Origin of the sequence: Paenibacillus rigui (genome assembly GCF_002234615.1) — a bacterium.
GTDB lineage: Bacteria > Bacillota > Bacilli > Paenibacillales > NBRC-103111 > Paenibacillus_S > Paenibacillus_S rigui.
The window spans coordinates 1-57,671 of record NZ_NMQW01000009.1 but is presented as its reverse complement, the minus strand read 5'-3'; the positions used below and the strand labels follow the sequence as shown (position 1 = coordinate 57,671).

Below are 57,671 nucleotides of genomic sequence, written 5' to 3'. Positions count from 1 at the left end.
ACAGATTCTGTAATTTTATATTTATTTTTTTTACATTTCCAGGTTGTTGATTTAATTCATATAAGTTATCAATAAGCTTTTCAATTTCTGAAAACAAAATAATGATGAATGTCATTTTCTGATATTCTAAAAAATTCATCTCTATTCCCAAAATCTCTTCTTCGATTGGGAAGTATACTTCATCTCTCGTTAGATAAATCTCATGACTTTCATCAGATTTTAAAATTTCTTCTATATTATTTTCGATGTCCACTCTTTCTTGATTCTTTTGATAAAGAAGATCTTGATAGCACTTCATTGAGTAATTATAGAAATCAACTAAATGCTTTATTCGATCATAAAAAATTAAAAACTCAATTTGTCCAGAAGCTGAATAGATTGTATGTTCATCTTCCAAATCTAAAAAGCTTATCATTCAATTCTCCTTTGGTTTAGCTGTTAATATAATTACAAAAGATTATTATTCTTCAAAAAGAAGAAGAGCAACTATAGGTTTTAATCCCTAATCGATTACTATATCCACTTCTCCTTTTGTATCCTGTAAGCCTCCAAGCAACGGGTCAAAAAATCTCCTTCATCCTCGGTTAATGCTTCCTTGTTTCCGCTTGTAATGATCATATGAATACTCGATTTGGGTATCACCATTGGGCCAAAAATGGTATTGGCTTGAAGGTCTTCTGAAGAGAGAACCTTCTCTAGAGGTAGCTCATTGAATTTTTTGAAAAATTTGATAACGACAAGGAAAAGCTCCAATTTATCAGAAAGACTGAACGTCTCTTTGCTGTACATTTGAAGGATGGAAAGCCGCTCCGCAATCGCTCCTGAATTAAACTTCTCATCGTCTCCCAAATTTAGAAGGCCGATGTGGGGGGACTGAAGATTTGCTTGTTGAATGTGAGTTATAAGCTCGCGTAATTGACTAATATCTCCATTAAATAAAATGTAATCGACGGTATCCCACAATATATCCTCGATCTCTGTAATGAAAGCTTTGATTTCCTCAGGTGCTCTATCAATAACTCCTACATTAATTAACACATCTGGGTCCCCGCCCGTTATTTCCGCAAGTGCTCGAGTTATCTCCACAGATGCCGGTAGTTTGGCGCCGGATTTTAGCTTGCTTATATAAGAACGATCAATAGTGATGCCCTTTTCTTTAAGCCGGTCCGTGATATCGGTTAGGCTTAGACCGCTCTTCTGAATATATTGCTCAAGTAATTGAGCATAAGCCACTTATCTTCCCACCTTTTACTTTACTGATGCATATCATTATACGCGATTCAACTGATTTGACAAATACGAGAAATGGAGATAGGATAAATACAGTCATATACGTGACTAAATAGGTCACTAACGTGACTGTAAAAATAGAGGTGACGACATCCATATGGAGCCATGTCTGTTAGTACGTCCTGAACCGTTCCCTGATGAGAGCTTTAAAGGCTACATTATTCGACTGTCAGAAGCAAATGGGTATCCTGACCCTAATCGAATTTACAGAATGGCAGGACTCTATAAGTATAGCAATGGTGTGAATGTATGCATGGTTGATGAGAAGATTGATGTATCACGATTAAGTCAGCTAACAACCTTGACCGAGGAACAACTACTATCACTTAGCTTTTACAATGAGATTGCAAAGTTAGAACAAAACAGCAGACTCGTCCACAAATTGTGGCGTTTCGGCACCTGTGTATATAAACAGCAATTATGTCCTGTTTGTCTAGCTGAAACCTCGTATCACCGGAAATTGTGGGATCTGAATATTGTAACGACATGCCCGGTTCATTATTGTTTTCTGATCGATCAATGTCCGAAATGCCAGAAAAAAATTTCTCCGCATCGCCCGCACCTCGTGTACTGCAAGTGTGGTTTCGACTTTAGAGAAGCACCGTTAGAAAACGTTCCGAAGGAACAAACACATGTTTCGCAGCTGCTCCATCGGAAATTGTTCGAGTGTACAACTTCAGATATTTCCATATCAAACAGACCTCTGGAACACATGGAGTTTCGGCACGTTGTTTATGTCATCATGATTTTTTGTGACGTTATCTCATTATACTTTCATGGTAATAAGCGATTGCAATTCGCACAAATATTCAAGCAAACTGGGTTGCATCATCTTGTCCAGCATTCGGTTCGTATCTTCGAACATTGGCCTGACTCCTTTGACAGTTTTGTAGACGAATTGAGAGCTCTTCCCAAAGGAATGAGAGATGGAGGACCAATGGGAAAGGAATTTGGAAACTTTCATCAAAAGTTGCAAGAACGCTTATATCATCCGGATTTTATGTTTGTAATTCAGCGGCTTAGCGAGTACTTGGATCAACACGATTCTGTACACCCCAAAGCAATCGAACGACTGAAGAAGAGATTATATCAAAAGACAGCAATTCAAGTGAACACCCAGTGTTTAAAGGATGGTCAGCTTTGCACTTCCAAAGACGTTATGAGGCTACTCGCTATAGGACAAGATCAAATCGTTCCTTTGGAGCAAAAATCTATTATTAAATGCGTAAGCGGTCCAACTGTAGACGGTAAGCATGAATGGTTGTTTGATTTGGAAAGTGTAGAGGAGCTTTTGAGTAAAATTCAAAACCATATGCAGGATTCACCGTTTGAAAGTTCTTCCATGATTACTTTTCAGAAAGCACTTCATATATTTGTTAAATGGGGCCATACTTTACCTGATTTTGTGCATTCGATCGTATCGAAACCAATAAGAGCATGTGGACGGACCCAAGAAATCGGGTTGAATGGATTTCTATTCATTAGTAGCGACATTGAACGTGCCGCCAAAGGTGAATGGTTATCGGTGGATGATGCTGCACGTGAACTATCCACGAAAAGAGAAGTGATCATTTCATGGATTCAAAAAGGATTCTTACCTGTTCACAAGCGTATCCGCAAACAGGTATATCCGATTCACCCTAAGGATTTCCACAAATTTACGAGATTATACGTATCTGCGATAGATTTAGTCAAACGGCATCCTCACATTCGCTCCTCTGAGAAACTCATCCGCTGGCTGGCTAGTGAGGGGATACATCCCGTAACAGGGCCTAAAATTGACGGTGGCCGTGGATATCTTTACAGGAAAAATCCTAAATTGAATAAGCTATTGGTTTAATAGATTCATAGATTGGAAATGATAATTAGTAGATTCTAGTAAAGGGGGTGTCAGGAGAGTGAAACAGGTTGCCAGAAAAATCCCAGTAAGCCGAGGGAAGCATTACCGCTGGAAAATCCCGTTTCTCAAAAACGGAAAGATGATTCATTGTGAAAGCCGATTGGAACGTGATTATGTGAGGTTATCTGATTTTGACCAACATGTCGTTGATCTAGACTATCAACCGCTTTGTATACCTTTTCTTTTAAAGGGCAGGCAACGTTTTTATTATCCCGATTTTAAAGTTACGACAAGAGATGGTGAGGTACGACTGATTGAAGTGAAAGCACACTCAAAAGTATACAAGCCTGAAGTTCAATTGAAAGCTATTGTTGGCCAATTATATTGCAAGCAAAAAGGCTGGCAGTACATGATCGTAACTGAAGCGCAACTATATGAGGACAGTTGTTTGCAATTTAATTTGGGCTACCTGAGAGCGCTTGGTCATCAACCGAATGTGCCTACCGATACATTGCAACTTGTATATGACACATTAATTCATTCGGGGGCCTGCACCATAGATATGCTCCGCGAAAATTGCCCCGGTATTGAAGATGAGTTTTTCTATGCCGCCATTTATAAGCTTATCTATTATCAGAAAGTGTTGGCCGATTTGATTACCATGGAAATATCCGACGAGACGATAGTATCAATCAATTCAAACCATGAGACTGGAGGAGAGGCATATGCGATCTAATAATCACAAAGCTATTGTAGAGAAATTTTTTATGCAAATGAACATGAATTTACTTTACCGTCTTCCCAGCGCAGAGAAGCCGAAAGACGGTGGTAAATAAATGCAAGGCTTTTCCTTTACGCCGGGAATCCGGTTCCGTATGAAGGATCTGGAATATATTGTTCGCAAAGAGAAAGGTAACGATATCGAAGTCACGAACTACTCGTACGACAGCGTAGAAATGTTTCGTTTGGATGAATTGGTTGAAGCGTGGTTCAATGGGGCGCTGGTGGTCAAACAGGATGATGTACCCGAGAAAGCACAAGTAGCAAGGCATGATTTGGAGATGTATTCGGATAAAGAAAAGTGTGTAATGGAAACACGGTACAAAATTTTAGAGCCGATTATTCTTGGACAAGTAAAACCTTCGGGATATCAAACCTACATTGATGGATTACCCGAACAATTGCGTAAAATGACATCGGTTGCTTCAATCTATCGATGGAAAAAACGTTGGGACGCTACGCAGGATAAGAGAAGCCTCATAAAGCGTAATGATTTAAAAGGCCCTAGGAAACGAAAAACGCCGACGGAAGTGATCGAGATCATTAGAGGCATTCTTCGTCAATTTGAAAAGGAAGGATTAAACATTTCTAATAGAAAAATACACATCGAGTTAAAGAAACGAGTGAATGATATGAATTTAACTCGAGACGAAATTCGAATGGTTAAGGCTTGCAGCGATACGACGGTATATCGGATTGTTCAGGAACTTACGGATACGTACCAAAAAGATAAATCGAGACACGGAACCGTGCAAGCCAATTTAAACAAAAATGGCGCGACCGGTGAAGTGCATGTAGAACGGCCTTTAGAGAGGGTAGAACTCGATTGGACGCCGATAGACCTCATGATTGTCGATTCGATGACACTAGATACAGAACGATATTATCTCGTTTATGCTGTTGATAAATTAACTGGATATCCACTTGGGTTTTATATTTCTGAAAAGGAGCCGGATACGTTCTCCATAAAGCAATGTTTATTACATATGATGCTACCTAAGGTTGATATTCGCAGATTGTATCCAAGGCTGAAACACGACTGGCTTGCCTACGGTGTCCCGGAAACGATTGTCGTCGATAACGCGAAAGTTAACGATTCGGAAGACCTGGAAGAAATATGTGCCCTGCTAGGTATTGAACTGCAGTATCCGCCTGTGGCATCAGGGCATCTGAAAGGCTCCATTGAAAGGGCATTTGAAAGTCTAAATGAAAAAGTATTCCATGGCATTCCAGGAACCACATTCTCTAATACTCAGCAAAGATCCCAGTATGATTCAGAAGGCAAGGCATGCGTAACGCTTCGAGCTTTATATGAAATCATTCATATTACTTTGATCGAACTCGTCGCGAATGATTATGACACCTCACGAGGCGGTACGCCTCATTTCCTTTGGAACGAAGCATTGAAAGATACGCGAGTGCAGAGGAGACTGCCGTTTAAGAAGGAAGATCTAAAGGTACTGCTCGGGACAGGGGTCGAATATCGAACCATCACCAACAAAGGAATCGAGATTCAGGCACAATTTTATCAAAGTCCCGAACTAATGAAACTGCGGGACCGCAAGGAACGAACCAATGACGATGCTAAGGTGAGAGTACGGTTCGATAAAGCTGATATGAGAGTCATCTACGTCTGGGATGACGAGAATCGCCAGTATCTGGAGGCATACCCGACCCGAAACAGCTTGCGCCGCAAAAAGATGGACCCGCAATATCCTGTGCATTATGCGCAGCTCCATAACTACTGCTATAACAATAATAAAGCATATCGAGAATTTGATACGGATCAGGTTGCAGAGGGATACCGTGAAATAGAAAATATTGTGAGTTTGAGCAAACTTGAAGTGGCAAAGCTTGAAAAGCTGACACAAGATGAACGGGCTGCAAGGTATTATGCCGATATTTCATCAATCCAGCTCGTATACGAAGCGCAGTTAACACCAGGTGGGCTAGAGACGCTTCAGCTTTTGGACGACAGTGAAGTAAAATCTAGTCATAGCAAAGGAAACAACAAAGGTAAGAAAGCCGGAGAATCACAACAATCTGTTCCATCACCAGCAGAGCAACAAGACAGTAAAGTAGGTGCAACTGAGGTATACATTGATGATCTGAATGACGACGAAGACGATTGGGGCACTTCATTAAAACAAGCGAGGGGATAAACGATGATAGAGCGGATGGAGCGATTTCCAACATTAAACGGTACACCGCCAACTTTTCATGAGTACGCCAGACGGATAGAACATGTCAAAAAAATCATAGTGAAACATCCTAAGTTCAACGAAGCCATGAGACAGCTCGAAGAAGTACACGAATTATCTAAGGAGTCCGTCTTGGCCGAAAGCTTGTATATTGGGGGACGAACGGGTGTTGGGAAAACCACGCTTTTGGAACAATACTTGGAACGTTATCCCCGCAAAATGATGAAGACATACACACATGTACCTATCTTATATGTGAAAGTGCCGCCCAGGGCAAAGTCGCCCAAGGCGCTGGCTTCCAAAATCTTAAGGCAACTCGGTGATTTGCTTTTTGATAGCGGATCCGAAGAGAACATGACCGAACGTATTCAGACTTATGTGCAAAAATGTCATATTGAAATGATCATCTTGGATGAGTTCCAGCACTTAATTGATCGGGATACGCAGCACGTCCTTGCGTTGGCATCTGACTGGTTGAAGACACTAGCAGAGGAGATTCGAATTCCGGTCGTTCTTTGCGGCCTACCGGAATCCCAGCGGATCTTTGAGCACAATGAGCAACTCGATGGACGGTATGCGAATCGTATTTTATTTGAGCAGTTTCACTTCGGGAGCCGCGAGGAGCAGCTGGAATTCCGAAAATTTTTAAAATATATGGATGACCAGCTGCCTTTTTGTGAAAGCTCGAATTTGGGTGATCCACAGACAGCGGCGAAAATCTACTATTTTTCACATGGCGTCCCCCGTTATATCAAGGATTTGTTACGAGAAGCAACGAAAATCGCTCTCCGCAAGGGGGAGGATTGCTTGACAGAGAGAGCGTTGCGGGATGCTTATCACCGAATTACTCGTTCTGTCCGCCCTTTTGCCATAAACCCGTTTGAACAATCTAATTTCGATTTGAGAGAGGTAATGGAAGTGGAGCAAAAGATGGAGGAGGCTTTCCTTAAGAAGTCCCAGGAGGCAAGAAAGCAGGGGCGCAAAAAGAAATGAAGAGTTCAACAGAAGAGCATTTGCGATGATGCAGGTGCTCTTCTTTTTTGTTTTTGTAATCTACCAGGTTATAAATTTATCAAAATCGGAAATAATAGAATTATATCTAATAGAAAGGGTGAATTTTCATGATGATTATGAACAGCTCATCTGGGCAAGGGGTGATCTTGCCATGGGGCATTTTATTCGATGGTCATTTTTACTCTTGCAGCCGAGCTATTCAGGAGCAGTGGTTTTCAAGTGCAAGCAGGATGATTTTAAGCAAAGTGAAGGTTTATTTTTTTCCTTGTTACCGAGATATCATTCAGATCGAGCTCAACAATCGAAAGACTATCATCACTTGTTATGTGCTAAGTGATACTGTCACTCCTCTTAAAAATAGGCAAAAGTACTACAAGCAGTTACAGCGGCTTCAACAACGTTATCCAAGAAAGCGGAGAATGAAGCGATGAACGAACTAATAACGCTCGTGGAGCGAAATATCAAATCATACCAAGCATCAATTGAGAGAAATAAAAAATATTTTGATTACCCTTTTACAAACAACAGTGATCATTATTACAAATTAATACTTCTTCATGATCGTTTGGAATGCTGGGAGAGCTTTCTTAGGCTTCTTTTTCGGTTTAAAAACAATCGTGTGGAGACCGTTGAGAAACAAAGCGACATGTTTGATAAAATGATTAAGGTTCAAACAAGCGGTGTTCCTGGTTTTGTAACGAAGCCCACAATAGCTCGCATGTTGGACTATATGAAAACATTGGAGTGGAGAATAGAAGAACTTCATGGGATTTGGAAAGTCCCGGACGACGTGAAACGGAATGATGAACTGGAGGGTACCGAAGATGTTACTGATAAGGCCGGAGGTAATTGAAGGAGAGAGCCTGGCGAGCTTCACACATAGGCTAGCTAAAGCGAATGTGTATCCTTCCGGCTCAAATTTGGCTAAGATACTGAGGTGTGACGCATCTCGAATTAGCAGAAATGATTTCGATGACAAGATGATAGAAAAACTGAGTCAAATCTCCGGATGCGCTGCTGAGAAATTAAAAGCCATGTCAGCTGAGGTGTTTCAATCCTTGCTGGGAGAGACGTTCTATCAACAAATGATCCAGCGTCGTCGGGTAAAATACTGTCCGGCATGTATCACGGAGGGAGTACATCGACACTGCCGGATCTGGCTGTTGTATCCTTTAACCGTTTGCACAGAACACATGGTATTGCTTATAGACAAATGCGATGCGTGCGGAGCTTACATTAGTATGCACAATTATATGAAAGGGAAATGTTCCCGTTGCGGCCATTCCTATCTTGCATCTCCCTACAAGCGGATAGAGCCAGAAAGTATAGTGTACTTATCACAAAAGGACTTAACTGACCGAATCTCTGGAAGGAAAGAGTCACTAATTTTTCCTGAATTCTCACTACAACAATATATGTCACTTGCCTATCACAGTTTCTACCTGTTAGATGGAATGAACAGTTTTATTCATGATAAACCGATTCCGATTCGCGGCTTTCTTCGTAATAAGAATGGCCAACAGAGCGTTGAGAATGCGACAACTGCATTTGCTAATGTGCACTGGATGTATAGTAATTTTCCGACCCATTATTATCAGGTGCTGCTGGCCTTCTTCCGACATAAATATCGTACCAAATACGAAAAGAAGGCATTCTATGAGAATGTATTCTCAGACAGGGCGTTTCTTCCTATTCAAGAGGCATATGATACTTACTGGTTGGAGCAATGGCACGAAGGTAAGATACGTTCGGATTTCTCAGTATTCAAGTCCAATCAAGCTTTACTTACAAAACGTGTGTTTCTATCACGCGAGGAGATCAAGGATAAGTTTGGCTATGGGAAGGTAGAAAAGCTGGCGGATAGTAATATGATTCAAACGAAAATCTTAAAACAAGGAAGCAGAAAACGATATTTTGTGGAAAAAAACTCGTTGGAAAAGGCCGTTCAAAGAAGGGGACAATTCTTTACCCGAATACAAGCAGCGAGTTTACTGGGGATTGGTCGAGATGCGGTACCGTCAATCCTGCAAGCCGGCTTATTGCATGAACACAAAACACCATTCTCCGAAGACACGCTTTTAGTGAAAAATGAAGTCGCGGAGTTAATGAAACGTTGCCGCGGCCGAAAAGGAGAGAAGACAGATGATGATTTGTCATTCCATCAAGCATTAATAAAGTTTTCTGTGAATGGGCTGACTATTGTAAAACTCATTATGTTCATAATGGAAGGTAGACTTTCCCCACGCACATCCTCTCCAGAAGAAAAACTCTCCGATTTGTTTTTTAACGAGCAGCAGTTGTGGGAATGTGTTTCTGATCTGAGGAGGGAAAAGCAGCATTCGGATGGATATTACATGAAAGATGTTATGCTTTTACTGCATGTTGGTGAAAGCACCATGAACCGTCTGATGGTCGAGGGAATATTTGTGCCAGAACGAATTTTATTGTTAAGGGATGGCAGAAAACAGTACCTATTTAACATGTCGTATATAGACAGATTCCTAAGTGAACACGTCAAGATTGATCAGGCGTCAAAAGAATTTCAGGTATCAGAAGTGACCATACGCCGAAGGATAAAGGAAGGCAATCTACAAGATGCAATGAGGGGGATCGGGAAAAAGTATTGGCTAAGTAGAGCAGAAATACGGAAAATAGTTCTTTGTCATAATGCATCACCTGCGGCCTGACTTCATTAGGTGCTTCTTCAAGAATTATTGAGTTTACAAATTAAATAGATTGGAGTTGAACGTACGTGACGTTGTTAAATGATGCTGAGAAAGTGAACTATTTGATTCATATTTTAGATCGTCATATTAAAAAAATTCCGACTGAAGGCACCTTTGCATATTATCTGGAATCACTATGCATTTTTCTGAAAACGAAAGACGCAATTCTCCAAAAGGAAGCCATCTATAATAGTGAATTATTTATCGACACTATATCTCATGGTTTAAGAAAACAACTTACTTATAAACATGTTATTGGTTCTTTAATAGCTGCGTTTGATAAAGCCGGATACTCAGACTCAATGGATGCAGCGGCCATTATTATTGAGTTTGAGCAGTTTCTTAAGCAGATGCCCTCAGAAGAAGTCGAAAATGTGTATAAGGAACGTTGGAGTGAATCATAAAACTAGTCTTGACAATATTACGTAAATCCCGGATAGCACCTCAGTCAACTTGGTGCGTAATCCGGGATTTTCGTAATATTAATATAATAAGCATTTATCTTAGAATATTTGAGAGATTATTTGACATGATCGTTCTGTTTTTTTTTGTTAATCTTAATATCTCAACTCTCGGTGCGACCAAGCCTAGGGTGTGAAGTTTAGCAGGTGGAAATCCTGCTTGGGAAGGCTAAAGCCAAGCTACCAATAGCGAGTCGTGGACGGCTGAAAGTAATTTCAGACTTAAGCGAAGACAGAAGGTAGCAAGCCTGAGATGGCCTCCCTTCTAGCGTCTGCAAGGGAGAATCCAGCCAACTGGCGAACCTGAACGTTTGCGCAATGCAACTGGGTCGAGGTGCTTTAAACAAGCTACATGGTCATTAGAAATTTGTGCACCATACAAGCGACATTGACGAGTGGTACGACTTATCCGTGAATCCTAGAGTTGGAGGGAACTCCATCATATACCGCTTTATGTATATCAAATAGATCGTTTGTAGAAAGAGGAAAAAGAAGGAAAAGATCGAAATATATCAAGAATATTACTATTTTTCTATAAGTCAATAGTCATATTTTAAGTGGTTGAGTATTGATCGCGGTGAAAAAAAGAACTATAGGAGATTTAGATTTGTATGGATATAGACTATGGAAAAATCAGGTTATACAAGGATCGTATCAGAATATTTTTTATAATCTATTTCTTTGGCGAAGAATGCCAAGATTCAAGTCGGCCGAATTGTTGTAAAGTTCTGCATTCTGAAGTGAAAATCCAAAAAATAGATTTTTTATTAAGAAACCCGGATTACCTCGCATATGAATTGCTGGAACTAGTAAAGACTGGAACAGTGAGTAAGACAGAAATTAGAGATGTTATAAAAAAAATATTCGTCGATAACGAACCGGAAGTACGCAGATTAGAAATGGAAAAATTCTTTTTTGGTGCCTATGAAGACATAGATCATGTTATTGCATTTTTGATTTCGTGTGGGTTTATTGAATATTCAAGTGAACGCGATACAAGCTTAAGAGTGATTAAAAAGAGTTATTATGTTACAGATGAAGCCGATGAGAAAATGGCTGAGAATCTCAAAAGTCTTGGATTGTTAAATTGGTATGTTAATAGGTGTGGGTTAATCAAAAAGTATTTCGGTGATTATTCTGGTTCAAATTTAAAAGCCCTCCAATATCAGATTGATGAATATAGAAATACTTCTTATAAAGAGTATATTACCGATATTCAAGAACTCGTAAAAAAACAGTTTTTTAAGGAGTTTGGTGAGAGTCTATGAATAAGGATTTAGAAAGTATCATTAATAAACTAGTGGAAGAATTCAAGCATGTAAATATTAATCAAGCAAAGGCTCTTATTAATTTCGATTCTGCAATCGAAGATATGCCCATTTCAACAGGAAAGAGATTGGTTATAAATTATCTGGAATTTAATGGTCAAAAGAAAAACGGTGAAAGTATAAATTTCATAAAGGAGTTTGAACAAGGTGTAAATATAATTATTGCAGACAACTTGAGAGGTAAGTCTACAGTCTTTAAAGTTCTAAAGGCTGCTTTAACTGGAGATGTAAACAGTATTAAAGCTGATGTTAAACAGTGGATAAAAAACGTTACTTTAGGTTTTAAGATTAGTAATAAAGACTACACGGTAATGATATCTTTGGAAAAAAGATTCAAAGGAATTCTATATAGTATTCCATGGAAAGAGCTTGCTGATGTTAATTCTATTGATGACAAGATCATTTTCCAGGCGAATAATAACACAAAATACTACGATGAAATTCAGAAGTTTTTCTTCAATCAATTTTCCTACTATTCTTTAAAATGGACTCAAAAGTCTTCAGCAAAAGACAGCAATGACCTTGTGGAAGCAAGTGCAAGTTGGAAAACATACTATAAGTCTATTTATTTAGAATCAAAAGATAGTGTGTCTTTCTATGGGGGACAGGATCAGAAGGTTTTTCAAATGTTGTTAGGTTTTGAATATACTAATTTGATAAACCATCTCAGCGTCAAGAGGGATATGTTGCTGTTTGAGTTGAGCAAGCATAAGGAATTCGAGAACCGGAAGGACAATGCGGCAAAAAACGAAAATGGTGAAATTGAACATAAATTGGAGCAGATTCAAGGAAAACTAGAGCAAATTAACAATAATTCACTAATGCAAGAACTTTCTCGACTTCAAAATGAATATAATCGAATGATAAGAAAATTGAACCATACTAATACAGGAACGTTGAAGACGAGTCAAGAATCTCAAAGAGCAATTAAAAAGCAGGCGGAACTATTAAGAAAACTTGAGGAGTACGAATACGAAGAAAGAAGAATTCGTAAGGAAATGATAAGATATAATCGACTCCTTAACGATTTATTAGAATATATAGAGATTGGGCAATTTTTTTCTAATCTAGACATTAAGTGTTGTCCAAGTTGTAATCAAGAGGTAAATAATCATCACTCTCAAATTGATGAAATATGCCCTTTATGCCACGAGCATGTAAAAATCGATGATGAGAATAGGCAAGTTTATCTCCATAAGATTGAAGAAACAAAAACACTACTAAAGAAATTAGAAAATGAGATAAGTTTAATTAAAGTGAAGATACAGGAAATTAAAGATAATTTGGAACAAGCGAATCGCGAAGTTGAGGTAATAAGAAATCAGCTGAAACTACAGGGAAAATATGAAGAAGAAATGGAATCTGAGCTCTCTAATATTATCGGTAATATTAATTTGGTTAGACAAAATAGTAGTGATATATCGGAAGAAGAGAAAAAATTAATAGCTGAACGTGCTGTGTTGCTATACAAGAGGGATAGTGCTAGTGATAATAGTAACGAACAGATAATAGTAGAAAAAATGGAAGAGGAACTAAAGGTACTAAATTCAGCGATTGATTTCCTGGATCAAAAAAGGTATGAAAAGAGCAAAAATATTTTAGACACTTTGGCAAGTATGATGTTGGCAGAGATCCATGAATTTGGACTTGAATCGATAACAGATATTGAGATCGATAATAAATTTAATGTAACTTATATACAAAATGATGTTAGTATGAAATTTGATGACATTGCAGAAGGTGAACAGTTAAGAGTAAAGCTTGCTTTTTACTTAGGACTAATGCAGTTAGACATAGAGAAAAATTTTGGTCGCCATACACGATTTCTTATTATTGACAGTCCTAATAAAGAAGAAGGGGATTCTAAATATTTGGAAGGGTTAAAGGATGTACTAATAAATATAAACGATAGATACGGTGAAAATTTGCAAATAATTATTGGTACTGCAACTCGTGAATTAGAGAACGTTTTAAAGAATCAAACGGTCTACCCTAAAGGAGATTATGTGTTCTAATGAAACTAGGTGAAGAATATTTTAATTGGGAGCTGAAGGAAAGAATACGATATTGGGATGAAGAGAATTTTCTCTCTGAAGCAGAAACATTAAATGAAAAAGAAATTTATCTTTTTGCTAAAAATGTTTTGAAAGAATCTAGTGAAAAACTATATTGTAAGCGAAGAGCCTTACAGGATCTACTAACCTTGGTCTACAGGGGGAAAGTGAAGCCACGACGAATTATTGGGTTATTGCTTGATGAGTGGGAAGGGGAACAAGAGACCAGTTTGGAATGTTTACGCCTTAAGTACTTATCTTTATTTTATCAGAATGAATCGGATGATATAAAAGAAATTCTAAAAGAAAAATCTAATGATAAGAATTGTGAAATAGTGTCAGAAGCAAGTTATCAAATGGGATTAATCCAAATTTTCGATGCAAACGATACATTATCGAAAAAAGATTACCAGATTAAAATAGCAGCGGCAGAAAGTTTTTTTGAATCAGCAGAAAAAAATGATGATAACAGAATAGATGCCAGGATACTCAAACTTATCTGTCAATATTTAATAGATAGTTTATCCTTCAAGTCAAAGTCCGCAGATGAGTTATACTTACGTATTATGGCTTTAATTTGGGAAACAAGATTACTTTCGTTAGATGAATGTTCTAATGCAGTATTTATTGGAATTAGTAGATGTATTTCAAAGTTACAAAAAATTAAGTGCGAGAATCCTGATTATTGGATAGATTACAGAAAAGAATTTAATTATTTATGTGTTCAATTTTATGAATTGAAAAATGTTGAGTATAAAGAAAATTCCTTCTTTGAAAAAGTAGTAAAGGATACAAGCGAAAAAATCATTGAGCATTTTATTGAACCAATATTTAAGTTTAATTATAAAGCTGCTCTTTCAAAAATAGATGTTTTACTAAATCAAGATAGTATAGTTGACGTCGAGAAAGGGTTTTTAAATTACTTAAAAAATATTGTCATCAGTGATACTATTTCTGGACAAGATACAAGTCTTAGTTATATTAAAGAGATTTATCCAATGGTTAATGATACTGATATAGAAGAATTTATAAAAGGTTTGCATGAATCCAATAAAACTGTTGCAGTGTGGAAGCTTCTTGAAAGTACAAAACGTTATTCATATGATGTGTTATTAAATTCAATTGTTAATGCATGTGTAAAATTACAAGGAAATCATATATATCGAAATGCCTCTGAAGATGATAGGAATGGATTCATAAAGAACATCTTGGAAACAGCAGGATTTTATGTAAAGGATCAAACAAGGTGGGGGATTTCAAATACTGGTAAATCTGCAGGTGAAGTTGATCTCCTTATTGAAGAAAAAAATTCTCCATACTCAATTATTGAAGCACTGAATTTATCATCTTTAAATGAAAATTATTTAAATCTCCACATTAATAAGATTTTTAAATATGACACCACAGGACTTCCGTTTAATTTTATTGTTAGTTATGTGAAGATAAAAGATTTTGGTGTATTTTGGGAAAAATATAAAAAGCATATCACTGAACATAAATATCCAGCTGAATTAGAAACTATTGATTTTAGTATAGACAACGAATTTTATTATTCGGGGATTAAAATTGTATTAACTAAGCATAACAGGAATGGCGTGATAACTGGATTATATCATATATGTGTTAATATTTCTGAATAAAAATAGCGTATAGAGCTAAAGTAACGGCTAAATCTGGGTTTTCTAGATGGAATATAACAAGGCTAACTGGCCTAGAGCGTTTCGTTTAAGCAGTAATTTTGAAAATGAAGACAAAAAGAGGTAGCATGAGGCGTTCCAACTTGGTGTGATGTTTTCTTGAGTCTGTAAAATAAACTGTGTAAACTCTCAAACCTGCTAAAATAGAAGTAACAGAAAGGTTGGGAGCACACATGGGATTATGGACAAAGGAACAACTCCGCGCATTCATCAAGGAGAATAAGCTGATCACCGCGCAGGATGCACAGAATGCCTTGAAAGACCTGTTCGCTGAAACGTTGCAAGAGATGCTCGAGGCCGAGATGGATACGCATCTAGGTTACGAGAAACACGATGTACAAAACAAGCAGACAAGCAACAGTCGCAACGGTAAGAGCAAGAAGAAGATCACTAGCGAGTACGGCGAGCAGGAAATCACCGTGCCTAGGGACCGTTTCAGTGAGTTCGAACCTCTCGTAGTGAAGAAGAATCAGTCCAGTGTAACCGGCATTGAGGATCAAATTATCGCGCTCTATTCCAAAGGAGTCAGCACAAGAGAAATCCAGGATCATCTACAGAATCTATACGGCATTGACGTCTCGCCAACAATGATCTCAAACGTCACGAACAAGATCATTCCCCTCATCAAAGAGTGGCAGAATCGCCCGCTACAAGGCGTTTACGCAGTTGTCTTTCTGGATGCCATCCACTTCAAGGTCAAGCAGGACGGCGCCATTGTAAACAAGGCAGCCTATATGGTCATCGGGATCGATCTGGACGGCAACAAAGACGTACTGGGCATGTGGATCGGTGAGAACGAGTCGGCGAAGTTCTGGCTCAGCGTGCTGAATGATCTCAAAAACCGCGGCGTACAGGACATTCTCATCACCTGTGTCGACAACCTGACGGGCTTCTCACAAGCGATCACCGCATGCTATCCGAAGACCGAAATCCAAAAGTGTATCATCCACCAGATCCGTAACTCTACGCGCTACGTCTCTTACAAGGATCTAAAGAAAGTAACGGCGGACCTGAAGCCGATCTACAAAGCGGTAACGGAGGAAATGGCGCTTGTGGAGCTCGATCGTTTCGAAGAAGCCTGGGGAGCTAAATACCCGCTCATTATCCGCTCCTGGCGCAACAATTGGGACGAGCTGGCCACGTTCTTCAAATATCCGCCCGAACTACGTAAACTCATCTATACCACCAACATGATCGAAAGCTACCACCGCCAGCTTCGCAAAGTAACCAAAGGAAAAAGCATCTTCCCAAGCGATGAAGCGCTGCTGAAAATGCTCTACCTCGTCACCATGGACGTCACGCGTAAATGGACGGGACGCGTCCAGAACTGGGGGCAGATGCTTCTCCAACTTTCCGTTTTCTATCCGGATCGGATCGGTCAGCATTTGCCTTGAGTACCGAACTCCCCTCGGGGAGTTTCTCTCTAAATGAGTTTACACAAAATTATTGACAGACCCGTTTTCTTCGCTGTGTCTGCCTGCTTCGCAGGTCGGCCGAGTCGGTGCACAGAGCCGAACGCCTCACTTCCTGAAGTACACACGGACCTCCCGGTTTTAGTAGATTTAATCGGCCAATACTTCCTTTGGGGACACCTGGAGCCGGACCTTGTTCCATCGCTATACTGTACGCTTGTTTGAGGAGACAAACCATTACGATTGTCTCCAAACGTTTAGTTATACACAGAATTCTAAAATGTTTGCGCACAACCGATATGAGATCATACTCGGGTTCAGTGGCTTTCTTTCTGGTTGACGTGGTCCTTTGACATAGACTTACGACAAACTTCAAATTTGATACAATACAGAAGAAAGGTGGGTTTAATGAGAGAATATCGAATAAGTGGAGTGACCTTTTCGGGTGTTAAAGTGGATGAAGCTGTTAATGCATACTCGTTACCTTCCGCGCTACGCGTAATCCTTCTCAAGTACAACGAAAGACTAAAGAAACCCTACACTATTTTTCTCATAAGCACAATTGAAGATATTTCACAGTTGCCCGATAGCAGGCCGTTACGTCCGATTGATCCGCTCTTGTCTGATGATAATGTCATTAGGATTGGTGCCCTGCTAAAAGCGAACCTTTTCGTGACGGAAGAGGATAAATCGCGCTTTATAGGTTATTTCCATCCAATGGTACGCAGAGCAGTATCTTGGCTATGGACGGATGCTTCCATTGCAACTCATGAGGATAAAGAGCAGGAAATGTACTCAGCCATAATCGCAGAATTTTTGCCGTCGTTCTCTCCAGAGCTTGGAAGGTTAAGGAGGTACATTAAGCTCTGCGTTCAACGTAGATTGATTCGTGATTGGAACCAGGAAAAGTACATTAATGCCGGGAAAACAACAGCACGGCCTAAACATGAACTCTTGGAGGAATATAACCGCCAGCTTCAGGCGCGTGATATACCGTTAACCGATGAGGGAGAGCGACAAAAGCTAATAAACGCTTGTATCCGAATTATTCAGGAAGGTACTGAGTTGACCATGAACAATCGTCGCGGATTGTTTGAGTGGGTCGTTCGCACGGGCCTACATCGGGAATTAATAAGATACAAGAAGCAGGTCGAGGCGTTGGACCTGGTGTACGGTACAACTTCAATGACTGAAATCGAGGCTGCAATTACATTGGGAGTATCTCAGCAAACGTTAAACAAGAACAAATGCCGTGGTGAGGCCAGCCTCTTTAAATATATAAAAAAATTTTTTGTAGATAATTAAAACGTCTGTAATTTGGATCTTAAACTCGGGAACCATTCCCTGTACAGGTTTTAATCTGCATTGTATGATAGTTATATAATATTAATAAATTTAAAGTGACATCTATTTTTCAATCCATCTAACCGCTATTTGTTATTTATACCCCACATGTAATTTTCATTTTTTTAATATGGACGTTTTTTGTAGCGAGTCCTGTGTTATGTGCAAGCAGCAAGTAGCTTTATCTTTTCAGATCTCCTTATGTGACTTCAGGTCCCAATGCGCAGTTGTTATTAGCTGCCGCATTGGGGCCTTTTTTTGTTCCCCCAAAATTTCGTTAAAAATCAGCCAAGAATTCATAACAATATATTAAAGGACTAGGCCCAGAAGGATTGACGAAGACAGTAGCTCGCTCTTTCTTGTTTCCCTATTTTTCATTAAAGATCAGCCAAAAACTCAGATCAATACATTTAAAGGATTAGGCCCAAGTGGCTTGCCGGTAAAGGCAACCCACTTGGGCCTTTTTTTGTTTTCTCCGCAACATCTGCGGTCGAGCGCTGGACTTCCAGCGCTTTTTTTATTTCTTCCAAAGGAGCGATGTAAATGAAGACAAGCACTGACTGGACAGGCATCCCGGGTTCGAAGTATCCTCTTCTTATGGCACTTCGACCCACGAACATGCGAAATAAAAACCAGCGAATCTACCGGGATGCTCAGGGTTACTACTACCATAAGGACGCTTTGCATAGCGAGGTAGAGGTCTATGATACCCGGGGCAAACATCTCGGTGTCAAGACTCCCGAAGGTGACTGGCATCCGAAAAAAGGTCAGGACAAGCGGAAAACCCTTAAGGGAATCATTTAATCTCCTCAAAGCCAGCCGGCAGTAGAATCTGCCGGTTTGCTTTATTCGGTGTTCTATTCGATTTTTATGAAGAGTAGGTTCCAGCAGATTTCCTTATGCCTCAAAGGAAATCTCGCATAATGCGTCGAAATCTATCTGTAGAATTGAGTCGAGTATAAGTTGGTCTTGTCATATTTTCTTGGCTGAATTGAATATCTGGAACTTTAGAATCCAATCCAAGGAGTGCAAAGTATATCGCTAATCAGAAAAACCTTAATAAATAGGAATCGAGTAAATAGTTTTCTAAAGCTGAATACAGATGAAATTCTTGTGAAGGATTTTGATCTTCACGGTAAATGCGTTAGTTTCTATTTACTTGCAGGAAATTGTCATGCAATAAAAGATCCCTCAAGACAATGTTCATTGTTTCTTCAAGGTCTTAATGATCTTTGGGATCATAAAGAAGAAGATAAATCAAATCCGAGGCATTGCCCTTATATTAATCAGTTAATGTTGGAGCAACCTGAGCGAATGTTCCCAATATACTTTTACAAATACAAATGTGGGCATTACGGTACAGGTTAAGGTCAACACAGGAATTGTATCTCTGGAACATTAGGCAAAGTATTGCCCAAAATTCTTTTTGGTTTTGAAAGGCATATAAATTGCGGAGCATGTAATGAACCAGACCACTATACTCTAAAGAGTTTTTAATAAGGATTACTACACCCCCAAATTGATGATGAGAGGAATGTTATTGTGTTAGAGTCAATAAATATATTGAAAGAAAAAATATATCATCATAAAACCAAGTCGTATTTTAACGAAGTCATTAGTTCAATCGAACATCGAAATTATAGATCAGCAGTTGTTATGCTCTATTCGGTTGTAATTTGTGATTTAATATTTAAGCTAATGGATTTAAGGGATATCCATAACGATGACAAGGCTAGAAAAATACTGGAAGACCTAAATGCAGAGAAGGAAGATACACCAGTTTCACCGGCATGGGAAAGTAATTTAATTGAAAAATCATTTAAGGAAGCTAAGCTTTTGGAGAATGACGTTTATACTCACATTGTAACCTTGAAGAGTTATCGAAATTTATCGGCGCACCCTGTTTTGAGTTCGATAGATATTCTATATGAACCTAATCTTGAACTAGCGGTGTCGCTCACTACTAATATGCTTGAGGGATTACTGACCAAGATTCCCATATTATCGAAAAATGTATTTAGCCCTTTCATGGAAGAGATAGAACGAATAAAAAATGAGTTTGCAAATTCAGAAAGGCTTGAATCTTATATCCACTCTAAATACTTGCAGCATTTTAATAAGGAATTGACCGAATATATCTTTAAGAATTTATGGAAAATTGTATTTAGGAATAATGGCGATAAAGAAAGAAAAAATCGAGATATTAATTACCAGGTACTCATAATCATTTATCAAAACAACGAGGGCATCTTATTTCCGTACATAAAGAACGAGAGTACGTATTTCAGCGAATTTTTGGACAATAGCCTTACAATTAATAAGTTCGTAGATTTCTTAACTCTATACCCGAATGTATACCCTTTATTAAGCGATCACGTGGCGGAACTATTAAGAAACCGAATCCGGGATAACTACAAATTACTCATTAAAGCTCATTTTCTATCAGGATCATTTGAAGAGCATCTCAATATGCTCGAAGAAAAATTATGGGAGCAAAGTTATTATTACCATAATCAACCTTACGTTCACAATTACGAACTACAATCAAATGAGGTTAAATTTCTATATCAATTGTCTGAAAAAAATCAATGCGTAACACAATTTTACGATACCATGATTAGTTACTACGTTCACAGTGGTCAATATAGTTCGGCTGAACACGCATTTGATAATTGTATCGAACCTTATTACAAAAACTTTACTGGAGATCACTTCAAGGATCTACTAAGTGAAGCAAATTATAACGAGCAGTGTTACCAAAGAAGGTATGCTGGTTCTCAACATAATCGTTTGTTAGAGGAAGCGAAAAAACATTTAGGGGATGATTTTGATTTTAAGAAAGAATACCCTAATTTATTTTAGTAATGCTTTTGGGAGGATAAATGGAGGAACTTAAGAGGGATAAAAGATAATTCTATGAAGCTATCTTGCACACGGAGGACTTACCTTCCCCATACAATAATTTTCCACTTGGATGCTGCCAAGATGCATTGTGGATATTGCATAGATATTTATATGAAAATGGCTGTATCACTTTGAAGCTAGTTGGCGCTGAATACCACGGTGATAATGGAGAAATCATGAGCCATGCATGGCTTGAATTTGACGGAACGATTGTAGATATCACATACTCTCAATTCAATGAAGTCGATGATATTATAATCATAAAAGAGCGGGATTTACATCAAAAGTTCATTGAGAATTACAGGTATAGAAAGCCATACTGGGAGAAATATACGGATGATCATACATCGATTATGCTCGACTCTTTCTATAATAAGGTTATTAAAAATTTGAACATTAGTGGGATGAAATAATGAGTAAAGACCTGATTGAGAGGCTAAGACCACTTGGTGAAGGATTTGACAAAGAGCCATTCGCTGAGTAAAAGTTGTGCGTTGGATCGGAACTTCTAAATTTCCCCGAGTGTGCCTTGGAAAATTGGATATATAGACATTATTCTCAAATTAATGATTATTCGTTCCTTGGGTTTGAAAAGATGGTCTTTAACGATGAGCTTTGGTCAAAAGAAGATATCTTCGATAATATCAAGTCATACTACCCAAATTTGATTGACTCCTTGGGGTATCAGATTTATGAACGACATGATAGAACATGGTTGCAGAAATACATTCTAGAACATAGGACATGGAATGTGCCTATTATTGTGTACCAAAACAACTCTCATCCGGACATGGGTAAACCTATCATTTGATAGAAGGTCATCTTCGTCTAAACTATTTTAGGACGATATACCGTAAGGAGAAAGAGACACTGAAGGATACACATAGGCTTTGGGTGGTCATAATACCGTAGATAAGGATTATTGATACTATTGAAATGAAGGAACGTGAGAATTCTATGGGAGATGATTCAAAAGGCAGTAATATGAAGCAGAAAGAAAGGTTAACTTCTCTGCTTAATCTAAATAAAAATGAAATAAATTATGATTCAAATTTCGACATGTACCTAAAGAGAATTCGAACTATCAGGAAAACCCTTGCTCTAAGTGATAGTACTCAAATCGAATTAATACTGAAATGGTTACACACAAAAGAAATGACGTTGAAATCACTCACTGCAAAGAATAGGGCTAAAGATGATTTTGAGGCAGATTTGAACGAAGTGTTAAAGTTACAGGAAGCTTACTATGAGGCAGAAATATATCCTAATGTTTACGAAGATGCATGTAAAAGCTGTCGTAGCCTCTCTGATGTAGACATTCGATTAAATGAGAACAGATACAGATATTCAATTCCATTGATGGCTGAATCATCACATCTATTTGACATGGATATTGTCTTGAATTCTATGGAAGAGAAGAAAAATGAGCTCAACCATTACATTGATAAAACACTTAGACTAATTTTTGTTCACTATTTCGAAGATCCCATTGAAATACTAAATGTTGAGTACTTTGAGGAAATTGTACTGGAGGCTATCAATAAATACAATCAAGTTAAAGAAAATAAGAAAGATTCTGATACTCAGCAACAACAGAACCCATATTTAAGGTTTTATCATTTTATGAGAACAGCTTACGTTAATAATTATTATGAACTTCAGTTACCTGGTAAAAGTTACTTTACAGAATGCAAAACTGATAAGGTCACTGTAGATGTGAAGAGTGTTTATGGGCTAAAAGACGTAGCAGTTGTACTTGCAAAATTACTCGCGGGCAATAATGATCCCTCTTCAAAAGAAATAAAGAAGAGCTATGAAAGGCTAAAAAAGTGTTTTCAAGAATACACTCCCATTCAGAGGTACAAAGATAATAAAGATAATTATGCGTTTTCCGAAGTAGTAACTCCACTTTCGCATTATTTGTTTTTACGTAAAAAGAGTAATCAGACCTTGAAAGAACCAAGATATTTAGCTGCTAGTAATTTAATTTTGTATAGGATACAGCCGATTTTGCAATCACTATTAAATGGTGAGGAAGATAGGCTAAAGACTGCATTCAAATATATCGATTTCGTAAAGACTGAATTTAAAGACATAGTAGAATCAGTTGATCATCGGTATCAAGTCACGATGTTGGATTTTTGGTTTGAAACTATCGTAAATATTTACTACAGAACAATGGGACTCAAAAGTGAGTCAGTCTATTTTCGATATCCATCGGGGAATATTCAAGATTAAAACTTTCCACGAAAAATTTCATTTTCCTCAGTACAATTGAGTTATCAAAACTGAGGAGTGATTAATATGACAAATCGTCTTAAAGGAAGAATCGTGAATATCGAAAAAACTGTTCACCAAGTAACTCACTTACTCACTGGAATCAAAAAGAAAGACCAGCCGAAATACCGCCATCTTCCGGGATCAAATGGCACTGTAGTAACTGGTTCCGAATACTTTGGAACCACAATTGATGTAAAGATATTTGTGTATGATTATAAAGAATGTGTTGAATTTGACATCAGAGATTATGTTCTCAGGGTAAACGACAAGAAGAAAATCTCATCCAAACTGCTGGACTACATCATCAGCGTTAATGAGGGTGAAAAAGTAGTTGTTGAAGAAGCGGAAGATGGTTGTCGTTTCGATTTTACTCAATTGGATGTAATACCTCCAAAGAGAAAATCAAAAACAAAAAAATAATTTTAGAGCAGTACTGAACTTATTTGCTGAGGTCGGTATTATTTTCCGCCAAAACCTCTCGGATTTCGTTAAGTTTGGAACTCAGCGTATCAGTTCCCGAGACAGGCGGATAAGAAAACGGCAGTATAGGACTCGTTTACCGAGTTCCTATACTGCCGTTTTGTATTTCAGTCGAAAATATCGCGGTGCTTTTGAGAACTTCTCGTAGGGAGGAGCAAAAGTTCATTTTCGGATATAAACTAAGAGATTTAACACGATAGGTGTATACAAAATCGAATGAAGTAGCAGCTTAAAAAATATAAGATGAAAGGCAGCATGAGCCGTAAAGGGGATAATGCTTGTAACGAATCGTTCCACAGCGTGCTGAAGAAAGAACTCGTATACTTGGTGAAGTTCAAGACCCGCAAAGAAGCAAGAGAACGGATTTTTGAGTATATTGCGTGTTTCTACAATGGAAAGCGAATCCATTCCTCCATTGGCTATTTTACTCCCAATCAGTGCGAACGTATGTACCGACCTGCTGCGTAATTCTCTCGATTCTATGTGTCCAATCTATTGACAGTAGTTCAGTTCTCACAAAAGGTCAATCCGCATATCGAATGATCATCGAGAAGCGAAACGAAAAGGGGGTTAAGCAATCCTTTTACGGATTAACCGATGAAAAAGGAAACGCGGTTCTCCCTTGCACCTGCGTTCATTTTGAACTATTGGAGAATGGTCAAATCAATGTTAAATCCAGAAGGCTTCATTGGACTATTTGATTTATCTGGTAATGTGGTCGCTCCCTTCTCTTGGGGTATCGAGCTGTAAGTGGTTTATCCGAAAGGTTGCGTGCATGGTAGCAAACGGGGTATTGACTGATTCTCGCTTATGGTGTTAAAATGACACCATAAGCGAGAATGACTTTTGATAAGAGGTGTATAAGATGGATGAAAAAACTCGACTGAATTTGTCTCTCTCCCAAGACATCGATGATGCACTGACTAACCTTGCTGACAAGACGAAGATGAGTAAGAATTCGTTAATCAATCATGCCCTGTCAAAGCTACTTGTTGATTTCAAGGTAATTGACTTACACAAAGAAACAAATGAAAAGACGGAGATTTTGAAAAGTACCGAATATTGCGACCTGTTAAAGCAAGGTCGATTGGTTGATGGTGAAACAGTCAGCACTATTGAGCGGATAACTGTAAAGGCGAGCGGCGAGGATGAAATTAGGTTCGCTTACTATAAGAAAAACAAAAATGATAACGAGAGGTTGATTCTTCGTCCACTTGATATCAATGAGAATGAACTTCTGATGCTGTTTGCTGATGCGATAAGTAAGAATGTGTTCACTCCAGACTTTCAACGTAAGTTAAAAGCGATCTTGTAACCAATGGAGCTGCCTGTTTGACGTTAAAGTTATTTATCTGAAGGGGAGACTCATATGCCGAAGATTTTTATAAGTCATGCTGTAAAAGATGCCGATGTGGTCGTTCAACCTTTTATTGATTTACTTGTTATGGGGTTAAAGGTTGATCGAGAAGAAATATATTACACTTCGGGTGGAGATATTCCAACCGGTGTTAACTTCCCTGAGCATATTAAAACCAATATTAACTCAGCAGAATTGGTTATTATGATGTTGACTGATAACTATATGGACAGTGATTTTTGCCTGAATGAAATGGGAGCAGCATGGGCGAATAATCAAAATATTTACCCGATTGTAATACCACCAGCGTCATATAAGTTATTAGACCGATCTGCTCTGCGCGGGGTTACGAACGTCTTGACGGTAAACGAGAATGATCTTCTCAAGTTAAGAGATGAAATGGAAACTAAAGGTTTAACAGGTAAGATCCGTTCGGGCGAATATAACTTGAGGTGTAAGCAATTTTTGGACTCTATAAAGAAATACATGAAACAGCGTCAAAAAGAAGGGCCACTTACAGTTCCAGTAGGGGTATTCACTAAGCTTCAGGATCAGTTGAAGGAACTTGAAACCGAACTAGAAGAGAAAATCAATGAGTGTGATGAAAAGGAAAGCTTGATTGAAGAGTTGAAGAAACTAAAAGATCAAACTTCGGTCAAGCAGGTTCTTAGGTCGCACAATACTGATGAATGGGACGAATTGCAAGAATTTATCGATGATGCCAAGTCATCCCTAGACCAATTAGATTCAATGATGGTGAGCCTGATTTTCCACTACAGGTATTTCTCACACAACTTCAAACCAGAGCCAATTGACGGCTGGAGTGCAATACATAAATTAGCGGCAAGAAAATTTATAGATCAAGATGAAAATAAGATTACGATAAATGATGCTCATCCGTTGGTAAGAAAAGCGGACAAAGCATTGGATTTATTGAGCGATGCACTCGAAGGTATGTCACCGGAGGTAACCGAACAGTTTGAGGAGGAATACGGATTAGAACCGGATCTTTCCAATATTGACGTCTGGCAAAAGGTTCTGAGGATCAGGGGTATGGAATTGTCTTATTGAATTGGATTACAAAGCAGAGAAGCCGCTAATAGCTAGCGGCTTTTTATGCTTTAGTCTTTGACTCCCTAAAGCAATCGTTATGAGACTTTTTTACTAGATAAAAGAAAGGTTTATCTGGTTATTTATCGAAATATTTCATCAATTGGAACATAAGAACTGGTACCATGGATTTAACCCTAGAGGAAGATTATGAGAACGGTCAAGGTGTATAGAAATCAAATGCATTAGGAGTGTTGTTCAATAATGTTGTTCACGCCAGAGTATATTAAAAATTGCCTGAAAAGTTTGAACGAAACGTGGTTTCCAAATGAGTTGGCTATTCTCTATAGCAATTCTAGAACTGAGTTGAATATCCGAGATAAGTTTAACCTTCACTTCGCCAAAACCCTCAAAGACAATGAAGACTACTTTATTCAACGAGAGTGGGAAAAGAGACGGGATTTAGCAATAATTCGATACCATAATAGGCAAACAAATCCTGTCGCAATATTTGAGTTCAAGGCGCGACATGCATGGTTCATTGCCAGTACCGAGCGTGGGAAAAGGAATGGCGAAAGTGGCTATGAAAAGACGTTCTACGGAGATTCAGGAGTGAAGAATGGTGTACTGCAGGATATCTATAAACAGACTGCTTATTCAGAGAAGATCCCTTGTTTTAATATTCTGATTGGAGTAAATCCTTTGAACAGGATTCCAAGAAAGTATGAAGTATATAGCGAAGATTGCAAGGAGATCAAGGGAATTAATGACTCTTTTGATAAGTTCGGTAGTGCGGCTAAGATTAAGGAACTGTGCCACTCTAATGTTAAGAGATTTTGTGACGAGCAAGAACATAGTTTCTTTGCAATAGAGTACAACATTGGTCAGGCACTCGATATTGAGTGGGAAATGCTCTTATGGGGCATTTATCGAGGCTTTGATACATGAGGGGGTCAGTAGGCAATTCGTACGGTTTGACGCGAGAAGTTTTTTTTAATATACACTGCGCGGCGGCAGCCTACGGCTGCCTATTATTTATCGAATTTTTAGAAGCTCTCCGTGCATAAATATACAATAATCATCATGTTAGATTTATCTCCAAAAAGGACTGAATAATATGCATGATCTTTGCATATTTGCAAAGTGACCTTTTTTGCATTATTTATGAAAAATCCTTTAGTAGGATAAAATGTGGAGAACAAAATTCTCATTTTTGTTGACACAATCACTTACGAAAGATCAAAGAATTTAGGCCTATAATTCTCACCTATTATGCAACATCACACCTCTCTCTCTCACTCTGTGAGTTGTAAATAATTTTGTCGTCGATTTGAACTTAATTTGTCGTTGAGTTTGAACATAAATGTCGTTGGCCCGAGCCTTGATGGTCGGGCTTTAGTTCTAATATATGGTAATTTACATAATGGCAAAGGGCAGACAGTTACTGCCCTTTTTTGTATTTACCGCTTGACTTGGTGTTAACACCAAGTTGTAACATGAGCGATGTAATGTTCAAAAGCGTAATGATGCACGTCATTCCGCTCAAAAAGAGAAGGATAGGTGAGAAGAAATGACCGTACAATTGAGGAAGGTAGCTTTGATTACGGGAGGCAACAGAGGGCTTGGATTTGAAACGGCCCGCCAATTGGGGAGTCTAGGGTATACGGTTCTGCTAGGAGCGAGAAACAAAGAGAAAGGGGCAGAAGCGGCAGCAAAACAGCAAGCCCAAGAAAATGATGCACATTGTATCGAACTGGATGTGACCGATCAAGCCACCATTGACGCAGCAGCTCAGAAAATCTCAATGGAGTATGGAAAACTGGATGTGCTTATTAACAACGCAGGAATTGGTGATATTCATAAATTTACGGATCTGAGCGTAGCAGATTTAAAGAGATCATTCGACACGAACTTTTTTTGCGCGTTCTCGGTCAGTCAAGCTATGCTCCCCCTCATTGAAAAATCGGATGCCCCGCGAATTGTCAATATTTCAAGCTCCATAGGATCTATAACGCTGCATAGCGACCCGGCTAGTGGCGTATATCCTTTAAAGGCATTGGCCTATAGTAGTTCCAAAACTGCACTGAACCAGCTTACCACTCATCTTGCTTTTACTTTGAAAGATACCCCTGCTAAAGTAAATTCTATTTGCCCTGGTTTTGTTGCTACCGATTTCAATAACGGATACGGCGATCTGACACCGGAACAAGGTTCACGAATCATTGTCCGTTATGCTACACTTACGGAAGAAGGTCCCACGGGAGGCTACTTCAATGAGCAAGGCGTAATTCCTTGGTGACTTTACTTCATGAAGATAGGAAGGTCTTAGGATGGGCAGTGCCGCCGCTTTTTCAATCAAGGAAATCTCAAAAATGACCGGATTGACAGAGGATGCACTCCGCTATTACGAGAAGATCGGACTGCTTCCCCGGGCGAAAAGAAGAGAGAATGGCCGACGAGTGTATAACAAGGAAGACATGCAGTTAATGGAGCTTATTATTTGTCTGAAGAAGATGGGGGTTTCTCTTAAAGATATAAAAGAGTTTGCATCTCTCTCCTACAAGGAAGACATCCTGTCTGCACCCGAAGTGTATGATAAAGTTCAATCGTATAGAAGGAAGCTCCAAGACCAAATCGATCATTTGCAGAAAATTTTAGGCGTGCTAGATTACAAAATTGCGAATAAGAAAAGCCTGCTGAAGGATTCGTAACATTAAATTCCGTAGATTGCTTGGAATGGCGCTGTAAATAGCATATGCAATGACAGAACACTGTGAAAGCGACTACCGGTGTTCTGTATTTTTTTATGGGAACCAGTATTCGGCATGGTTCTTTACATTAACAGCGGCCAATAATTCTTGACTGTCCAGTCTAGGCAGCACCGAGCGGATCGCCATTCCGGCAGCTGCCCTTTTTCAATGAAGTAATTGGTAGTTTAGCGTATCAAGGTTCAATGCCTAAAACTAAGTCTTTCTTGAAGAGAGACATACTTTGAGATAGTCTATTATAAGAAAATGCAGAGAGGATAGTGGACGAAGATATGAAAACAATCGCTGTATACTGTGGATCAGGCACTGGAAATGACCCTATTTATATGAATGAAGCAAAGAAATTAGGGGAAGTTTTGGTAGCGCATGGATTGGATCTTGTATACGGAGGAGCAACAGTCGGTTGTATGGGTGCTGTTGCCGATGCGGTCATAGAGTCTGGTGGTAAGGTCATCGGAGTAATACCAAAAAAACTGGCTAATGTGGAAATTGCTCACGAACATCTAACAGAACTTCATATCGTTGAAACTATGCATGAAAGAAAAGCTTTAATGGCAGAGCGTGCTGATGGATTTATCGCACTCCCTGGTGGGACCGGCACGTTAGAAGAATGGTTTGAAGTCTTTACATGGGCTCAGCTAGGATATCATAATAAACCATGTGCGTTACTAAATATCAATCAATACTACACGCCGATGTTATCGCTTTTTGATCATATGATTGAACAAGGGTTTGTAAAAGATCCGTATAAAAATTTAATTGTAATTGACGATGATTCAACAAACTTAATCGAGAAGCTAAAGAACTATAAAGCGGAATATATACATAAATGGTAGCTCATTTCAGCTATTGGAGAACATTAGCTCAACAAAAAGATGCGGAAGGAGTTAACCATGTCACAATAACGTAAGATTATTTCTACCATAACCATATTCTATATAATTTTGCTTCTTTATTTTTATTTTTCGCTTTCGGTAGAGTAGGTGGTGGTGTCGCAGAGCGCTACACCTTTATTTTTGGGCATGGTTTTCAGCGAGTGGGCGAGTTGACTTGAAGCCTCCTCGCACCGGCAAACAGCCTACCATGCCCACCACTCCAAATAAAGCCGCTTTTAGCGTACTTGGACGCGTTCGGGGTAATACACGGTCAGTTGAAGCAGGATTTGGCCCCAGTTCTGAACCCGTCCTGTTCATTTTCTCAGTACGTCCATCGTGGAGAGGTATAGCATTTTCAGCAGCGATTCGTCTGTCGGGAAGATGCTTTTGCCCTTCGTCACTATACGCAGTTGCCGATGGTAGCTCTCAATCATGTTGGTGGTGTAGATGAGCTTGCGCAATTCCGGCGGGTATTTAAAAAAGGTGGTCAATTCATCCCAGTTTTGCCGCCAGGAGCGCACAATGAGTGGATATTTTTCTCCCCATGTCTCCTCGAAGCGATCCATTTCGAGCTGGGCTGCTTCTTCGGTTGCCGCTTTGTAGATCGGCTTGAGATCTGCTGTTACTTTCTTTACATCCTTGTAAGAAACATAGCGGATGGAGTTGCGAATTTGGTGAATAATACACTTTTGAATCTCGGTCTGCGGGTAGCAAGCTGAAATCGAGAGAGCGATCTTTATAACACTTCTGTTGAAATGACCGATTGGACCTCCATTCAAATCCTTGAGTGGATCCGGGAGCTTAGTACTGGTTTCATGAAATGGTTTCATAGATGGCAGGAATGGTATAGTGAAAATAAAATTGATAAAGCTCTAAAATATATTAAACTTCATTATGAACATGAGTGTAGCTTGACGGATGTGGCGTCCTATGTTGGCAGTAATTTAACAAGAAGCAGTGATTGAGGCTTTGTTTGCGCTGGTGCAGTTATTGTGCTGGCGGGTTGTACATGAAGCTCACCTAAGCGAATCATGTAGTTTACTATATCTTTAAATTAGCCCAAAAAACTTATAGATTAATCTATAAGTTTTTAAGGGTTCTTTTTTTTGACATGATTATAATAGGCATAAATATAGCATAAGGAGTGACATCATTTGACAACGAAATTAAAAAGAAAGCATGTAACCTTGGCATTGGTACTGCCCCTACTATTAAGCTCTCTGAATGGAAGCTTTGCAGGTGCGGCAGCATTGCCAACTACAGTAACTCCGCAGTCAGCGCCGTCTTGGGGGTATTTTGTAGATAATTATCAAAATAATATTACAGCTAATAACATGGTAAGCTCTAATCCCGCCATTGGGACGCTATCTAAGTTTCTGGATCTTTGGACGCCTGGAGACAAAGTAACCGATTCGGTGTATTACTGGAAAAATGGCACCAAGGTGAACCCCGGTGTGCTGGATGCTAATATGCAGTATGTGGCAAATATTGCAGCTACCCGCACTGCTGATCAAGAAACAGCGGCATACTTAGATGATCGAAGAAATCAAACCTACTCAGTAACGGAAGGTCTGGGATCACTCACCGATGTCTATCGTTCCAAATCGGGAACATACACAACGATTCAGGATGTTGCGGCTGATGCCACAACGAAAAAATACGACGACGGCAACAGTTCCAATGCTGCAGGAAATGTGAACTCTGAGCTTGGCAAGATGGTAACTCTGATCGGAACGGTCCGAGGCAACTATGCATCAGGCAATCCATCCAAAAACTTCTATCAGTATCCTCGACCATGGCGTCAGCTTGGCGAAAATGTTCTTATACCTACCTTGATACCGGCAAAAAGCAGCACTCCGGCCTCGGACGGCGGTTTTCCAAGCGGTCATACGAATGCTGCGTATCTTGCTGCTTTCTCGTTGGCTTATGCTGTACCCGAAAGGTTCCAAGAGCTCTTGACCCGAGCCTCGGAACTTGGAAATAACCGGATTGTAACCGGGATGCACTCCCCGCTGGATGTGATGGGCGGACGTGTCTTGGCAACGGCCATGGCGGCCGCTACTTTGAATGATCCGGCTAATGCCGCGATCAAACAGGCTGCTTATGACAATGCTCATGCGAATTTGCTAACCCAAACCGGTACAGCGGAAGATCGTTTCAGTGATTATGTAAAGAACAAAAAAGAGTATACGGGGCGTCTGACCTACGGATTTAACCAGATCAATGCAACTATGAACCCAATGGTAGTTCCTAAGGGAGCGGAAGTTCTGCTGGAAACACGGTTGCCTTATCTCGACAACACGCAGCGCCGGTGGGTTTTGGCCACGACGGGTATTCCATCAGGCTATCCACTGCTTGATGATACGGAAGGATGGGGAAGGCTTAATCTCTTTGCAGCCGCTGATGGTTATGGCGCATTTGTGGGAGACGTTACGGTAACCATGGATGCCTACAAAGGCGGTTTTCATGCCTTGGATCGCTGGCGGAACGATATTTCCGGCACAGGAAAGCTGACTAAAGGGGGAACGGGCACATTAAAGCTGCAGGGTGACAACACTTATTCTGGAGGTACGCAGATAACAGACGGTATACTAGATGGTGATTCCAATACGGCTTTCGGAACCGGAGATGTTGCGGTCACCGGGGGAGCCATGATTGAGAATGTTGCTGGAACGATGACCATCGGTGCAAGTTACACGCAATCTGCTGAAGGTGCGCTTGAACTTAATCTTGGAAGTAATAATGATTTGCTCGAAATAAAGGGCGACGTAAGTCTCAATGGGAAATTGCGTCTGAACTTTACAAATAACTATGTACCTGACAACGGCATCGTCACGATCATCACACATGGTAAGGATCGGCGAAATGGACAATTTTCATCTGTGGAGACAACAGGTTTGCCTAGCGGTTACACGGTGAAAGTGATTTATGATACTGACAGTATCCGGGTAAAAGTCACTAATGACACAGCGCCTCCAAGCTGGCCTGAAAAAGGAGGCTTAACAAGCTCGAACGTGGGCCAAACGAGTCTTACCTTGAACTGGCCAGCGGCTACGGACGAATCGGGGGTCGCCGGCTACAGCGTATATCGTGACGCATTGCTGATTGGAACGGTACCAGGTACCACATACTCGTATACTCTGACAGATTTGATTGGAAGCACCAGTTATTCTTTCTCGGTAGTAGCGTATGATCTTGAGGGCAACCAAAGCAGCCCGCTCAACGCATCATTTAGCACGGATGGACGTCGTAGATCATCAGGCGGCGGATCAACCGGCAGTTCTGCAAGCAATTCGGGCGAAACTGTGAGCAATAACACGGATCCTGCAGGAACTTCATCTCTCGGCACGACACCTGCCGTACCGCCAACGTCAACTAAACCAGGTGCCCCAACAGCTTCTACCGGGATTTCCGCAGGATCTCCATCAAAATTATTTAGCGATGTTGATGGAACTTATTCTTGGGCCGTTGAAGCTATTGATACTTTGGCTTCTAAAGGTATCATACAAGGAACTTCGGACAAAATGTTTGCTCCTGATAAGAGAATTTCTCGTGCGGATGTGGTGTTGCTTCTTGTTCGGGCTTTGGACCTGAAGTCGGAATTTACATCAAACTTTAGCGATGTGGCAAAAGAGGATTACTACTACGAAGCGCTTGGCACTGCGAAGCAGCTAGGCCTTGTCAACGGTTTGGAAGGTACCACTTTCGGGCCTAAACAGGATGTTACCCGGGAAGATCTGATGCTGCTCTGCGCCAGAGCATTCATGCTTGCTGGCCATGATGTTCAAGCGAACACTGCTGACCTTTCCCAATTCACCGATCACACTCAGATCTCACCATATGCGGCGGAAGGCGTAGCATTCTTAGTCAAGAAAGGTATTGTAGAAGGAAACGGCCATGAAATCAATCCAAGTGGAGCGGCCACCAGGGCTGAAACGGCAGTTATGATTTATCGAATGGTAAATATGAAATAAGCAGTCAAAAGCTCGCCTTTCATTTTCCTCATGGTTGCATACATCGTTCGAAAATATGTTTCATAAATCTTTAGATATAGATTTTGTGTAATCCGAGATATGCCGAACAATTGACAAACAACCATTCCTACGATGTTAACATCATGGAATGGTTGTTTGTGTTTATATTGATTTTTTTACTAAAATTGGAGCAGCGATGAGCACAATCATTTTGCTCCAAAATCAATTAAAGCAACATGTCCCGTTCGACAGTTGATGTAATATGCAAAAACATATTGACATGTTACATGGATTTGAATAATATGGTAACATGCAAAACTGTTTTATCATATTACATGCAAAGGAGTTACCTTTTATGAGAAATGAATCGGGGATCGTACAAACCTCACTTGGCTCACTTCAAGGCATTCGATGGAAAGATATCGTTCAGTTTCGTGGTGTTCCCTATGCCGAAGCACCCGAGGGGGAGCCTCGCTTTTCTCGGGCACGCCCTGTATCCGCTTGGACGGGAATTCGAGATGCAAGTAATCACGGCTTTATTGCTCCACAACCTCCTTCTCCATTACGCCATACTATCGGAGATTCTACTGAACTGCCGCAGGGAGAAGATTGTTTATCGCTCACGATTTCAACACCTGCCATCGATAAGGAAAAACGCCCTGTTGTTGTCTGGTTGCATGGCGGGCATTATATGACTGGCGCTGGGTCGCTGGATTGGTACGATGGAGCGGAACTTTCCAAGGCTGGAAACATCGTTACCGTAGGAGTCAATTACCGACTCGGTGCTTTTGGATTCTTGTATTACCCTGAGGTTAGCGATGGGAAAATGGGGATTTACGATATCCTGACTGCATTAAAATGGGTTCAAAATCATATTGCGTGTTTTGGCGGAGATCCTGATCAGGTCACGGTTATGGGACAATCATCTGGAGCCCATGTAATTATGTGCCTTTTGGCAATGCAAGAGGCCCGCGGGCTTTTCCATAGAGCAATTCTTCAAAGCGCACCTGCAGGCCTTACGCCTTTATCGGAAGCAAAAGCATGGGAACATACCAACCGGCTGCTGGAGATCTTGAATGTGGATCAAAGGAATTCAAAAGACATAATTACTCAGTTGAACACCATGTCGCCGATACCAATCTTACAGGCAACAGGAAAGATAGCCCAGGAGATTGCACGATTTGGTCAAGTGGTTCTTCCTTTTATGCCTGTCTTCGATTCTCTTTCTACTACGGATCGATTTATTGAGATGGCTGCAAAAGGTGCTGGCGAAGCGGGTATTGATCTTATTATTGGTACCAACAGAGAGGAGGCGAGTGCACTTTTTGGGAGCATAAAGGCCCTTGATCCAGCTTTGGTGAACGAGCATTTTTTGGCCTTGACCGGGAAGGAAGACGCAATTGAGCAATATCGTTGGCGGCGACCTGGTCATACCCATATCGATCTACTTACTGACTTGGTTACTGAATATACGATCCGGTTTCCCTCTTTGCGGTTAGCAGAAGCAGCTCAGAAATCCGGTTCCCGTACTTGGGTTTATCAGTTTGATTGGGCGCCGCAGGGTTCTCCTTTTAAAGCCTGCCACGGCATAGAGGTACCGTTTGTATTCGGAAATTTTGAAGCTTGTAGGGAAGCACCGATATTGCAAGGGGCTAATCCAGAGGTTGTTGCAGATTTATCAGCTGCTATACGCAGGGCTTGGCTGGGGTTTATACGAACTGGCAATCCCGGCGTCTCCATCCCATGGCCATCTTATGAGCCGAATCAGAGACAAACCATGCGGTATGCTACGGTTATTGGTGCTGTAGGTGACTTAGCTGGGATAAATCATTTTCAAAAAGAGAGCGAGTGAGGAAATGGAATTCGTGAATAAAGATATTCGTATATTGCACCATATTCCTTTCGAATAGGAGAGATGATCCTATATGACTAATTTATCTACCGGTTCACCGGTTCATTCCGCATTGCTGCGCAACAGAGTATTGCAGGTTATTTTGACATCAGCCTTGTTCCTGCAGATCGGCATCTGGGTACGAAATATTGCCATCCTTCTTTATGTCACCGAACAAACGAACAAAGATCCGTTCGCAATCTCGATGATTTCTATCGCGGAGTTCGCGCCGATCTTCCTGTTTTCCTTCATCGGGGGCACCTTCGCCGACCGCTGGCTCCCAAAACGGACGATGGTGGGCAGCGATTTGCTCAGTGCGCTGTCCGTGTTCATCGTCCTGCTCGGCATGTCGTTCGGCGGCTGGCAAATGGTGTTTCTGGCAACGCTCGTTTCTTCGATCTTGTCGCAATTTTCCCAACCTGCGGGCATGAAGCTGTTCAAGCTGTACGTACCCGAGGAGCTTATGCAAGCGGGTATGTCGCTGTATCAGACGCTTTTCGCCATATTTATGATTTTGGGGCCGGGGCTCGGTACGTTCATCTTTCAACAGTGCGGCATCCGCATCTCTATTGGCATCGTCGGCATTGCGTTCTTCTTATCCGCCGCTTCCTTGATGCTGCTGCCCGCGGACCGGCATATCGAAGTCGAGAAAAAGGATAGCTCCATCTTCCGTGAAATGAAGCTTGGTTTCCGTTACGTGCTGGCGAGCAGCACACTCAAAATACTTGGTTGGTGCTTCGTCCTGGCGGGCTTGGCGCTCGGCCTTATCCAGCCGCTTGCCATTTTCCTTGTGACGGAACGTCTAGCGCTTCCGAAAGAGTATTTGCAATGGCTGTTGGTGGCAAATGGCATTGCGATGATGATTGGCGGCGGGGCTACGATGGCCGTTTCTAAAAAGCTGCCGCCCCAGCATTTGCTTTCGCTTGGTATAGCCATAAGCGCCGTCGGGATTTTCCTCTCCGGGCTATCTACCCAGCTTTGGCTCACGATCGCAGCGAATTTTATTAACGGGCTCGCTTATCCCGCCATTCATATCGGATTCGGCACCCTCATCCTGAAAAACGCCGAGGAAGCATTCGTTGGCCGGGTAAACGGCTTTCTGACGCCGTTGTTCACGGGTGCCATGGTGCTGACGATGGGCATATCCGGCTGGGTGAAGGCTTCTGTCACGCTCTTTGGAATGTATTCGGCAGCAGCTGTTCTTTTAGTTGTTGCTGTGGTCATCATGATCCCGCTTCTGAAAGAAGCGAAGCAATCGCAAACGGCCTGATCGGGCCGTTTTTTTGCGTCCCTGCTTTCTCTTATTGGTGTAACATGTTAAAATCTTATTGCATGTGATAGTTACAGATAAACAGGAGAGGCCGGTACAATGAATTTTACATATTACGAATCATTATCCATATATCTTGGCGTGGACCTCATCAATACGCTATGCCCTGTCAAAGGAACCGATAACTTGTCGACGCCACAAGAATTAAAGCAATTTCTTGTTGATAGCGAGAAGCGAATCCAGGATTTGGTCTCGGAGAAGAATGGAGGCTTTGATTGGGATGCCGCTATCGCAATACATCGGGAAACCGTTCAATCGTGGCCTGTGAGTACGGAGGATGTCAAGATCGTCCGATCGCTCAGAAAATCTTTGCGCACGGTGTTCGAGCTGGCAAGAGAACGGAAGGCACAGGAAGCAGCTGCGCTTTTGAATGAGCAACTGCGAATGAGCGGGGCGACGCCAAGAATAAGCTGGCTGCATGGACCTTACCATTTGCATTTTGAATCGGTGGAGGACGGGTGCGCTCATTGGTTGGCGACGACAACTACAATGGGGCTCTCTTTTGTATTGATAGAGTTTGGAACGGAGAGATTTGGAATTTGTGCTTCTACTTCCTGTCAGAAGGTCTTTATCGATACATCCAAAAACAAATCAAAGCTTTACTGCTCCGAGGCATGTGCTCATCGTGAAAGCGTGGCGGCCTTCCGCAAACGCAAACGCTCCAATAGTTGAACAAACGACCCGACTGCCCTACAAGAGAGCGCTGCGGGTATCTGCTGGGAATATTACAATCCAATCAAATTTGCAACAACAAAAAAGGAGCCAAGCGGGTTTGCGGGCTCCTTCCCCTGGTTAATCATGGAATACCGCAGACTTCTCCTCTTTGTGAACGTGTAATTAAAAATGTCGCTGCCGTTAGCTTGAATATAAATGTCGCTTGCCCGTGCCTTGATGGTACGGGCTTTTTTTAACATTTACGCCTCTATACCGTACAAGGTTTATTTTAGGGGTATACCCCTATAGGTATTCATACCCGCTTATTGTATGCTTTGTGTGTAGAACAAATATCATACTCAACCATCCAAAGGAGGTTGTTTTTATGGATACCGCAAACAAAACGACGATTGCCATTGTCGGAGCAGGATCGGCCGGCATTTCGATTGCTTCCCGATTGATCCGTAAAGCACCACATCTGAAAGATCACATCATTATAGTAGACCCGTCGGACAAGCACTATTACCAACCATTGTGGACGCTTGTCGGGGGCGGGGCTGCTCGGCTGGAAGACTCTGTAAGGAATCAATCGAGCTTGATTCCGGAAGGCGTCAAGTGGATTCGCGATGAAGTCACTGCCCTATTGCCTGATGAGAACAAGCTCTTGACTGGCAGCAGCGGAGCGATCACATACGATTATTTGGTCGTTACCGCTGGCATCCAAATTTACTGGGATCAAATTCCGGGCTTGAAGGAAGCTATCGGCAAAAACGGAGTATGCAGCAACTATTCCGTTCAATACGTGCAAAGCACCTGGGACAATATCCGCAATTTTAAAGGCGGAACGGCCCTTTTCACGCAGCCTTCCACACAGGTCAAGTGCGGCGGTGCTCCGCAAAAAATTATGTACCTGGCTGACGATTATTTCAGACAGTCGGGTGTTCGCGATAAGAGCCGTATCTTGTTTGCTTCCGGACTGCCCAACATATTTGCCGTGAAACGGTATGCCGACACGCTGAATAAAGTGGTGGAAAGAAAGAATATCGACACGATGTATCGTGTGGAATTGGTTGCCATCGACGGAGAAAACAAAAAAGCGACATTCAAGCAATTGGACACGCAGGAAACATCCACGCTCGATTACGACATGATTCATGTCACACCGCCAATGGGACCGTATCGGTTCATTGCCGAAAGCGCGATTGCGGATGCGGGCGGTTGGGTCGACGTAGATAAGTATACGCTTCAGCACAATAAATATCCGAACGTGTTCGGCGCTGGGGATTGCACCAATCTGCCTACATCGAAAACGGGCGCGGCGGTACGCAAGCAGGCGCCGACTGTTGCGGACAATTTGCTTGCGCTTATGGACGGGAAGAGGATGAATGCCCATTATGACGGGTACACCTCCTGCCCGCTCGTTACCGGCTACAACAAGCTGGTGCTTGCGGAATTCGACTATGATAAAAATCCTGCGGAGTCGTTTCCTTTGGATCAGTCACAGGAGCGAACCAGCATGTATTTAATGAAGAAACATTTGCTGCCGGTGATGTATTGGAACGGAATGCTGCGCGGACTCATGTAATGGAGGAAAGGAGGGAGTCTTTATGATCAGCCCTACAACCGACTCGCAAATAAAAATGGTGCTGGAAAATCCCGAGCACGGCGAGGCGCTGCTCTACTTGCTTCAAAAGCTGCCTGAACTTGCCGCTGGAGTTCAATTTATGGAAGAGAAGGCTGCCTTTGTGCACAATGTGCTGAGCGACAAACACTCGCTCTTCAGCATGGCTTCCGAAACAGAAGCCAAGCTGAAGAGCTTTCATCTTACCGGAGAGCATGTGGATTCGCTTGTTGCTTTGATGCAAAAGCTGCCTGCGCTGCTCGAAATGCTGGAAAAGGCGGAGCAGTGGGTCCAATTTGCGGCGCAGGTCGCGACGGATAAAGAATCGGTTGGCTATTTGGCCAAAGGACTCGAGGAGCTTCCGCTCGTTCAGGCGGGGGCGGACATTTTGAAGGAGACTAATGAAAAATTTCACTCCGAAACGGACTACGGGTCAATATCATTGGTGCGTTTGTACAAATTGTTGAAAAATCCGGTGCTCATCCGCGGCTTCCGCTATGTGGAAACACTGCTGGAGGTCATTGGAAAGCATAAAAAGTCGTAATAGGTGAACGTAAATCATTTTCAGAAAAGGACAGGTGAAGCGTAATGTTTTTCAGATCGTTTTTTGACGAGAATCTTGCTCATATGTCTTACTTGGTCGGCTGCCAAAGAACCGGGGAGGCGATTGTCATCGACCCGGCCCGTAATGTGGAGCCTTATTTGAGAACGGCTAAGAAGGAAGGACTGACGATTACAGCGGCGACGGAGACGCACATTCATGCCGACTTCGTCTCCGGAGCCAGGCAGCTTGCGAAGGAATGCGGAGCTGTGCTCTACTTGTCGGATGAAGGGGACGAAAATTGGAAATACCTATATTTGAACGATGTGCAGCATGTGCTCGTTAAAGATGGCAGCACATTCAAGATCGGCAATGTGGAGTTTCAGGTGATTCATACGCCAGGGCATACGCCGGAGAGCATTTCCTTCCTGCTAACTGATCTCGGCGGCGGCTCTGTGGAGCCAATGGGCATATTCTCCGGAGACTTCGTTTTTGTTGGCGACATTGGAAGACCGGATTTGCTGGAGAAAGCGGCGGGTATCGTCGGTACCTCCGATATTGGAGCAAGACAAATGTTCCGTTCGTTGAAAAAGTTTAAGGCCCTTCCCGATTTCCTTCAGGTATGGCCGGCGCATGGTGCAGGCAGCGCCTGCGGCAAGGCACTTGGCGCCGTACCAGCATCGACAGTCGGCTACGAGAAGCGGAACAATTGGGCGCTGCAAATTGAAGACGAAGAACAGTTCGTCAAGACACTGCTGACGGGGCAGCCGGAACCGCCGAAATATTTTGCTATGATGAAGCATCTGAACAAAGTAGGACCCGCGTACGCGGCATCGGAGCGTATTCCGGTGATTGCCGGTGCAGACCAATTAAAAGAGCTTCCAGCCGATACCGTTCTTATCGATACGCGGCCGTCCGCCGACTATGCCAAAGCGCATTTCAGCGGATCGATCAACATTCCGTTTAATAAATCGTTTACGAACTGGGCGGGGTGGCTCGTCAAATACGATCAGGATATCGTTCTGATCGCCCAAGGGGAACAGTTGGACGATATCCGTAAAGCGCTCGCTTCGATCGGTCTGGATCGCGTTGTCGGCTTGATTGAGCCTTCGACCGCGCTGGCGACCCCGCAATCGGTCGAAAAGTACGAAGAGATCGATGTTCATCAGTTGCAGCAGCTGCTTGGCGACGAGAGCTATTATTTGGTGGACGTGCGCAACCAAGCCGAGTGGGATGAGGGCAGAATACAAGGTGCGAACCACTTCATGCTCGGAACGCTGCCAGACCGCATGCAACAGCTGCCGCAGGGCATGACCTATGTGATGCAGTGTCGAAGCGGGGCGCGCTCGGCGATTGCCGCCAGTTTGCTCCAAGCGGGCGGATTCAAGAACGTTCTGAATGTTAAGGGAGGCTATTTGGAGTGGACAAGAGCTGGACTCCCCGTCGTTAAATAAGCTTTCCGCTCTACGGTTTACTTTACAAAATATTCCCGGTTTGCGGGGACTGACTCGGTTGAGCTTGAACCTGGTCAGTCCTTCTGTTATTCATAGGGATGGGGGGCTGCTATGAAGCTGATTAAACAAGAATTGATGGACAATATTTTTCTTTCCATTCAGGACGGCATCATCATTATGGACCAGCATCGGGAAATTGTCGAGATGAATCCGGCGGCCCTCCGGCTGACAGGGTGGAGACTCACGCAGAAGGTGCCCTATTGCTCATATTGCCAGCAGCGAGAGGTGGCTGCCAATGAGGAGCGATGCTATCTGATTTCCAAGGAAGAGGTGCCGTTTTTTTTATCAGAAATGCCTACCTACCATGGAGAACTGATTGATGTGGAAATGAGCACAGCGCTTATTTTGGAGGAAGAGGAAAGCGACAAGAAGTATTATCTGCTCATGCTAAAGGACTTGACCGCTAGAAAACAGGAAGAGGAAGCGCGTATTTCCAAATTGATGCTAAAGCAGCTGATCGAGGCGAAAGAAACGGAGCATCAGCGTCTGGCGAAGGAACTGCATGACGGCGTTGGACAGTCGCTTTACAGCATCTCGATTGCGTTGGATGCGATCATACGAAGAATTCATGACGAACGGCTGTACACATACATTGAAGAAGTCCGCAAAGAGCTCGGTAAGGTGATAGAGGACGTGAAAGCCTACTCGCGGCAGCTGCGTCCGCAAAGTCTGGACAGCCTCGGGCTTGTGCCCGCAATCGAGCAGTTGGTCAATTCGATTCAAAGCATTATGCCCGGCACCCGGTTTACTGTCGTTTCTGATCTACAGGGACGGCTGCCTTCTATTGTCGAAATCAATGTGTATCGCGTCATTCAGGAGGCGCTGCATAATATGATGAAATATTCGAACGCCCAGCATGTGCTTGTCCAGTTCAGAACGAAGGCTGACTTTTTGCACATCTGCGTGTCCGACGACGGTGTCGGGTTTTCTTTGGATCAAAAAAAAGAGGGGATGGGGTTAAGGCACATGGCGGAGCGCATTTCCCAACTCGGAGGCACGATGGAAATTCGTTCGCAGATCGATCATGGCACGGCAATCGAAATGATGGTACCGCTCCCGTCCGGAGCCGAAGCATGAAGGCGAAGCTATTGATTGTCGATGACCACGAGCTTATACGTAAAGGGTTCCGTTTGCTGCTGGAAGGGCTGCCGGATTTGGAAATCACGGCGGAGGCGCGCGACGGCTCTGAGGCGGTCTTGCTGGCCGCGAGGCATCAGCCCGACGTTGTTCTGATGGATTTGTCCATGCCCGACGGGCTAGATGGTTTTGTCGCATCGCAGAAAATAATGATGGAACAAAAATCAGTCAAAATTATCGTGCTAACGATGCATGATGAAGAAGTTTATGTAAAAAGAGCGCTTCAGCTTCACATTCATGGGTATTTGCTTAAAAACAGCCAAGCCGGCGAGGTGTACGAGGCGATCCGGGCGGTGCTGCGCGGAGAGCGATATTACCGGACGCGCATTCCTGAGGAACAGCTGTCCCGCATCATGAAGGGCGAAGAGACGGAGTCAGTGTTGACGCTGCGAGAGCAGGAAATCGTCCGATTGACAGCGCTCGGCTTCACGAATGTGCAAATCGCCGGGCAACTGACGATCAGTCCGAAAACGGTCGAAAATCATAAGGCCAATATTATGCAGAAGCTGCATTTGAAGGACAAGCATGATTTGATTAAATACGCGATAAAAAACAAGTTCATAGAGTTGTTATAAACTCGCCGAAGCGGTAGCGGCCGGCTCATCGGCTTCGGCGTTGTTTAAATGGTCCTAAATTGCAAGCCATTTTTGATGAGTTAACGTTTGTTGGAAATCACTTTATCAAGGAACTTATCTGCGTCACTATTAAATTTCCAAACGACACCGAATTTATCAACCAGCATTCCAAAGCAGGAAGACCAAGGCATTTCCGATAACGGCATAATAACATAACCACCTGCAGACAAATTAGAAAAATAATTTTCCAATGTCTGCATATCATCCATAACAATACTAATCAGTATATTGTTGCCTTTAACCAACTCGCCCGTTACACTTTTCATCGAAGGCAGAATATCCGACATCATGATTTTTCCGCCCGCGAATTCGATTGAAGATTCCATGATCATATGTAATTCATTTTCTGGCAATGGATAGTTTGGGTCTTGCGGAAAATCGCCAAATCTTACTTTTTTTACCTCATTTGCCTGTAAAGCCTCCGAATAAAATTCAATTGCTTGTTCTGCGATTCCATCAAAATTTAAATATGCAATAGCTGCCATAAAATCATGCCTCCTTCTTGTGATAGATGAAGTATAATAGATAAGCGGTGACATATGTATGTCACCTTTTTAAAATAAAGCACAAAAACAGAGGGAGAATATGGAGAAGATTGAGAGATTATTATCTATCATTATGATATTGCTGAGAAAGGATATCGTAACATCAAAAGAATTTGCGCAAATATTTAACGTTTCCAAAAGAACGATTCTTCGAGATATGGAAATATTGAGTTTATCTAACATCCCGATCTATTCTATCAATGGAATTAATGGCGGCTACGGCATACTGGATGAATACAAGGTTGATAAACGTCTTTTCAGCAGCTCCGACTTTGAGAATATATTGACAGCGTTGGGTGGATTGGAACAGATTCTAATTAATGAAGAAGTGGAAGTGACCATAAAAAAAATAGAAGCCATGGGGAGCCCGTTGTCTCCGAAAGGTTCAATTCAACTGTCATTTTATGATTGGGAGGGACGGTCTGAGATTATTCAAACCTTGAAAATATGCCAAGAATCGATATTAAAGAGAAGGTTAGTTTCATTTGATTATATTGATAAAAATGGCACCACGACGAATAGAATTGTCGAGCCCTATCAGCTTCATTTTAGTGAATCGAGTTGGTATTTGAAGGGCTTCTGTTTACATCGTCAGAGATATAGAACATTTAAATTATCCAGGACCGATCATCTTGTTATGGATGAAAACACATTTAACCCTAGAGATTATTTATTTGAACAAGAACATGAAGCAAGTTATCAACCGCAATTAGTCGCTATTAAGGCGTTGATTTCGCCTAGCATAAAAGACCAATTCATTGAGCGGTACGGTCGAAAGAGCATTGAAAACTATAGCTCTGAATATTTTTTAGCCACCATTTATGCTCCTCAAAACAGTATTGGCTTTCAATTTTTGGCGGGCTTCGGGACAAATCTGGAAATCGTAGAGCCGAATACCTATGTTGAAGAATTTCGAGCTTATTTGAATAAAATGGTGGAGAAGTATACTTCAAAAGGCTCCCATTAACATCAACACGGGGATGACGCAGCGTCCTCCTCGTGTCTTTTTGATCTGAACTACAGTTCTATTGGAACAGCAAAAGGATGACTATTCATCCAAAGGTCTGAATAAATGCCGATATGTAGCATCCAAGATCATATGAGCCACTAGCAGGCTGGCAGCGCGAAAAATTCCAGAAACATCAAAGGGAGACGCTTGTCTCCCTTTCTTGCCTTATTTAACTTTTTACAAGCAAATAAATGCTTATCTCCAAAAAATCAACTTTTTAAAGAAGAAATTACATCGAAATTCTATAGTGACTCCGTTATAATAAAAGCATTATAAAACAGGGGGGTAGGCTAGGTGATAGTTTACAATTTAGAAGCAAGAAGCCGAACTTTCGAAAGATTATGATTTCAAGCCAATGAGCGTCAAAGGACAACAGCTTCCCATTCCAAGTTGCTGATTTTCGGTCAATCGGAAACATGATATACCCATGCCGTACATACGGCGAGCCTTTTCCAAAAGGCTGTTTTATACATCAAGTTAAGCCCTCGATTAACAGTCTTCATGCCCATCACATTTTTTTACTCAATGCAGACCTTTATTTCACCAGCAAGCTCCTGAGTCCGTTTAAGCTTTCTGACATCTCCGAGTTCCTTACTTCCCACAATGTTGTGAAATGCTAATTATGTTACAAATCGTAGCGTCACTGTTAGATTCAATCAAGTTTTCCTGTACATGTTAGAAATATAAAGCGCTATCAATAACAGCTTGTGAACATTACACAACGACAATATTTATGTGCTATAGAGGCAACAGTTATCGTTTTTTGTTTAAATGGTCAATTTGATTTATAGATGAAGCAAGAACGGGGAGGAATTCAGATCCATGGTTAAAAAAATATATGTAATCGTTTTCATTTTTACATTATTGGTAGGCGCTCTTCCGGGCATATCGGCCTATGCAGATAGCACGACCACTGCCAAGAACCCGATCATATGGGCGGACGTACCTGACGTTGATGTGATCCGCGTAAACGACACTTATTACATGACCAGTACGACCATGCACGTGAACCCGGGAGTTCCGATTATGAAGTCCAAGGATCTTGTCAATTGGGAAATCGTCAATTACGTATATGATATTCTTGCGGCGAATGACAAGCAAACGCTTTCCAACGGGCAAAGCTTATACGGGCAAGGCTCATGGGCAAGCAGCATTCGGTACCATAACGGCAAGTTTTATATCGTATTTGCCTCTAACGATATTGGCAAAACGTATATCTTTCAAACCACCGACATCGAAAAGGGCCCATGGGAAAAATTTGAGCTCGCCGGCGGAGTCTATCATGACATGTCGCTGCTGTTTGATGATGACGGACGCGTCTATCTGGTGTATGGCGCTGGAACCATCAAGGTGATCGAGCTGACCTCAGATGCCACAGCGATCAAAGAAGGTGGAATGAACAAAACCATCATTCAAAATGCAAGCGCTCCCGGAGGCACCGGCGGGCTTGGGGCTGAAGGCTCTCACATTTATAAAATCAATGGTAAATATTATATCTTCAATATTTCTTGGCCTTCCGGGAGCATTCGTACCGAGTTAGTGCATAGGGCAGATGCTATTGACGGTACGTATGAAGGAAAGATTGCTCTAAGATCGGGAAGCAATTCCAACAGCGCCGGTGTAGCCCAAGGAGGGATCGTTCAAGCTCCTGACGGCAAATGGTACGGAGTCTTGTTCCAGGATTACGGCTCCGTAGGGCGCATCCCCTACATTGTGCCGATGACATGGAGTCAGGACGGCTGGCCCGTATTCGGTGATGTCAATGACACGGGGATTCCTGCCGAGCTTTCCAAATCGTGGGTTTCATCGGATAACTTCGATCAGAGAACAGACAAAGTTGGAGCCTATCATACAGAGGTTGCAAGCGGGGAAAATGATTACAACGGATCCAATCTGGGGTTAGTCTGGCAGTGGAACCACAATCCCGATAATCGATATTGGTCTCTTACCGACCGTCCGGGGTATCTTAGACTCACAACCGGAAGAACAAGCACCAGTATCCTGAATGCCAGAAATACGCTTACTCAAAGAACCTTCGGACCGGAAAGCTCAGGGACCATTGCAATCGATGTCAGCCACATGAAAGACGGGGATTACGCCGGGATTGCCGCATTCCAGCAGAACTACGGATTTGTCGGTGTCAAAATGTCCGGTACGACCAAATCGGTTGTGATGGTGAATGGAAGCTCAGGGTCTGCGGTCGAGGCTGCAAGTATCCCACTCGCGCAGGACATCGTCTATTTAAGAACCGAGCTGGACTATAAGAATAGGACGGATAAAGCCTATTTCTATTACAGTCTGGATGGCGTGCGCTGGGCATCGATAGGCAACACCCTTCAAATGGCCTATACAATACCGCATTTTATGGGCTACCGTTTTGGCTTGTTCAATTACGCGACAAAGACAACAGGCGGTTATGTTGATTTCGATAGCTTCAAAATAGATGATAAGTTGTCAGGTTCCAATTTTGATACAAATTTGAAGTACCTCCAGGTGAATGGCACACAAGTGAGTGGGTTTAACCCAAGTATATATAACTATTCGATAGATCTTCCTGCCGGGTCGGTTCCTCCTCAAATTACTGCGACGGCAAACGATCCAGGCGCCACAGTTTCGATCACTCAAGCGACGACGGTACCTGGAACGGCCTCGGTGACGGTAAGCAGGGATGGATTGCAAACGGCGGTCTACACCATTCAATTCAACACTCCTGCCGTTGTAGCCATTGAGGCGGAAACTGCAGCTGACAATTCTGTCAATGCTTATGTGTACGGCAACGCGAACGGCCATACCTGGTCGCTTGTGGACGGTCAGTCCACGAAGGCGATGCTGTTTGGGCCAGACAATGGCTACGCACAGTCGGGTACGGATGCAGCCTCTCTCGCTGCCGATTCGAAACTTGGTTATAAAATTAACTTTGCGACGGCAGGAACCTACAATGTTTGGGTGCTTACCAAGACTCCTGATTTCAATGGGGACTCCGTCCACGTTGGATTAGATAATCAGTATAAATTTACCGCCAACGGCATTCATGGTGTGAGCGGTGGTCAGTTCAAATGGGCTAATCTGAGTGGGAATAATGGCGGTGTATTTGGCGGAGCTACATTGAGTGTTACCGCTGGTGTACACGAATTGAACTTCTGGGGAAGGGAAGACGGTTTCATCATAGACCGGATCTATTTAACTACAAGCGACGCTACCACAGATCCTGTCTGGCCATCCGTTGAACCGAAAGTACCTGCAGCTTCGTTAACGGCAGACAGCAGCGTGAAGCCGGGCAGCAGCTTTACCGTAGGCGTGAGCTTGGACAACTTGAAGCAAAGTGTGTATGCCCAGGACCTCACCTTGACCTATGATGCGAACGTATTTGACTATGTGAGTACAGTAGGGGCTAACAACAATATCCAGGTCGTGACAGAGGACAAAGCGACTGCCGGTAAGGTGAGACTGATCACCGCCAATATTGGTGGGGTATCCGGAACCAGCACACCGGTGCTGAATCTGACCTTCAAGGTGAAGGCCGGCGTTCAGAACACGACTGGAACCATTGCGACCACTCAGGCGAAGCTTGGCGTGGCTCCAGAAGGAACGGTCATTCAGGCGGAGCTTAGCAGCAAGAGCATTGCTATAGGCAAGATTGAAGTGGTTGTTGATAAGACCGCTTTGACAACGGCCATTACGAATGCACAAGGTCTGTATGATGCAGCCGTTGTGGGCACATTGCCGGGGCAATACCCGCAAGCAGCCAAGGATGCCCTCGGCGTAGCGATCAATACAGCCAAAGCGGTAAAAGACAACTCGAGCGCAACGCAAGCTCAGGTGGATAGTGCAACAGCCGCACTGGCCAGCGCAGTCGATACCTTCAAGGCGGCCGTGATTAAGGAAGTGTCGGCAGATCTGAACAAGGATGGAGTCGTCGATGTCGGTGACCTTGCGATGGCTGCTTACTATTATGGTAAGGATTCCGCAAGTGCAGACTGGGCAGCAGCCAAGATTGCCGATATGAATAACGATAATAAGATCGATATTACGGATCTTGCGTATGTGGCAACCAAAATAGTGAATTAAGCGATAAGGGTATCAGGGGGCGGGATACATGTGTATTCCTTCCCCTTATGCTAACAACAGGGAGAATCAGCCCGGTTTATCTGTGGTAAGAGAAGTGGAAACAGCCAAACCCGTTAAACAATGAATGACTTTATCCATGTATGAGAGGTGGAAAAGGTTCAATGAAGAAATGGAAGAAGAAATTATTGGTGATGACAACGGCTCTGACTCTGGCAATCACCTCTATCCCGGTTATGGAGAGGGTAGAGGCGGCCGCAGCTACGATCACACCGGCACTGGCCAAAACGCCTGGCAACGCAAACCCGTTATTTACTCAAAAATTTGGTGCCGATCCCTTTGCTATGGTTTATAACGGCAGAGTATATGTCTACATGACGAATGATGTATTTGAATACAATGCGGACGGGACAGTCAAGGATAACGGATATGGTTCCATCAATAAGATTACGGTTGTTTCATCTGATGACATGGTGAACTGGACAGACCACGGAGAAATAGCTGTAGCCGGCCCGCAAGGTGCGGCAAAATGGGCAAATAACTCCTGGGCGCCGGCAGCTGCACATAAAACGATAGACGGTAAGGAGAAATTTTTCCTGTATTTTGCGGATAATGGAAGCGGCATAGGTGTGCTCACAGCGGACAGTCCGATTGGGCCCTTTACAGATCCGCTTGGAAAACAACTGGTGAGCAGAAGTACTCCAGGAGCAAGTGATGTTACGTGGCTGTTTGACCCTGCGGTGCTGGTTGACGATGATGGAAGTGCTTATATTTATTTTGGCGGTGGTATTCCGACGGGTAAGGATGCTGACCCGGGAACGGCACGCGTTGCAAAGCTTGGGGCGGATATGATTAGTTTGGATCTGGCTGCCAGCGGGGGAACTGCCAAGCCCATCAATCCGCCATGGTTGTTTGAGGATTCGGGAATCCATAAATACAACGGGAAATACTATTACTCCTATTGCACGAATTTCTCTGGCGGACATCCGGCGGATATACCTACGGGGGCTATCGGCTATATGGTAAGCGACAACCCGATGGGTCCATTTACTTTTGTCAAAACCGTACTGCCTAACCCTGGTGCTTTCTTCGGCGTTGGAGGCAACAACCACCATGCCATCTTTGATTTCAATGGCCAATGGTATATCACATACCACGCGCAGACTCTTGCAAAGGCCATGGCGGAAAGTGGTTCCTATCCACAAATGGGCGGGCAATCGCATGGATATCGTAACGCACACATCAATAAGGTAAGCTTTGACACAAACGGAGTGATCCAGAATATTACTGGCGATTATGCAGGTGTTCCACAGGTGAAAAATGTGGATCCTTATAAAAGGGTTGAGGCTGAAACCATTGGCTGGAGCGGAGGCATATCCACTGAAACCACTACACAACCAGGTACAATAGCAAGCGGAATAAACCTGGCTGTCAGCAGCATTAATGACGGAGACTGGACAGCCGTATCCAAAGTTGATTTTGGTGCTGCAGGCGCGGGAACATTTACAGCTAATGCTGCAAGCGGTTCGGACGGCGGAACCATAGAGCTTCATCTTGACAGTGCGGACGGCGCATTGGTCGGGACGCTTCCCATTTCCAATACAGGCGGAGACAATGTTTGGAAAACAAAAACAACAAGTGTCTCCGGTGCTACAGGAGTCCATGATCTATATATGGTATACAGGGGAGCAACCACAGGCAATCTCTTCAAGGTAGATTACTGGCAGTTCGGTCAAAAGAGCGCTGCTCATGATCTTGTTGCCATCAATGCATCCACAGATAAGTATAAGATCGACACGGTGTCCGGAACCAACAAGGCAAATATGAAGGTTACAGCCGTATATACCGACGGAACCAGCGAAAATGTGACTACCCAGGCTGCTGCGACACCGGCGCAGAGCGGGATCGTCAGTGTCGGTGGCGGAGTCATAACCGGGGTGGGCTATGGCGCAACAAGCATTAATGTCAGCTATGGCGGAAAATCAGATACACTGAATATACTTGTAAAAGATTTGAACAGTGAGCTGACGGTGAAGAAGCTTACGGCAGATAACAGCTCGGTGTCCTTATGGATCGGCGGCACAAAAAACTTTGCCATCACTGCCGAGTATTTTGACGGCCGCACGGAGAACGTAACGAATACCGCAACCTACAGCAACCCCCATCCGGAAATTGCTGAGGTGAGTAACGGGAAGATTACGGCTAAGTCTAACGGTACTACGAATGTTACGGTGAGCTTTAAAGGCGCATTGGGTGAGCCTGTGACAACTCAATTGTCGATAACCGTTACCAAGCTGACGGAGCTGCTCGAAAACGGCGGATTTGAAAATGGACAATCGCCATGGATCGTGAATGAAACGGCAGATCTCTCCGTATCGGATCAAGTTTTTTACAGTGGTTCGCATAGTATCCATGTCACCGGCAGAAAAACAACAGGTTCCGGTCCTAAGCAATCGGTTGATGGAAAAGTGAAACCTGGAGTGACCTATAAATATTCTGCAAAGGTTAAATATGATACAGGTCCCGCTACCAGACAATTTAATCTCACGATGAGAAATGAAGATTGGATCAATATGAGTCAATCGGATTCATCCTGGTGGGTGTTTAAAGATTTTGGGCATGGAACCATTACGAAAGGAGTCTGGGGAACCATTGAAGGGACGGTTACCGTTCCGGCAGATGCCAACTTCAGCAGACCGGCTATTTTTGTTGAGACGTCGTGGAAATCCGTACAGGATCCAACGGATGATTTAATGGATTTCTATGTCGATGATGTATCATTCCTGGACACGACTGCGCCAACGCAGGTAACGCCTGCGGCTGCCATCTCTGCAGACAACAGTGTGAAGCCGGGCAGCAGCTTTACCGTGGGTGTGAGTCTGAACAACGTGACACAGAGTGTGTATGCTGAGGACATCACCTTGACGTATGATGCTAACGTATTTGACTATGTGAGTGCAGCAGGGGCAAACAACAGCATCCAGATCGTGACAGAGGATAAAGCCACTACGGGCAAAGTTAGGCTCATTGCCGCCGATATCGGCGGGGTATCCGGAACGAGCACACCGGTGCTGAATCTGACCTTCAAGGTGAAGTCCGGCGTTCAGAACACGACCGGAACGATTGCAGCAACCCAAGCGAAGCTTGGCGTGGCCCCTGAAGGAACGGTCATTCAGGCGGAGCTTGGCACCAAGAGCATTGCTGTAGGCAAGAGTGAAGTGGTTGTTGATAAGACGGCTTTGACAACAACCATTACGAATGCACAAGGATTGTATGACGCAGCCGTTGTGGGCACATTGCCGGGACAATACCCGCAAGCAGCCAAGGATGCCTTCGGTGTGGCGATCAACGCAGCCAAATCGGTAAAAGACAATTCAAGTGCGACGCAGTCCCAGGTGGACAGTGCCACAGCCGCATTGGGCAGCGCAGTAGACACCTTCAAAGCAGCAGTCATTAAGGAAGTGTCTGCAGATTTAAACAAAGATGGAATCGTCGATGTCGGTGACCTTGCGTTGGTTGCATATCATTACGGTAAAACTTCCGCAAGCGCAGACTGGGCAGCTGCGAAGGCGGCCGATATGAACAGCGATCAAAAGATCGATATTACCGATTTGGCGTATGTAGCTACCAAAATAGTAAATTAATAATCATCATTGAAGCTGTAGGCGGGGATACTTGGTATCCCCGTTCATATCCCATAGATCGTTTTATTGATATTGTTTAGGGAGGCGGGAATTGTTAATGAAAAAAGCATTAAGCCTATTAACTTTAATCTTTTTGATCTCGACAATGCTGACGTCTATATCCTTTGCAGACAACCCGGTAGTACAAACCATCTATACTGCTGACCCTGCTCCATTGGTGGTTGGCGATACAGTCTATCTGTATACCGGACATGATGAGGATGGCTCGACATACTACACTATGAATGACTGGAGAGTCTATTCTTCAACAGACATGGTAAATTGGACCGATCACGGATCGCCCTTGTCTTACAAAACGTTTAGTTGGGCAAAAGGCGACGCATGGGCAGGTCAGGTGATTCAAAGGAATGGAAAGTTCTATTATTACGTTCCGATTACAAGTTCAGCACTGGGAAGACCGGTCATCGGGGTTGCAGTCTCTGACAGTCCTACTGGACCATTTGCAGATGCTCTTGGACGTCCGTTAGTTGCCAGCGATTGGGGTGATATTGACCCAACTGTATATATTGATGACGATGGTCAGGCCTATCTCTATTGGGGAAACCCTGGACTAAAATATGTGAAATTAAATGCTGACATGATTTCCTACGACCAAAACGTTGGTGTTGTTACAGTACCGTTGACAACAGATGGTTTTGGGACACGAACAGGGAATGACTCTAGGCCGACATTGTACGAAGAGGGTCCATGGTTCTATAAACGCGGAAACCTATATTACATGGTATATGCTGCCGGGGGTATACCTGAATATATTTCGTATTCCACCAGCAATAGCCCTACTGGTCCTTGGACCTACAAAGGGGTCATTATGCCTACTCAAGGCAAAAGCTTTACGAACCATCCGGGAGTCATAGATTTTAAAGGACATTCTTACTTCTTTTATCATAATGGCGCCTTACCGGGAGGGGGTGGCTTCACTCGTTCGGTAGCGGTTGAGGAATTTAACTATAATCCCGATGGTACATTCCCGGCTATCAATATGACAACCCAGGGTCCGGCTGCGATCGCAAATTTAAATCCCTATGTCAAAAATGAAGCCGAAACCATTGCTTGGGAGTCGGGCATTAAAACGGAACCATCCAGTCTAGGCGGAATGGACGTTTACAATATTGACAACGGAGACTATATCAAAGTAAAAAATGTGGATTTCGGAACTACCGGGGCTGGACAGTTTTCTGCAAGTGTTTCAAGCGCTACCAATGGAGGCACCATTGAACTTCGTCTTGACAGTTCAGGTGGAAAATTGATAGGTACACTTCCAGTTTCTTATACAGGCGGTGCGGATCAATGGAAAACAAAAACTACGAGCATTTCCGATGCTGCAGGTGTTCACGATCTGTACATGGTATTTAAGGGCGCAGCTACAGGGAACCTTTTTAAGGTGGATAATTGGAAGTTCGAGAAAAAGAGCGCAGCCCATGATCTCGCTGCCATCAACGCATCTATCGATAAACAGAAGATTGATACGGCCTCCGGAGCCAATACAGCAACCATGAAGGTTACAGCCATATATGCTGATGGAACCAGCGCTGATGTTACGGCTCAGGCTGTTGCGACACCGGCGCAAAGTGGTATTGTTAGCATCAGTAACGGAGTGGTGAGTGGAGCTGGCTATGGCTCAACAAGCATCAATGTCAGCTATGGCGGAAAATCAGATACAGTAAATATCGTGGTAAAAGACTTAAACAGTGAACTGTCAGCGAAGAAGATTACCCTTGATAATAATTCCTTTGCACTGGATTCCGGCAAAACAGCGACATTTAAAGTGACAGCGGAGTTTCTTGACGGACACACGGAAGACGTAACCGAAGCGGCAACTTATAGCAATCCAAGTCCTGGTATTGCCGATGTTTCAAAAGGTACAATCACTGCGAAAGCGAGCGGAACCACTCAAGTTGTTGTGAGTTATAAAGGGGCCATAGGCGATACGGTGACAGCGCAATTGGTTGTTTCTGTCGATACTCCCGCCGTCGTGGCTATTGAAGCGGAAACCGCAGCTGAAAACTCGGTTAATGCCTATGTGTATGGCACCATCAACGGTCATACTTGGTCGCGTGTGGACGGTGAGTCCACGAAAGCGATGCTGTTTGGGCCCGATAATGGCTACGCACAATCCGCTACAGATGCAGCCACTCTCGCTGCCGATTCGAGGCTTGGATATAAAATTAACTTTGCGACGGCAGGAACGTACAATGTTTGGCTGCTTACCAAGACTCCTGATTTCAATGGGGACTCCGTTCACGTTGGATTAGATAATCAGTATAAATTCACGGCCAATGGCATTCATGGTGTAAGCGGTGGTCAGTTTATATGGGCTAATCTCAGTGGGAATAGTGGCGGTATATTTGGTGGAGCTACTTTGAATGTTACCGCTGGCGTACATGAACTGAACTTCTGGGGCAGGGAAGACGGTTTGATCATAGACCGGATTTACTTGACCACCAGCAATTCAACCGCAGACCCGGTCTGGCCGCCCACTGAACCGAAAGTACCTACAGCGGCCCTCTCGGCAGACAGCAGCGTGAAGCCGGGCAGCAGCTTCACCGTCGGCGTCAGCTTGGACAATTTGACGCAAAATGTGTATGCCGAGGACTTCACCCTGACGTATGATGCCAACGTGTTTGACTATGTGAGTGCGGCTGGGGCAAACAACAACATTCAGATTGTGAAAGAGGACAAAGCGACTGCCGGTAAAGTGAGACTGATCGCCGCCAGCATCGGCGGGGTCTCCGGAACGAGCACACCGGTGCTGAATTTGACTTTCAAGGTGAAGGCCGGCGTTCAGAATACGACTGGCAACATTGCAGCCACTCAGGCGAAGCTTGGCGTAGCTCCTGAAGGAACGGTCATTCAGGCGGCGCTTGGCAGCAAGAGCATTGTCGTAGGCAAAATTGAAGTGGTTGTCGACAAGACGGCTTTGACAACGGCCATTACAAATGCACAAAGTCTATATGACGCAGCCGTTGTGGGCTCATTGCCGGGGCAATACCCGCAAGCAGCCAAGGATGCCCTCGGCGTAGCGATCAACACAGCCAAAGCGGTAAAAGAAAGCTCAAGCGCGACGCAGTCCCAGGTGGACAGTGCCACAGCCGCACTGGCCAGCGAAGTCGATACCTTCAAGGCGGCCGTGATTAAGGAAGTGTCTGCGGATTTGAACAAGGATGGAACCGTCGATGTCGGTGACCTTGCGATGGCTGCTTACTATTACGGCAAGGATTCTACTAGTGCAGACTGGGCAGCTGCTAAGGCGGCCGATATGAACAGCGATCATAAGATTGATATTACGGATCTGGCGTATGTGGCAACCAAGATAGCTGACTAACATTGTGGGAGACGATGGACGGGGAACGGTTGGACCCCGTCTGCAGCTCCTCAATATGGAAGGGGATTTGTCCATGAATAAAGTCTCAAGCATGTTAGCTGTATTCATGATGATTTCGACAATGTTTACGACTATTTCTTATGCAGACAACCCGGTAGTACAAACCATTTATACTGCCGACCCAGCCCCGCTAGTGTACAACAATACCGTGTATCTTTATACCGGACATGATCTGGATATAGCTACAACCTCATATAAAATGGTTGATTGGAGATGTTACTCTTCTACCGACATGGTCAATTGGACCGATCACGGTTCAGTGCTGGATGTCACTGCATTTAAGTGGGCAAACCAGACCCAGGATGCCAATGCGTCACAGGTAATTTACCGAAATGGAAAGTTTTACTACTACGTATCAGTTTCTTCTACGATACCTGGCCATGGAGGAATAGCTTTAGGGGTTGCTGTAAAGATGCGATTGGTGCACCACTTGTTACGAATGATATGACTACCTATGCATCGCACTCCTGGGATGATCTTGACCCGACGGTATTTATTGATGATGATGGTCAAGCCTATTTGTACTGGGGTAATAATGCCTTGTATTATGCAAAGCTGAACGACGATATGATTTCGCTGAACGGCTCTATCTCGGCGGTTCCTTTAACCACAGAAGCCTTTGGACCGGACTATGAGGAGGCTCCCTGGATATACAAACGCAACGGGCTGTACTACTTGGTCTATGCGTCCGGCTTTCCGGAATCGATTCGTTATTCTACAAGCACCAGTCCAACCGGACCGTGGACGTATAGAGGGGTCGTCATGCCTCAACAAGGCACCAGTTCGACAAACCATCCGGGAATCATCGATTTTAAAGGAGACTCCTACTTTTTCTATCACAAGAATGGCTTGCCGGGAGGCGGAAGCTACAAGCGTTCCGTTAGTATAGAGAAATTCGCCTACAATTCTGATGGTACCATTCCAACCTTTAATATGACATCGGAGGGTGTTGTTAGCAGTGTAAGTAACTTAAACCCCTATCAAAGAAATGAAGCTGAAACAATAGCTTGGTCATCCGGCATTACAACAGAACCATTCGGTCAAGGAGGAATGTATGTAAGTAATATTGATAATGGGGACTACATCAAAGTAGAGGGTGTTGATTTTGGCGCAGCAGGTGCCGGGACATTTACAGCTAATGTGGCAAGCGGTTCTAGCGGTGGAACCATAGAACTGCATCTGGACAGTGCCGATGGCTCATTAATTGGGACACTTCCCATTTCCAACACAGGCGGGGACAATGTTTGGAAGGCCAAAGCAACGAACATTTCCGGTGCTACGGGAGTTCATGACCTGTATATGGTATATGGGGGGGCCTCGACAGGTAACCTCTTTAAAGTCGATTCTTGGCAGTTCGGGCAAAAGAGCGCTGCTCATGATCTGGCTGCAATTAACGCATCGATCGATAAACAAAAGATTGATACCGTTGCTGGAAACAACACGGCAACCTTAAAGGTCAATGCTATATACACCGATGGAACCAGTGCAGATATTACGAATCAGGCCGTTGCGACACCGGCGCAAAGCGGTATTGTCAGCATCAGTAACGGCGTGGTGAGCGGAGTCGGCTATGGCTCAACAAGCATCAACGTCAGCTATGGCGGCAAAACCGATTCGCTGAATTTGCTTGTAAAAGACTTGAATAGCGAGCTGACGGTGAAGCAGATTACGGTGGATAATAGTGCCGTTGCGCTGGATTCCGGCCAAAGCGCCACCTTCAAAGTCACAGCGGAGTACCTTGACGGGCATACGGAGGATGTAACCAAATTGGCAACCTATACCAATCCGAATCCGGACATTGCTGAATG

The 57,671-nt window shown here is 43.0% G+C and carries 41 protein-coding genes and 2 pseudogenes (1 of these 43 running past the window's edge); 39 read left to right on the top strand and 4 right to left on the bottom strand.

Translation table 11 applies throughout. From position 1 onward, the window contains the following. Nucleotides 1–415: part of a hypothetical protein coding region (locus CF651_RS07110; protein WP_144029027.1), annotated on the bottom strand (this coding region is incomplete at its 3' end). 81 nt of the annotated region lie to the left of the window's left edge; the window shows 415 of its 496 annotated nt. Between the two features lie 98 nt (nucleotides 416–513). Beyond that, nucleotides 514–1,233: a helix-turn-helix domain-containing protein gene (locus CF651_RS07105; protein ID WP_094014173.1), complete on the bottom strand. Its 720-nt coding sequence runs from the start codon at nucleotides 1,231–1,233 to the stop codon at nucleotides 514–516. A 154-nt stretch (nucleotides 1,234–1,387) separates the two neighbouring features. Between CF651_RS07105 and CF651_RS07100 the strand changes: the two genes are divergently transcribed. The 24 genes and pseudogenes from CF651_RS07100 (at nucleotide 1,388) to CF651_RS06975 (ending at nucleotide 29,822) form a co-directional block, all read left to right on the top strand. Beyond that, nucleotides 1,388–3,130, top strand: a complete 1,743-nt coding sequence (locus CF651_RS07100) for a TniQ family protein (RefSeq protein ID WP_094014172.1) — start codon at nucleotides 1,388–1,390, stop codon at nucleotides 3,128–3,130. A gap of 58 nt (nucleotides 3,131–3,188) precedes the next feature. Next, nucleotides 3,189–3,866 (top strand): TnsA endonuclease N-terminal domain-containing protein, encoded by a 678-nt coding sequence (locus CF651_RS07095; protein WP_094014171.1) that lies wholly within the window; start codon nucleotides 3,189–3,191, stop codon nucleotides 3,864–3,866. A gap of 139 nt (nucleotides 3,867–4,005) precedes the next feature. Beyond that, complete coding sequence (locus CF651_RS07090; RefSeq protein WP_179232716.1) at nucleotides 4,006–6,072, top strand: Mu transposase C-terminal domain-containing protein; 2,067 nt, start codon at nucleotides 4,006–4,008, stop codon at nucleotides 6,070–6,072. A 3-nt stretch (nucleotides 6,073–6,075) separates the two neighbouring features. Continuing rightward, a complete protein-coding gene (locus CF651_RS07085; protein WP_094014169.1) occupies nucleotides 6,076–7,104 on the top strand; it encodes a TniB family NTP-binding protein in 1,029 nt (342 codons plus the stop codon). A gap of 128 nt (nucleotides 7,105–7,232) precedes the next feature. Then, nucleotides 7,233–7,556 (top strand): hypothetical protein, encoded by a 324-nt coding sequence (locus tag CF651_RS07080; RefSeq protein WP_144029026.1) that lies wholly within the window; start codon nucleotides 7,233–7,235, stop codon nucleotides 7,554–7,556. Then, nucleotides 7,553–7,978, top strand: coding sequence for a hypothetical protein (locus CF651_RS07075; protein WP_094014167.1), 426 nt, complete (start codon nucleotides 7,553–7,555; stop codon nucleotides 7,976–7,978). The genes CF651_RS07080 and CF651_RS07075 overlap by 4 nt, the downstream gene beginning before the upstream one ends. After that, a complete protein-coding gene (locus CF651_RS07070; protein WP_179232715.1) occupies nucleotides 7,950–9,812 on the top strand; it encodes a TniQ family protein in 1,863 nt (620 codons plus the stop codon). The genes CF651_RS07075 and CF651_RS07070 overlap by 29 nt, the downstream gene beginning before the upstream one ends. Before the next feature lie 65 nt (nucleotides 9,813–9,877). Beyond that, on the top strand, nucleotides 9,878–10,255 hold the full coding sequence (locus CF651_RS07065; protein ID WP_094014165.1) for a hypothetical protein: 378 nt from the start codon (nucleotides 9,878–9,880) through the stop codon (nucleotides 10,253–10,255). A 668-nt stretch (nucleotides 10,256–10,923) separates the two neighbouring features. Beyond that, complete coding sequence (locus tag CF651_RS07060) at nucleotides 10,924–11,580, top strand: hypothetical protein (protein WP_094014164.1); 657 nt, start codon at nucleotides 10,924–10,926, stop codon at nucleotides 11,578–11,580. Continuing rightward, complete coding sequence (locus CF651_RS07055) at nucleotides 11,577–13,655, top strand: hypothetical protein (RefSeq protein WP_094014163.1); 2,079 nt, start codon at nucleotides 11,577–11,579, stop codon at nucleotides 13,653–13,655. The genes CF651_RS07060 and CF651_RS07055 overlap by 4 nt, the downstream gene beginning before the upstream one ends. Further along, nucleotides 13,655–15,334, top strand: a complete 1,680-nt coding sequence (locus tag CF651_RS07050) for a hypothetical protein (RefSeq protein ID WP_068773776.1) — start codon at nucleotides 13,655–13,657, stop codon at nucleotides 15,332–15,334. Before CF651_RS07055 ends, CF651_RS07050 begins: the two co-directional genes overlap by 1 nt. Nucleotides 15,335–15,564: 230 nt before the next feature. Then, the gene (locus tag CF651_RS07045) at nucleotides 15,565–16,785 is read left to right on the top strand and encodes an IS256 family transposase (protein WP_094014162.1); all 1,221 of its coding nucleotides are present in this window, start codon (nucleotides 15,565–15,567) and stop codon (nucleotides 16,783–16,785) included. Between the two features lie 426 nt (nucleotides 16,786–17,211). Beyond that, complete coding sequence (locus CF651_RS07040) at nucleotides 17,212–18,108, top strand: hypothetical protein (RefSeq protein WP_068773778.1); 897 nt, start codon at nucleotides 17,212–17,214, stop codon at nucleotides 18,106–18,108. Nucleotides 18,109–18,690: 582 nt separating this feature from the next. Next, nucleotides 18,691–18,951 carry a colicin E3/pyocin S6 family cytotoxin gene (locus CF651_RS07035; RefSeq protein ID WP_068773779.1) on the top strand — a complete coding sequence of 87 codons (261 nt, stop codon included), beginning with the start codon at nucleotides 18,691–18,693 and terminating at the stop codon, nucleotides 18,949–18,951. 738 nt (nucleotides 18,952–19,689) lie between these two features. Beyond that, nucleotides 19,690–21,009 (top strand): hypothetical protein, encoded by a 1,320-nt coding sequence (locus CF651_RS07030; RefSeq protein WP_094014161.1) that lies wholly within the window; start codon nucleotides 19,690–19,692, stop codon nucleotides 21,007–21,009. A 999-nt stretch (nucleotides 21,010–22,008) separates the two neighbouring features. Further along, entirely contained in the window at nucleotides 22,009–23,289 is a 1,281-nt protein-coding gene (locus CF651_RS07015) for a hypothetical protein (protein WP_094014158.1), read from the top strand. A 66-nt stretch (nucleotides 23,290–23,355) separates the two neighbouring features. Continuing rightward, nucleotides 23,356–23,751, top strand: a complete 396-nt coding sequence (locus CF651_RS07010) for a hypothetical protein (RefSeq protein ID WP_094014157.1) — start codon at nucleotides 23,356–23,358, stop codon at nucleotides 23,749–23,751. A gap of 288 nt (nucleotides 23,752–24,039) precedes the next feature. Beyond that, a pseudogene (locus CF651_RS07005) lies at nucleotides 24,040–24,279 on the top strand (IS3 family transposase); the annotation flags it as partial. Between the two features lie 397 nt (nucleotides 24,280–24,676). Next, nucleotides 24,677–25,126, top strand: a complete 450-nt coding sequence (locus CF651_RS07000) for a hypothetical protein (RefSeq protein WP_094014155.1) — start codon at nucleotides 24,677–24,679, stop codon at nucleotides 25,124–25,126. A gap of 54 nt (nucleotides 25,127–25,180) precedes the next feature. Further along, a complete protein-coding gene (locus CF651_RS06995) occupies nucleotides 25,181–26,239 on the top strand; it encodes a toll/interleukin-1 receptor domain-containing protein (RefSeq protein ID WP_094014154.1) in 1,059 nt (352 codons plus the stop codon). A gap of 243 nt (nucleotides 26,240–26,482) precedes the next feature. Continuing rightward, nucleotides 26,483–27,166, top strand: a complete 684-nt coding sequence (locus CF651_RS06990) for a hypothetical protein (RefSeq protein WP_094014153.1) — start codon at nucleotides 26,483–26,485, stop codon at nucleotides 27,164–27,166. A 622-nt stretch (nucleotides 27,167–27,788) separates the two neighbouring features. Beyond that, nucleotides 27,789–28,517 carry an SDR family oxidoreductase gene (locus tag CF651_RS06985; RefSeq protein ID WP_094014152.1) on the top strand — a complete coding sequence of 243 codons (729 nt, stop codon included), beginning with the start codon at nucleotides 27,789–27,791 and terminating at the stop codon, nucleotides 28,515–28,517. Between the two features lie 31 nt (nucleotides 28,518–28,548). After that, the gene (locus tag CF651_RS06980; RefSeq protein WP_094014151.1) at nucleotides 28,549–28,929 is read left to right on the top strand and encodes a MerR family transcriptional regulator; all 381 of its coding nucleotides are present in this window, start codon (nucleotides 28,549–28,551) and stop codon (nucleotides 28,927–28,929) included. A 329-nt stretch (nucleotides 28,930–29,258) separates the two neighbouring features. After that, a complete protein-coding gene (locus CF651_RS06975) occupies nucleotides 29,259–29,822 on the top strand; it encodes an LOG family protein (protein ID WP_094014150.1) in 564 nt (187 codons plus the stop codon). Nucleotides 29,823–30,097: 275 nt separating this feature from the next. Here the strand turns inward: CF651_RS06975 and CF651_RS06970 are convergent. Next, nucleotides 30,098–30,568, bottom strand: a pseudogene (locus tag CF651_RS06970) (IS256 family transposase); the annotation flags it as partial. Between the two features lie 447 nt (nucleotides 30,569–31,015). On the opposite strand from CF651_RS06970, the gene CF651_RS06965 reads away from it, so the two are divergent. The 9 genes from CF651_RS06965 (at nucleotide 31,016) to CF651_RS06920 (ending at nucleotide 43,098) form a co-directional block, all read left to right on the top strand. Then, on the top strand, nucleotides 31,016–33,835 hold the full coding sequence (locus CF651_RS06965; protein ID WP_094014149.1) for an S-layer homology domain-containing protein: 2,820 nt from the start codon (nucleotides 31,016–31,018) through the stop codon (nucleotides 33,833–33,835). A gap of 355 nt (nucleotides 33,836–34,190) precedes the next feature. Further along, entirely contained in the window at nucleotides 34,191–35,687 is a 1,497-nt protein-coding gene (locus tag CF651_RS06960; protein WP_094014148.1) for a carboxylesterase/lipase family protein, read from the top strand. 73 nt (nucleotides 35,688–35,760) lie between these two features. Continuing rightward, complete coding sequence (locus CF651_RS06955; RefSeq protein WP_094014147.1) at nucleotides 35,761–36,996, top strand: MFS transporter; 1,236 nt, start codon at nucleotides 35,761–35,763, stop codon at nucleotides 36,994–36,996. A gap of 99 nt (nucleotides 36,997–37,095) precedes the next feature. Beyond that, nucleotides 37,096–37,728: a CGNR zinc finger domain-containing protein gene (locus tag CF651_RS06950; RefSeq protein WP_094014146.1), complete on the top strand. Its 633-nt coding sequence runs from the start codon at nucleotides 37,096–37,098 to the stop codon at nucleotides 37,726–37,728. A 367-nt stretch (nucleotides 37,729–38,095) separates the two neighbouring features. Next, nucleotides 38,096–39,295 (top strand): NAD(P)/FAD-dependent oxidoreductase, encoded by a 1,200-nt coding sequence (locus tag CF651_RS06940; protein WP_094014144.1) that lies wholly within the window; start codon nucleotides 38,096–38,098, stop codon nucleotides 39,293–39,295. Nucleotides 39,296–39,317: 22 nt separating this feature from the next. Then, complete coding sequence (locus CF651_RS06935) at nucleotides 39,318–39,875, top strand: hypothetical protein (protein ID WP_094014143.1); 558 nt, start codon at nucleotides 39,318–39,320, stop codon at nucleotides 39,873–39,875. A gap of 44 nt (nucleotides 39,876–39,919) precedes the next feature. Then, nucleotides 39,920–41,326, top strand: coding sequence for an MBL fold metallo-hydrolase (locus CF651_RS06930; protein WP_094014142.1), 1,407 nt, complete (start codon nucleotides 39,920–39,922; stop codon nucleotides 41,324–41,326). 111 nt (nucleotides 41,327–41,437) lie between these two features. Next, a complete protein-coding gene (locus tag CF651_RS06925) occupies nucleotides 41,438–42,463 on the top strand; it encodes a PAS domain-containing sensor histidine kinase (RefSeq protein WP_094014141.1) in 1,026 nt (341 codons plus the stop codon). Further along, a complete protein-coding gene (locus CF651_RS06920; protein WP_094014140.1) occupies nucleotides 42,460–43,098 on the top strand; it encodes a response regulator in 639 nt (212 codons plus the stop codon). Before CF651_RS06925 ends, CF651_RS06920 begins: the two co-directional genes overlap by 4 nt. A gap of 80 nt (nucleotides 43,099–43,178) precedes the next feature. On the opposite strand, the gene CF651_RS06915 is transcribed toward CF651_RS06920, so the two are convergent. Next, nucleotides 43,179–43,643 carry a VOC family protein gene (locus tag CF651_RS06915; protein ID WP_094014139.1) on the bottom strand — a complete coding sequence of 155 codons (465 nt, stop codon included), beginning with the start codon at nucleotides 43,641–43,643 and terminating at the stop codon, nucleotides 43,179–43,181. A gap of 100 nt (nucleotides 43,644–43,743) precedes the next feature. Here CF651_RS06915 and CF651_RS06910 point away from each other — a divergent pair, with 100 nt between their 5' ends. The 6 genes from CF651_RS06910 to CF651_RS33110 form a co-directional block, all read left to right on the top strand. Then, a complete protein-coding gene (locus CF651_RS06910; protein ID WP_094014138.1) occupies nucleotides 43,744–44,670 on the top strand; it encodes a helix-turn-helix transcriptional regulator in 927 nt (308 codons plus the stop codon). An 864-nt stretch (nucleotides 44,671–45,534) separates the two neighbouring features. Then, nucleotides 45,535–48,780: a family 43 glycosylhydrolase gene (locus tag CF651_RS33265; protein WP_094014137.1), complete on the top strand. Its 3,246-nt coding sequence runs from the start codon at nucleotides 45,535–45,537 to the stop codon at nucleotides 48,778–48,780. 161 nt (nucleotides 48,781–48,941) lie between these two features. After that, complete coding sequence (locus CF651_RS33120) at nucleotides 48,942–52,421, top strand: carbohydrate-binding protein (protein WP_094014136.1); 3,480 nt, start codon at nucleotides 48,942–48,944, stop codon at nucleotides 52,419–52,421. A gap of 97 nt (nucleotides 52,422–52,518) precedes the next feature. Continuing rightward, nucleotides 52,519–55,803: a family 43 glycosylhydrolase gene (locus CF651_RS06895; protein WP_094014135.1), complete on the top strand. Its 3,285-nt coding sequence runs from the start codon at nucleotides 52,519–52,521 to the stop codon at nucleotides 55,801–55,803. A gap of 73 nt (nucleotides 55,804–55,876) precedes the next feature. Then, complete coding sequence (locus tag CF651_RS33115) at nucleotides 55,877–56,311, top strand: family 43 glycosylhydrolase (RefSeq protein WP_281254453.1); 435 nt, start codon at nucleotides 55,877–55,879, stop codon at nucleotides 56,309–56,311. Beyond that, nucleotides 56,308–57,671, top strand: a 1,364-nt coding sequence (locus tag CF651_RS33110; protein WP_281254452.1) for a carbohydrate-binding protein, incomplete at its 3' end; no start/stop codon positions are given. The genes CF651_RS33115 and CF651_RS33110, both read left to right, overlap by 4 nt.

What these genes read in the sequence shown, in the direction of transcription:
- CF651_RS07070 (WP_179232715.1), top strand. Translation starts at nt 7,950, where the DNA reads ATGTTACTGATAAGGCCGGAGGTAATTGAAGGAGAGAGCCTGGCGAGC.
- CF651_RS07100 (WP_094014172.1), top strand. Translation starts at nt 1,388, where the DNA reads ATGGAGCCATGTCTGTTAGTACGTCCTGAACCGTTCCCTGATGAGAGC.
- CF651_RS06995 (WP_094014154.1), top strand. Translation starts at nt 25,181, where the DNA reads ATGCCGAAGATTTTTATAAGTCATGCTGTAAAAGATGCCGATGTGGTC.
- CF651_RS07075 (WP_094014167.1), top strand. Translation starts at nt 7,553, where the DNA reads ATGAACGAACTAATAACGCTCGTGGAGCGAAATATCAAATCATACCAA.
- CF651_RS07055 (WP_094014163.1), top strand. Translation starts at nt 11,577, where the DNA reads ATGAATAAGGATTTAGAAAGTATCATTAATAAACTAGTGGAAGAATTC.
- CF651_RS07040 (WP_068773778.1), top strand. Translation starts at nt 17,212, where the DNA reads ATGAGAGAATATCGAATAAGTGGAGTGACCTTTTCGGGTGTTAAAGTG.
- CF651_RS06925 (WP_094014141.1), top strand. Translation starts at nt 41,438, where the DNA reads ATGAAGCTGATTAAACAAGAATTGATGGACAATATTTTTCTTTCCATT.
- CF651_RS06910 (WP_094014138.1), top strand. Translation starts at nt 43,744, where the DNA reads ATGGAGAAGATTGAGAGATTATTATCTATCATTATGATATTGCTGAGA.
- CF651_RS06985 (WP_094014152.1), top strand. Translation starts at nt 27,789, where the DNA reads ATGACCGTACAATTGAGGAAGGTAGCTTTGATTACGGGAGGCAACAGA.
- CF651_RS07010 (WP_094014157.1), top strand. Translation starts at nt 23,356, where the DNA reads ATGACAAATCGTCTTAAAGGAAGAATCGTGAATATCGAAAAAACTGTT.
- CF651_RS07000 (WP_094014155.1), top strand. Translation starts at nt 24,677, where the DNA reads ATGGATGAAAAAACTCGACTGAATTTGTCTCTCTCCCAAGACATCGAT.
- CF651_RS07085 (WP_094014169.1), top strand. Translation starts at nt 6,076, where the DNA reads ATGATAGAGCGGATGGAGCGATTTCCAACATTAAACGGTACACCGCCA.
- CF651_RS06930 (WP_094014142.1), top strand. Translation starts at nt 39,920, where the DNA reads ATGTTTTTCAGATCGTTTTTTGACGAGAATCTTGCTCATATGTCTTAC.
- CF651_RS06915 (WP_094014139.1), bottom strand. Translation starts at nt 43,643, where the DNA reads ATGGCAGCTATTGCATATTTAAATTTTGATGGAATCGCAGAACAAGCA.
- CF651_RS07035 (WP_068773779.1), top strand. Translation starts at nt 18,691, where the DNA reads ATGAAGACAAGCACTGACTGGACAGGCATCCCGGGTTCGAAGTATCCT.
- CF651_RS06895 (WP_094014135.1), top strand. Translation starts at nt 52,519, where the DNA reads ATGAAAAAAGCATTAAGCCTATTAACTTTAATCTTTTTGATCTCGACA.
- CF651_RS07090 (WP_179232716.1), top strand. Translation starts at nt 4,006, where the DNA reads ATGAAGGATCTGGAATATATTGTTCGCAAAGAGAAAGGTAACGATATC.
- CF651_RS06940 (WP_094014144.1), top strand. Translation starts at nt 38,096, where the DNA reads ATGGATACCGCAAACAAAACGACGATTGCCATTGTCGGAGCAGGATCG.
- CF651_RS06935 (WP_094014143.1), top strand. Translation starts at nt 39,318, where the DNA reads ATGATCAGCCCTACAACCGACTCGCAAATAAAAATGGTGCTGGAAAAT.
- CF651_RS07060 (WP_094014164.1), top strand. Translation starts at nt 10,924, where the DNA reads ATGGATATAGACTATGGAAAAATCAGGTTATACAAGGATCGTATCAGA.
- CF651_RS33115 (WP_281254453.1), top strand. Translation starts at nt 55,877, where the DNA reads ATGAATAAAGTCTCAAGCATGTTAGCTGTATTCATGATGATTTCGACA.
- CF651_RS07050 (WP_068773776.1), top strand. Translation starts at nt 13,655, where the DNA reads ATGAAACTAGGTGAAGAATATTTTAATTGGGAGCTGAAGGAAAGAATA.
- CF651_RS06990 (WP_094014153.1), top strand. Translation starts at nt 26,483, where the DNA reads ATGTTGTTCACGCCAGAGTATATTAAAAATTGCCTGAAAAGTTTGAAC.
- CF651_RS06950 (WP_094014146.1), top strand. Translation starts at nt 37,096, where the DNA reads ATGAATTTTACATATTACGAATCATTATCCATATATCTTGGCGTGGAC.
- CF651_RS06920 (WP_094014140.1), top strand. Translation starts at nt 42,460, where the DNA reads ATGAAGGCGAAGCTATTGATTGTCGATGACCACGAGCTTATACGTAAA.
- CF651_RS06960 (WP_094014148.1), top strand. Translation starts at nt 34,191, where the DNA reads ATGAGAAATGAATCGGGGATCGTACAAACCTCACTTGGCTCACTTCAA.
- CF651_RS33120 (WP_094014136.1), top strand. Translation starts at nt 48,942, where the DNA reads ATGAAGAAATGGAAGAAGAAATTATTGGTGATGACAACGGCTCTGACT.
- CF651_RS07015 (WP_094014158.1), top strand. Translation starts at nt 22,009, where the DNA reads ATGGGAGATGATTCAAAAGGCAGTAATATGAAGCAGAAAGAAAGGTTA.
- CF651_RS33265 (WP_094014137.1), top strand. Translation starts at nt 45,535, where the DNA reads ATGGTTAAAAAAATATATGTAATCGTTTTCATTTTTACATTATTGGTA.
- CF651_RS07080 (WP_144029026.1), top strand. Translation starts at nt 7,233, where the DNA reads ATGATGATTATGAACAGCTCATCTGGGCAAGGGGTGATCTTGCCATGG.
- CF651_RS07045 (WP_094014162.1), top strand. Translation starts at nt 15,565, where the DNA reads ATGGGATTATGGACAAAGGAACAACTCCGCGCATTCATCAAGGAGAAT.
- CF651_RS06955 (WP_094014147.1), top strand. Translation starts at nt 35,761, where the DNA reads ATGACTAATTTATCTACCGGTTCACCGGTTCATTCCGCATTGCTGCGC.
- CF651_RS06980 (WP_094014151.1), top strand. Translation starts at nt 28,549, where the DNA reads ATGGGCAGTGCCGCCGCTTTTTCAATCAAGGAAATCTCAAAAATGACC.
- CF651_RS06975 (WP_094014150.1), top strand. Translation starts at nt 29,259, where the DNA reads ATGAAAACAATCGCTGTATACTGTGGATCAGGCACTGGAAATGACCCT.